Source organism: Kitasatospora sp. NPDC089797, from assembly GCF_040684795.1.
GTDB lineage: Bacteria > Actinomycetota > Actinomycetes > Streptomycetales > Streptomycetaceae > Kitasatospora.
The window spans coordinates 55,226-109,840 of record NZ_JBFBGS010000030.1 but is presented as its reverse complement, the minus strand read 5'-3'; the positions used below and the strand labels follow the sequence as shown (position 1 = coordinate 109,840).

The 54,615-nt window shown below is 74.1% G+C and carries 59 protein-coding genes, 1 tRNA gene and 1 riboswitch (2 of these 61 only partly in view); of the genes, 31 read left to right on the top strand and 29 right to left on the bottom strand.

Annotation, left to right across the window (positions count from 1 at the left end; translation table 11 throughout):
* The 6 genes from AB0O91_RS24630 to AB0O91_RS24605 all read left to right on the top strand — a co-directional run.
* Positions 1-558, top strand: the end of a protein-coding gene (locus AB0O91_RS24630; RefSeq protein WP_363436771.1) for a TROVE domain-containing protein. It extends 1,023 nt beyond the left edge of the window; the window shows 558 of its 1,581 coding nt (coding positions 1,024-1,581); its start codon lies beyond the left edge, outside the window; its stop codon occupies positions 556-558.
* Between the two features lie 474 nt (positions 559-1,032).
* Positions 1,033-2,271: an L-2-hydroxyglutarate oxidase gene (gene lhgO, locus AB0O91_RS24625; protein ID WP_363436768.1), complete on the top strand. Its 1,239-nt coding sequence runs from the start codon at positions 1,033-1,035 to the stop codon at positions 2,269-2,271.
* 149 nt (positions 2,272-2,420) lie between these two features.
* Entirely contained in the window at positions 2,421-3,251 is an 831-nt protein-coding gene (trmB, locus tag AB0O91_RS24620) for a tRNA (guanosine(46)-N7)-methyltransferase TrmB (RefSeq protein ID WP_363436765.1), read from the top strand.
* A gap of 116 nt (positions 3,252-3,367) precedes the next feature.
* Positions 3,368-4,690 carry a PrsW family intramembrane metalloprotease gene (locus AB0O91_RS24615; protein ID WP_363436762.1) on the top strand — a complete coding sequence of 441 codons (1,323 nt, stop codon included), beginning with the start codon at positions 3,368-3,370 and terminating at the stop codon, positions 4,688-4,690.
* Positions 4,691-4,756: 66 nt separating this feature from the next.
* Positions 4,757-4,830, top strand: a tRNA-Met gene (locus tag AB0O91_RS24610).
* Between the two features lie 480 nt (positions 4,831-5,310).
* Complete coding sequence (locus AB0O91_RS24605; RefSeq protein ID WP_363436759.1) at positions 5,311-6,456, top strand: hypothetical protein; 1,146 nt, start codon at positions 5,311-5,313, stop codon at positions 6,454-6,456.
* Positions 6,457-6,469: 13 nt separating this feature from the next.
* On the opposite strand, the gene AB0O91_RS24600 is transcribed toward AB0O91_RS24605, so the two are convergent.
* The 4 genes from AB0O91_RS24600 to AB0O91_RS24585 form a co-directional block, all read right to left on the bottom strand.
* Complete coding sequence (locus AB0O91_RS24600; protein WP_363436757.1) at positions 6,470-6,916, bottom strand: GNAT family N-acetyltransferase; 447 nt, start codon at positions 6,914-6,916, stop codon at positions 6,470-6,472.
* On the bottom strand, positions 6,913-7,713 hold the full coding sequence (locus AB0O91_RS24595; RefSeq protein WP_363436754.1) for a hypothetical protein: 801 nt from the start codon (positions 7,711-7,713) through the stop codon (positions 6,913-6,915). The genes AB0O91_RS24600 and AB0O91_RS24595 overlap by 4 nt, the downstream gene beginning before the upstream one ends.
* Before the next feature lie 156 nt (positions 7,714-7,869).
* Positions 7,870-8,613 (bottom strand): sensor domain-containing protein, encoded by a 744-nt coding sequence (locus tag AB0O91_RS24590; protein WP_363436751.1) that lies wholly within the window; start codon positions 8,611-8,613, stop codon positions 7,870-7,872.
* 130 nt (positions 8,614-8,743) lie between these two features.
* The gene (locus tag AB0O91_RS24585; protein WP_363436748.1) at positions 8,744-9,334 is read right to left on the bottom strand and encodes a GNAT family protein; all 591 of its coding nucleotides are present in this window, start codon (positions 9,332-9,334) and stop codon (positions 8,744-8,746) included.
* Between the two features lie 42 nt (positions 9,335-9,376).
* Between AB0O91_RS24585 and AB0O91_RS24580 the strand changes: the two genes are divergently transcribed.
* Positions 9,377-10,252 (top strand): hypothetical protein, encoded by an 876-nt coding sequence (locus AB0O91_RS24580; protein ID WP_363436745.1) that lies wholly within the window; start codon positions 9,377-9,379, stop codon positions 10,250-10,252.
* A 67-nt stretch (positions 10,253-10,319) separates the two neighbouring features.
* Here the strand turns inward: AB0O91_RS24580 and AB0O91_RS24575 are convergent, their stop codons facing one another.
* Positions 10,320-11,153, bottom strand: a complete 834-nt coding sequence (locus AB0O91_RS24575; protein WP_363436742.1) for a M23 family metallopeptidase — start codon at positions 11,151-11,153, stop codon at positions 10,320-10,322.
* A 12-nt stretch (positions 11,154-11,165) separates the two neighbouring features.
* A riboswitch (cyclic di-AMP (ydaO/yuaA leader) is annotated at positions 11,166-11,324 on the bottom strand.
* Between the two features lie 197 nt (positions 11,325-11,521).
* On the opposite strand from AB0O91_RS24575, the gene AB0O91_RS24570 reads away from it, so the two are divergent.
* From AB0O91_RS24570 to AB0O91_RS24515, 12 genes are all read left to right on the top strand, one after another.
* The gene (locus AB0O91_RS24570) at positions 11,522-11,812 is read left to right on the top strand and encodes a YiaA/YiaB family inner membrane protein (protein WP_363436739.1); all 291 of its coding nucleotides are present in this window, start codon (positions 11,522-11,524) and stop codon (positions 11,810-11,812) included.
* Between the two features lie 144 nt (positions 11,813-11,956).
* Entirely contained in the window at positions 11,957-12,781 is an 825-nt protein-coding gene (locus AB0O91_RS24565; RefSeq protein ID WP_363436737.1) for an alpha/beta hydrolase, read from the top strand.
* 28 nt (positions 12,782-12,809) lie between these two features.
* Entirely contained in the window at positions 12,810-13,382 is a 573-nt protein-coding gene (locus AB0O91_RS24560; protein ID WP_363436734.1) for a WHG domain-containing protein, read from the top strand.
* Between the two features lie 136 nt (positions 13,383-13,518).
* The gene (locus AB0O91_RS24555; protein ID WP_363436731.1) at positions 13,519-14,643 is read left to right on the top strand and encodes a PP2C family protein-serine/threonine phosphatase; all 1,125 of its coding nucleotides are present in this window, start codon (positions 13,519-13,521) and stop codon (positions 14,641-14,643) included.
* Between the two features lie 7 nt (positions 14,644-14,650).
* A complete protein-coding gene (locus AB0O91_RS24550; protein WP_363436729.1) occupies positions 14,651-16,810 on the top strand; it encodes a SpoIIE family protein phosphatase in 2,160 nt (719 codons plus the stop codon).
* Between the two features lie 271 nt (positions 16,811-17,081).
* Complete coding sequence (locus AB0O91_RS24545; RefSeq protein ID WP_363436800.1) at positions 17,082-18,302, top strand: ATP-binding protein; 1,221 nt, start codon at positions 17,082-17,084, stop codon at positions 18,300-18,302.
* A 49-nt stretch (positions 18,303-18,351) separates the two neighbouring features.
* Positions 18,352-18,765, top strand: coding sequence for a roadblock/LC7 domain-containing protein (locus AB0O91_RS24540; protein WP_363436726.1), 414 nt, complete (start codon positions 18,352-18,354; stop codon positions 18,763-18,765).
* Positions 18,762-19,109: a DUF742 domain-containing protein gene (locus AB0O91_RS24535; RefSeq protein ID WP_363436723.1), complete on the top strand. Its 348-nt coding sequence runs from the start codon at positions 18,762-18,764 to the stop codon at positions 19,107-19,109. Before AB0O91_RS24540 ends, AB0O91_RS24535 begins: the two co-directional genes overlap by 4 nt.
* Positions 19,087-19,713 (top strand): ATP/GTP-binding protein, encoded by a 627-nt coding sequence (locus AB0O91_RS24530; RefSeq protein WP_363436720.1) that lies wholly within the window; start codon positions 19,087-19,089, stop codon positions 19,711-19,713. Before AB0O91_RS24535 ends, AB0O91_RS24530 begins: the two co-directional genes overlap by 23 nt.
* The gene (locus AB0O91_RS24525; RefSeq protein ID WP_363436717.1) at positions 19,710-21,248 is read left to right on the top strand and encodes a cytochrome P450; all 1,539 of its coding nucleotides are present in this window, start codon (positions 19,710-19,712) and stop codon (positions 21,246-21,248) included. Before AB0O91_RS24530 ends, AB0O91_RS24525 begins: the two co-directional genes overlap by 4 nt.
* Positions 21,212-22,333, top strand: coding sequence for a cytochrome P450 (locus AB0O91_RS24520; protein ID WP_363436714.1), 1,122 nt, complete (start codon positions 21,212-21,214; stop codon positions 22,331-22,333). Before AB0O91_RS24525 ends, AB0O91_RS24520 begins: the two co-directional genes overlap by 37 nt.
* Positions 22,334-22,415: 82 nt before the next feature.
* A complete protein-coding gene (locus AB0O91_RS24515) occupies positions 22,416-22,673 on the top strand; it encodes a hypothetical protein (RefSeq protein ID WP_363436712.1) in 258 nt (85 codons plus the stop codon).
* 92 nt (positions 22,674-22,765) lie between these two features.
* On the opposite strand, the gene AB0O91_RS24510 is transcribed toward AB0O91_RS24515, so the two are convergent.
* Together AB0O91_RS24510 and AB0O91_RS24505 are read right to left on the bottom strand one after the other, a co-directional pair.
* The gene (locus AB0O91_RS24510) at positions 22,766-23,578 is read right to left on the bottom strand and encodes an isocitrate lyase/phosphoenolpyruvate mutase family protein (protein WP_363436709.1); all 813 of its coding nucleotides are present in this window, start codon (positions 23,576-23,578) and stop codon (positions 22,766-22,768) included.
* Positions 23,579-23,586: 8 nt separating this feature from the next.
* Positions 23,587-24,075 carry a carboxymuconolactone decarboxylase family protein gene (locus AB0O91_RS24505; RefSeq protein ID WP_363436798.1) on the bottom strand — a complete coding sequence of 163 codons (489 nt, stop codon included), beginning with the start codon at positions 24,073-24,075 and terminating at the stop codon, positions 23,587-23,589.
* Positions 24,076-24,221: 146 nt separating this feature from the next.
* On the opposite strand from AB0O91_RS24505, the gene AB0O91_RS24500 reads away from it, so the two are divergent.
* The 4 genes from AB0O91_RS24500 (at position 24,222) to AB0O91_RS24485 (ending at position 27,983) form a co-directional block, all read left to right on the top strand.
* Positions 24,222-25,037 (top strand): NRDE family protein, encoded by an 816-nt coding sequence (locus AB0O91_RS24500; RefSeq protein WP_363436706.1) that lies wholly within the window; start codon positions 24,222-24,224, stop codon positions 25,035-25,037.
* 63 nt (positions 25,038-25,100) lie between these two features.
* Positions 25,101-25,301 (top strand): hypothetical protein, encoded by a 201-nt coding sequence (locus AB0O91_RS24495; protein ID WP_363436703.1) that lies wholly within the window; start codon positions 25,101-25,103, stop codon positions 25,299-25,301.
* Between the two features lie 192 nt (positions 25,302-25,493).
* Positions 25,494-26,414, top strand: coding sequence for an undecaprenyl-diphosphate phosphatase (locus tag AB0O91_RS24490; RefSeq protein WP_363436701.1), 921 nt, complete (start codon positions 25,494-25,496; stop codon positions 26,412-26,414).
* Positions 26,415-26,594: 180 nt separating this feature from the next.
* On the top strand, positions 26,595-27,983 hold the full coding sequence (locus tag AB0O91_RS24485; protein WP_363436795.1) for a PLP-dependent aminotransferase family protein: 1,389 nt from the start codon (positions 26,595-26,597) through the stop codon (positions 27,981-27,983).
* A 58-nt stretch (positions 27,984-28,041) separates the two neighbouring features.
* On the opposite strand, the gene AB0O91_RS24480 is transcribed toward AB0O91_RS24485, so the two are convergent.
* The 11 genes from AB0O91_RS24480 to AB0O91_RS24430 all read right to left on the bottom strand — a co-directional run bounded on the left by AB0O91_RS24480 (position 28,042) and on the right by AB0O91_RS24430 (position 41,468).
* Entirely contained in the window at positions 28,042-28,245 is a 204-nt protein-coding gene (locus AB0O91_RS24480) for a DUF6126 family protein (RefSeq protein ID WP_363436699.1), read from the bottom strand.
* Positions 28,246-28,276: 31 nt separating this feature from the next.
* Complete coding sequence (locus tag AB0O91_RS24475) at positions 28,277-28,912, bottom strand: XRE family transcriptional regulator (RefSeq protein ID WP_363436697.1); 636 nt, start codon at positions 28,910-28,912, stop codon at positions 28,277-28,279.
* Positions 28,913-29,003: 91 nt separating this feature from the next.
* A complete protein-coding gene (locus tag AB0O91_RS24470) occupies positions 29,004-30,743 on the bottom strand; it encodes a pyruvate dehydrogenase (RefSeq protein WP_363436694.1) in 1,740 nt (579 codons plus the stop codon).
* Positions 30,744-30,922: 179 nt separating this feature from the next.
* Positions 30,923-33,328, bottom strand: a complete 2,406-nt coding sequence (locus AB0O91_RS24465; protein WP_363436691.1) for a glycosyl hydrolase family 65 protein — start codon at positions 33,326-33,328, stop codon at positions 30,923-30,925.
* Positions 33,325-34,074 carry a beta-phosphoglucomutase family hydrolase gene (locus AB0O91_RS24460; RefSeq protein ID WP_363436688.1) on the bottom strand — a complete coding sequence of 250 codons (750 nt, stop codon included), beginning with the start codon at positions 34,072-34,074 and terminating at the stop codon, positions 33,325-33,327. The genes AB0O91_RS24465 and AB0O91_RS24460 overlap by 4 nt, the downstream gene beginning before the upstream one ends.
* 103 nt (positions 34,075-34,177) lie before the next feature.
* A complete protein-coding gene (locus AB0O91_RS24455) occupies positions 34,178-34,978 on the bottom strand; it encodes a VOC family protein (protein ID WP_363436686.1) in 801 nt (266 codons plus the stop codon).
* A 252-nt stretch (positions 34,979-35,230) separates the two neighbouring features.
* A complete protein-coding gene (locus tag AB0O91_RS24450) occupies positions 35,231-35,680 on the bottom strand; it encodes an SRPBCC domain-containing protein (RefSeq protein WP_363436683.1) in 450 nt (149 codons plus the stop codon).
* A gap of 113 nt (positions 35,681-35,793) precedes the next feature.
* Complete coding sequence (locus AB0O91_RS24445; RefSeq protein ID WP_363436680.1) at positions 35,794-37,563, bottom strand: LCP family protein; 1,770 nt, start codon at positions 37,561-37,563, stop codon at positions 35,794-35,796.
* Between the two features lie 293 nt (positions 37,564-37,856).
* Positions 37,857-39,563 carry an LCP family protein gene (locus AB0O91_RS24440; protein ID WP_363436677.1) on the bottom strand — a complete coding sequence of 569 codons (1,707 nt, stop codon included), beginning with the start codon at positions 39,561-39,563 and terminating at the stop codon, positions 37,857-37,859.
* A 161-nt stretch (positions 39,564-39,724) separates the two neighbouring features.
* The gene (locus AB0O91_RS24435; RefSeq protein WP_363436674.1) at positions 39,725-40,279 is read right to left on the bottom strand and encodes a YciI family protein; all 555 of its coding nucleotides are present in this window, start codon (positions 40,277-40,279) and stop codon (positions 39,725-39,727) included.
* A 121-nt stretch (positions 40,280-40,400) separates the two neighbouring features.
* Positions 40,401-41,468, bottom strand: a complete 1,068-nt coding sequence (locus AB0O91_RS24430) for an alcohol dehydrogenase catalytic domain-containing protein (RefSeq protein WP_363436671.1) — start codon at positions 41,466-41,468, stop codon at positions 40,401-40,403.
* 99 nt (positions 41,469-41,567) lie between these two features.
* Here AB0O91_RS24430 and AB0O91_RS24425 point away from each other — a divergent pair, with 99 nt between their 5' ends.
* Positions 41,568-42,164, top strand: coding sequence for a CGNR zinc finger domain-containing protein (locus AB0O91_RS24425; RefSeq protein ID WP_363436669.1), 597 nt, complete (start codon positions 41,568-41,570; stop codon positions 42,162-42,164).
* Between the two features lie 16 nt (positions 42,165-42,180).
* Here AB0O91_RS24425 and cyaB read toward each other — a convergent pair whose 3' ends face one another.
* Positions 42,181-42,744, bottom strand: a complete 564-nt coding sequence (gene cyaB, locus AB0O91_RS24420; protein WP_363436667.1) for a class IV adenylate cyclase — start codon at positions 42,742-42,744, stop codon at positions 42,181-42,183.
* Positions 42,745-42,990: 246 nt separating this feature from the next.
* Here cyaB and AB0O91_RS24415 point away from each other — a divergent pair, with 246 nt between their 5' ends.
* Both AB0O91_RS24415 and AB0O91_RS24410 read left to right on the top strand, forming a co-directional pair.
* The gene (locus tag AB0O91_RS24415) at positions 42,991-43,179 is read left to right on the top strand and encodes a hypothetical protein (protein WP_363436664.1); all 189 of its coding nucleotides are present in this window, start codon (positions 42,991-42,993) and stop codon (positions 43,177-43,179) included.
* Positions 43,180-43,195: 16 nt separating this feature from the next.
* Entirely contained in the window at positions 43,196-43,396 is a 201-nt protein-coding gene (locus AB0O91_RS24410) for a hypothetical protein (RefSeq protein ID WP_363436662.1), read from the top strand.
* A gap of 61 nt (positions 43,397-43,457) precedes the next feature.
* Here the strand turns inward: AB0O91_RS24410 and AB0O91_RS24405 are convergent, their stop codons facing one another.
* Positions 43,458-43,643, bottom strand: a complete 186-nt coding sequence (locus AB0O91_RS24405) for a DUF397 domain-containing protein (protein WP_363436660.1) — start codon at positions 43,641-43,643, stop codon at positions 43,458-43,460.
* On the bottom strand, positions 43,636-44,502 hold the full coding sequence (locus tag AB0O91_RS24400; RefSeq protein WP_363436657.1) for a helix-turn-helix transcriptional regulator: 867 nt from the start codon (positions 44,500-44,502) through the stop codon (positions 43,636-43,638). The genes AB0O91_RS24405 and AB0O91_RS24400 overlap by 8 nt, the downstream gene beginning before the upstream one ends.
* Positions 44,503-44,704: 202 nt before the next feature.
* Here AB0O91_RS24400 and AB0O91_RS24395 point away from each other — a divergent pair, with 202 nt between their 5' ends.
* The 4 genes from AB0O91_RS24395 to AB0O91_RS24380 all read left to right on the top strand — a co-directional run bounded on the left by AB0O91_RS24395 (position 44,705) and on the right by AB0O91_RS24380 (position 46,402).
* Complete coding sequence (locus AB0O91_RS24395; RefSeq protein ID WP_363436655.1) at positions 44,705-45,076, top strand: ATP-binding protein; 372 nt, start codon at positions 44,705-44,707, stop codon at positions 45,074-45,076.
* Positions 45,073-45,324, top strand: coding sequence for a hypothetical protein (locus AB0O91_RS24390; protein ID WP_363436652.1), 252 nt, complete (start codon positions 45,073-45,075; stop codon positions 45,322-45,324). The genes AB0O91_RS24395 and AB0O91_RS24390 overlap by 4 nt, the downstream gene beginning before the upstream one ends.
* Positions 45,321-45,443: a hypothetical protein gene (locus AB0O91_RS24385; RefSeq protein WP_363436650.1), complete on the top strand. Its 123-nt coding sequence runs from the start codon at positions 45,321-45,323 to the stop codon at positions 45,441-45,443. Before AB0O91_RS24390 ends, AB0O91_RS24385 begins: the two co-directional genes overlap by 4 nt.
* 236 nt (positions 45,444-45,679) lie before the next feature.
* On the top strand, positions 45,680-46,402 hold the full coding sequence (locus AB0O91_RS24380) for a G1 family glutamic endopeptidase (RefSeq protein WP_363436647.1): 723 nt from the start codon (positions 45,680-45,682) through the stop codon (positions 46,400-46,402).
* Positions 46,403-46,537: 135 nt separating this feature from the next.
* Here AB0O91_RS24380 and AB0O91_RS24375 read toward each other — a convergent pair whose 3' ends face one another.
* Positions 46,538-47,326, bottom strand: a complete 789-nt coding sequence (locus AB0O91_RS24375) for a hypothetical protein (RefSeq protein ID WP_363436644.1) — start codon at positions 47,324-47,326, stop codon at positions 46,538-46,540.
* A gap of 52 nt (positions 47,327-47,378) precedes the next feature.
* Complete coding sequence (locus tag AB0O91_RS24370) at positions 47,379-47,957, bottom strand: TetR/AcrR family transcriptional regulator (protein ID WP_363436642.1); 579 nt, start codon at positions 47,955-47,957, stop codon at positions 47,379-47,381.
* Between the two features lie 88 nt (positions 47,958-48,045).
* Between AB0O91_RS24370 and AB0O91_RS24365 the strand changes: the two genes are divergently transcribed.
* A complete protein-coding gene (locus tag AB0O91_RS24365; RefSeq protein ID WP_363436639.1) occupies positions 48,046-48,492 on the top strand; it encodes a DUF1772 domain-containing protein in 447 nt (148 codons plus the stop codon).
* A gap of 84 nt (positions 48,493-48,576) precedes the next feature.
* On the opposite strand, the gene aspS is transcribed toward AB0O91_RS24365, so the two are convergent.
* The 6 genes from aspS to AB0O91_RS24335 form a co-directional block, all read right to left on the bottom strand.
* Positions 48,577-49,911, bottom strand: coding sequence for an aspartate--tRNA(Asn) ligase (gene aspS / locus AB0O91_RS24360; RefSeq protein ID WP_363436636.1), 1,335 nt, complete (start codon positions 49,909-49,911; stop codon positions 48,577-48,579).
* Between the two features lie 384 nt (positions 49,912-50,295).
* Complete coding sequence (locus AB0O91_RS24355) at positions 50,296-50,691, bottom strand: peptidase inhibitor family I36 protein (protein ID WP_363436633.1); 396 nt, start codon at positions 50,689-50,691, stop codon at positions 50,296-50,298.
* Between the two features lie 200 nt (positions 50,692-50,891).
* Positions 50,892-51,497, bottom strand: a complete 606-nt coding sequence (locus AB0O91_RS24350) for a hypothetical protein (RefSeq protein ID WP_363436630.1) — start codon at positions 51,495-51,497, stop codon at positions 50,892-50,894.
* Positions 51,498-51,743: 246 nt separating this feature from the next.
* On the bottom strand, positions 51,744-52,799 hold the full coding sequence (locus AB0O91_RS24345) for an LLM class flavin-dependent oxidoreductase (RefSeq protein ID WP_363436627.1): 1,056 nt from the start codon (positions 52,797-52,799) through the stop codon (positions 51,744-51,746).
* A gap of 50 nt (positions 52,800-52,849) precedes the next feature.
* Positions 52,850-54,073 carry a cupin domain-containing protein gene (locus AB0O91_RS24340; RefSeq protein ID WP_363436624.1) on the bottom strand — a complete coding sequence of 408 codons (1,224 nt, stop codon included), beginning with the start codon at positions 54,071-54,073 and terminating at the stop codon, positions 52,850-52,852.
* Positions 54,070-54,615, bottom strand: the 3' portion of a protein-coding gene (locus AB0O91_RS24335; protein ID WP_363436621.1) for a thiopeptide-type bacteriocin biosynthesis protein. 393 nt of this gene lie beyond the right edge of the window; 546 of the gene's 939 nt are visible here — the last part of the coding sequence; the start codon falls outside the window, past its right edge — the gene reads right to left on this strand; it ends in the stop codon at positions 54,070-54,072. The genes AB0O91_RS24340 and AB0O91_RS24335 overlap by 4 nt, the downstream gene beginning before the upstream one ends.

Genomic DNA, 54,615 nt, shown 5'->3' with positions numbered 1-54,615 from the left:
CTGGAGACCGCGCTCGGCCACTCGCTCGCCAACGTGCCCGAGCTGCCCGGTCGGACGCTGATCCTGGTCGACCGCTCCGGCTCGATGTTCGACCGGCCCGGTGCGCAGACCGAGCTCAACCGGGCGGACTCGGCGGCGATCTTCGGCACCGCGCTGAAGGTCCGCGCGGCCTCGGCGGACCTGGTGGAGTTCGGCTCCAGCAGCCGAGTGATCGAGGTCGGCCCCGGGGAGGCGGTGCTGCGAGTGCTGGAACGTTTCTCCAACCTCGGTGGCACCAACACCGCCCAGGCGGTCCGCTCGCACTACCGGGGCCACGACCGGGTGGTGATCGTCACCGACGAGCAGCCCGGTTCCGGCTACCGGAACGAGGGCGACGCGCTCGCCGCCGTCCCGGCCCACGTGCCCGTCTACACCTGGAACCTGGCCGGCTACGCCACCGGCCACGGCCCCAGCGGCGTCGCCAACCGGCACACCTTCGGTGGCCTCGGCGACGCGGCCTTCCGGCTGATCCCGCTCCTGGAGGCCGGGTCCGACGCCGGCTGGCCCTGGGAGGTCTGAAGCCCCGTGTGCCGACCGGGGGGACGGCACACCACCGAGCGGCCGGTCCGGGGGGGACGGCGGCCGCGCACCGGGTCGGGGGCCCGGCGCGCGGCCGTCAGCGGCCGCACCGAGGAGGAGCCACCGGGGGAACGGCTCCGCCCCGCAACCGGGGTGGGCGGCAGGACACTGCCGCCCACCCCGGCGCGTCCACGTCCGCACCCGTCCACATCCACACGCACGCTCACGCTCACGTCCACCGTCACGTCCCCGTGCCCGCCCGGCCGGCGACCGGCGGCGGAGCACCCGCCCGCGCAGCGGAGCCTTGACGGGCCGACCGCGCACGGGCCGACCGCCGCACGGGCAGGGCACCGCCCGGACCGCGGTGGCCGGCAATCGCCGGCCACCGGCAGAACGTGTGCGAAACCGGCGCCGAGCGCCAACTCCCGTGGCACCATCGGCCGCAGGGGGCGGGCGACGGATGAGGAGCGCAGGGTGACGGGCGACGCATTCGATGTGGTCGTGGTCGGTGGCGGGATCGTCGGACTGGCCACGGCCCATGCCCTGACCGGGGCGCGGGCCGGGCTGCGGGTGGCCGTGCTGGAGAAGGAGAACGGCTTCGCCGCCCACCAGACCGGGCGCAACAGCGGGGTGATCCACAGCGGCGTGTACTACCGCCCCGGCTCCTACAAGGCCCGGTTCGCCGTCGAGGGCGCCGCCGAGCTGGTGGCGTTCTGCCGCGAGCACGGCATCCCGCACGAGGTCACCGGCAAGCTGATCGTCGCCACGGCCGACGCCGAACTGCCCCGGCTGGCGGCACTGGCCGAGCGCGGCCGGGCGAACGGCATCCCGGTCGCCGAGCTGGACCGGGCCGGGATCGCGCGCTACGAGCCGGAGGTCGTCGGTCGGGCCGGGCTGCACGTCGGCACCACCGGCATCTGCGACTTCCCGGCGGTCGCCACCACGTACGCCCGGCTGGCCCGGGAGGCCGGCGCCGAACTGCGGCCGGGCACCGAGGTGCGGACGGTCGCCCGGCGCCGGGACGGGGTGACGGTCGGCACCGCCGCCGGCGAGCTGCGCTGCCGGGTGCTGGTGAACTGCGCCGGGCTGCACAGCGACCGGATCGCCCGGCTGGCCGGGGACGACCCGGGGGTGCAGATCGTGCCGTTCCGCGGCGAGTACTACGAACTGGCCGAGCAGCGGCGGGACTTGGTGCGCGGCCTGGTCTACCCGGTGCCCGACCCGGCCTTCCCCTTCCTCGGCGTGCACCTCACCCGGGGCATCCACGGGGACGTCCACGTCGGCCCGAACGCGGTGCCCGCGCTGGCCCGCGAGGGGTACGACTGGCGCACCGTCCGCCCGCGCGACCTGGCCGGCACCCTGGCCTTCCCCGGCACCTGGCGGATCCTGCGCCGGCACTGGCGGTACGAGGTCGGCGAGTTGCACCGCTCACTGTCCAAGCGGGCGTTCACCACCGCCGTCCAGCGGCTGCTGCCCGCCGTGACCGCCGCCGACCTGGTGCCGGCCACCGCCGGGGTGCGGGCCCAGGCGGTCGCCCGGGACGGCTCGCTGCTGGACGACTTCGCCTTCGCGGGCTTCGACCCCGGGGACCCGCGCTCCCCCCGCCGCACCGTGCACGTGCTGAACGCCCCCTCCCCCGCCGCGACGGCCTCGCTGCCGATCGGCCGCGAGGTGGCCCGCCGGGCCCTGGCCGCGCTGGAGGCCGGCGGGTGAGCCCCCGGCGGCCGAACCGGGCGGGGATCGGGCGGGGATCGCGGCAGGGCCCGGCGGTCCCCCCGCCGTCCGACCCGGCCACCGGGCCGGATGAGCCCCGTCACACACCCCTGCGGGTGCCCGGCGCGGCCCCGTAGAATCGGGTGATTGTGACTGCCACCGCCCCGATCCCCCAGCAATCGCCGTCCGCCCGGCTGTCCGCGGCGCCGGCCGCCTACCCCGCGCCGATGTACCCGCACAAGGCCACCGAGGAACAGCACCGGGAGCAGCGCATCCGCAGCTTCCAGCCGCGCCGCGGCCGGATGACCAACGCCCAGGCGGGCGCCCTGGACCGGAGCTGGGAGACCTACGGCGTCCCGATCGACGGCACCCCGCTCGACCTGCGGGAGCTGTTCGGCGGCCGGCCGGTCACCCTGGAGATCGGCTTCGGCATGGGCGAGACCACCGCCGCGATGGCCGCCGCCGACCCCTCGACGGGCATCCTGGCCGCCGACGTGCACACCCCCGGCCACGGCAACCTGCTCGGCATGCTGGAGCGCGACGGCTCGCAGAACGTCCGGCTGGCCGCCGGCGACGCCGTCATCCTGCTGCGCGACATGCTGCCGGACGCCTCGCTGGCCGGTCTGCGGGTCTACTTCGCCGACCCGTGGCCGAAGCCCAAGCACCACAAGCGCCGGCTGATCCAGCCCGCCTTCCTCGACCTGGTGCTGCCCCGGCTCGCCCCGGGCGCCCTGGTGCACTGCGCGACCGACTGGGAGCACTACGCCGAGCAGATGCTGGCCGTGCTGTCCGCCTCGCCCGAGCTGGAGAACCTGCACCCGGAGGGTGACGGGACCGGCTGGCTGGAGCCCGCGGACCACCCGGACGGCAGCATCCCCGGCTACGCGCCCCGGCCGGACTGGCGGCCGGTCACCAAGTTCGAGCGGGCCGGCATCGCCAAGGGCCACGTGGTCCACGACCTGCTGTTCCGCCGCCGCTGACCCCCGGCGGCCCGTTCGAACGGGCCGCCGCGCTCCGGCCGCGCGGCCGGACCGGGTACTGACGGTTCGTCCCGAGTCCTCCCGGCGGGCCGCCGCCGTGGCCTACCCTGAGCCGCATGGGCAGCCCGTCCGGCGGCGGCCGGGGAGCCTGGCTGGGACGGGCCACCCTCCGCGGTGCCGCCGACGCACCGGGAACGGTCCCGCGCACCGGAGACACCCGGACCATCCCGGGGCCCCGGAGGCGCCGGGCCGACCGGCTGCTGCTCCGGCCGCGCGGCGCACCACCGCCCGTGCCCGCCGCCCGCGCCGCGCCGGGCGCCACGGACCGGCGGCCCGGCCGCGGCCGCCCGACGGCGCTCTCCTCGGTCACCGCGACCGCCGTGCTCACCCTGGTCTGCTGCGGGGTGCTGATCCTGCACCTGGTCCAGCGGCAGACCGGCACCGTCGGGCTGCTGGTCGGGCTGGGCCTCGCGATGGTGCCGCTGCCCTTCGTGCTGGGCGGCCTGGCCTGGCTCAACCTGACCGCCCGGGTGCCGTTGCGGCACACCGTGTTCTGTCTCGGCTGGGGCGCCTGCGCGGCCACCACCGTCGCGATCCTCGCCAACAACTGGACCGCCGACTACCTGACCACCCACCGGGGCGCGCTCGGCGGACTGCTCGGCACCGGGGTCGCCACCCCGGTGATCGAGGAGAGCGCCAAGGCCACCGCCCTGCTGGTGCTGCTCCTCCCGCTCGGCCGGCGGCTGCGCTGCCACAGCCGCCGCTCCGGCCGCCCCTGCGCGCCGCTGCTGCACGGGCCGCCCGCCCCCCGGCACCCCCGGCCGTACCCGCGCCGCCCGGCCGGACCGCACGCCCGCGGCCGGCTGCGGCTGCGGCCCTACCTGCGGCCGCTGCCGTACCTGTGCCCGGCCCCGCCCGCCCCGGGCGCGCCGCACCGCCGTTCCCGGCCGCGCACCCTGGCCGCCGGGATGGTCCTCGGCGGGATGACGGCCTGCGGCTTCGCCTTCACCGAGAACGCCCTCTACCTGGGCCGGGCCTTCACCACCGACCAGCGCAACCGGCTGGACAGCATCGGCCTGGGCGACCCGCCCAGCCTGCGCGACTTCGACGGCACCGTGCAGACCTTCGTGCTGCGCGCCCTGCTCTCCCCCTTCGCCCACCCGCTGTTCACCGCGCTCACCGGGATCGGCCTGGCCGTCGCCCTGACCACCGGGCGGCGCTGGCTGGCCCGGCTGGCCGCGCCGACCGGGCTGCTGCTGGCGATGGTGCTGCACGGCACCTGGAACGCGGCCGCCGACCTGGGCACGGACGGCTTCCTGGTGGTGTACGGGGTGCTGATGGTGCCCTGCTTCGTGGCGCTGGTCGGCTTCGCGCTCTGGGCCGGGTCCCGTGCCGCGCGGCACCCCGGACGGCACGGGCGGGACACCGCGCCGGGGTAGCGCCGGGGCCGCCCGGAGAACGGATTTCCCATCGCGGCGACTTCCACGTATTGTTGTGTTCACCGACGCGGGGTGGAGCAGCTCGGTAGCTCGCTGGGCTCATAACCCAGAGGTCGCAGGTTCAAATCCTGTCCCCGCTACTCAGTAGCCGAAAGGCCCGGAGGATCCGTCCTCCGGGCCTTTCGCGTTCCCGGGTACGGGCGGGGGCAGGAGGCTCCCGTCGGCCCGCGGATTTAATCCGTTGCCCTCCCGCCAGGAGGCTGCCTACAGTGGCGGCACACTGAAGGGAGGTGATCCTGAATTGAGTTCCATCAGGATGCGTGAGGTGGCTGCTCGCTAGAGCCGCCCCTGCCTGCGCAGGGTGAGGCCCCTGGCCTCCGGCAGGCGAAATCCATAGCAGTCACCCGGCCCGCAGGCTCACCGGCACATCCCCGGTGCCTCGGCGCCAGGCCAGTGCACGGGCCGGCGTCGAGGAGCAGCCTGCGGGTCGTCTGCGTTTCCGGCACCGGATCGGGCGGAGCCGTTCCGGTGGCCGCGCCCCGTCGTAGCGTCGGCGTTCCCCGGTCGTTCCCGGGGTGGGGCCCCGGCGCTAGAGTCGGCGCCGACACAGGGGGTGGGCGATGGCGAGGACGCGGCGACGGGCCGGCGCACCGGCACTGCGCAGGGCGCAGTGGACAGCGGCCGGGGTCCTGGCCGGCACCGGACTGCTCGGGCTGCTGCTGTTCGCGCTCGGCCGTGAGCAGGCCTGGCAGGCGCTCGGCGGCGGCCTGGTGGTCTCCGGGGCCGCCACGGTGCTCGGCGGCGCGCTGGGCTTCCTGTTCGGAGTGCCCCGGGTGCGCAACGGCTCCGGTGAGCCGCAGGGCTCGTACGCGCCGAACACCAACCTGGAGCAGGTCTCCGACTGGCTGACCAAGGTGCTGCTGGGCGTCGGACTGACCCAGCTCGGCTCGCTCGGCGAGCGGCTGCACCAGCTCGGGACGGCGCTGGCGCCCGCGCTGGGCGGCGCCGGGGCCGCGGTGCCGTTCGCGGCCGCGCTGGTGCTCTACTTCCTGGTGCTCGGCTTCCTGGCCGGCTGGTTGGTGACCAGGCTGGCACTGCCGCGGGTGCTGACCGAGACCGACGAGGCGCTGGACCTCTTCCTGGCCGGGCAGGACCACGACCGGCGGGGCGACAAGGTGGGCGCGGACGACCTGCGGATGCGCGCCATGCAGCAGCTCGGGCTGTTCGGCGACGGCACCGACCGGCCCGCCGCCCCGGCCGTGCAGCTGCCGCCCGGGCCGGGCGCCCCGGCCGGGCCGGACGGCGTGGTGGCCGAGGTCCGCTCGACCGCGAAGCGCTCGGCGCTGACCGCCGACCAGGTCCGCGAGCTCTTCGCGGACGGCTCCGAGACCTGCCGGATCCAGGCGCTCGCCCTGATGCAGGGCGACCCCTCGCTGGCGGACCTGCCGAGCGTGCTGGACGCGATCGAGCACCCGCGTTCGGGCTTCGAGCAGTACCACGCCCTGCTGGCCGCCCGCGGCCTGCTCTCCCAGCTGCCCGCCGCCGGGGCGCTGCGGCTGCGGACCGCCGTGGCGGCCCAACTGGTCGACCCGCAGGGGATTCCGTACGGGTCGGACCGCAGCTGGCTGGCGGAGAAGATCCTCTCCCGGCTGCCGGCGCCCGTCCCGGGCCTCGTCCCGACCCAGTCGACGCAGCCGGCACAGCCGACGACCGCGACTGCGGCTCCGGCGGGCGGACCGGGCGGCTCCCCGCCGTCGAACTCCTAGGGCCGGACCGGGCCTAGACCGCGAAGCGCAGTTCCGGCTGTTCCCAGGGCGTCTTGGTCCGCGGCGGGCGGGTGCCGGTGCGCTCGGCGCCCATCTGGAGGTAGAAGCCCTCGGCGGGCGGGTGCGAGACGACCTTGACCGCCGCGATCCCGGCCGCCCTGGCGCGGTCGAGCATGTCCGCGATCAACGCCCGTCCGATGCCCAGCCCCTGGGCCGCGTCGGCGACGAACATCAGGTCCAGTTCGGCCGGTTCGTGGATCAGCGCGTAGAAGCCGAGCAGTCGGCCGTCGGCCTCGTCGACCGCCATCCGCACCTCGTGGCGCTCGACGTAGTCGGGCGCCACGGCGTAGCCGTCGATCATCGCGAAGTACGCGCCGCGGTAGGCGGTGGAAGCCTGGATCAGTGCGGTGAGGCGGGCGGCGTCGGCGGGCTCGGCGGGCCGGATCGTGGTCTCGCTCATACGAACGAGTATAGGAGCCCACCCGGCGAGTGACTATTACATTTTGCCGAACCCCGGGGCACCGGCCGGGGCCGGCGGAGGCGGCGGTCGGCGGCCCGCAGCACCAGGACCCGCCGGGTGCGGCCGTCCCCGCCCGGCACCCGGAGCACCTCGCTGGCGATCCGGCGCTCGCCGAGCGCGTACCGCAGCCGGTCGAGGTGGCCGCAGCGCCGCCCCAGGCCGTCGTTCAGCGGCTGGACCCGCACCTCGCCGTCCCCGGCCGTCACCCGGACCAGCTCGACCAGGGCCGCCAACTGGCGCTCCGGCCCGAACAGTTCGGGGTAGGCGAAGATCAGGTGGCTGCTCAGGGTGAGCGCGAACGCGCCGTCCGCGAAGGGCAGCCGGGGCAGCGCGGCGGCCAGGTAGTCCTGGGGGTGGGCGGCGGAGTCGGCGGTGAACAGCCGGCGGGCGCGGTCCCAGCTGCGCAGGTAGCGCTCCGGCCGGAACGGACGGCACGGGTGGGACGAGGGGTACAGCTGGGGGCGGGCGGCCATCGCGGCGGCCATCGCCGCCCGGGCGGCCAGGGCCCGGGCGGCCACCTCGGGCGGCGGCAGCGCGTAGGCCGGGTCGACGGCGATCACCCGGCAGCCCAGCTCGCGCGCCTCGGCGACCAGGCCCGCCGCACCGCCCGGGCAGTCCAGCAGCGGGCCGGGCAGGGCGGCGAGGCCGGCCCGGGTGAGGCCGAAGAGGGAGCAGTACTCGTCCAGCGGACGGGAGGTGACCAGGATGTCCGGGTCCGGGCCGGGGGCGGTGATCACCCGGTCATCCGAACACGGGCCCGCCCCGCCCGCATCCGGAGCGCGTCCGGGTCCGGAACGCGTCCTCGGCGCGGCCGTGGCGGGAGGGGCCAGGGGGCCCCGGGAGGGCCGGACAGGACCGGGAGCGGCCGGGCGGCGGGCGGCGCCCGGGGCGGCTCAGCCGCCGAGCAGGCCCCGGGCGGCGGCCCGGTTGACGCCGGTCAGGCCGCGGACCAGCTGCGCGGTGAGGAAGACCAGCAGCAGCCCGACCGCCGAGAAGGCGGCGATCTGCCAGGTGCCCTCGATGTAGTAGGCGTGCCGGACGTGGTGGCTGTCGGTGAAGTCGAACAGCTGGTAGCCGCGCCAGGAGGTGTAGCGCGGGAACACCCAGTGGTAGACCGGGTAGAGCGCCATCGCCCAGCCCAGCACCAGGAACACCAGCGTCATGGTGAAGCTGAACACCGCCCAGGGGAACATCACCACCTGGTACAGCGCGGCCTTCCAGCCGGCCCCGTCGGCCAGCCGGGCGGTGATCGCGCCCCAGGCGCCCGGCCGGACCTGGCGCACCGGCGCCGGGGCCGGCACGTCCAGGGCGAGCAGCCCGCGCACCCGGACCAGCTCGGCCAGCCCCAGGCCCCGGCCGGCGCTGGTCAGACCGGCCAGCACCGGCAGGCCGAGGACGGTGACGACGGTGCCGAGGCCGAAGCAGAACAGCGCGATCGAGACGGCGAAGCCGACGATCGCCATCGGCAGCCCGGTGAGCACGTAGCCGACCTCCCGGTAGTAGTGCCCCGAGAAGGGCGCCCGCCAGAAGCCCGGCGGCTGCTCGGTGCGCCGGGCCCGGGCCGGGCGGGTTCCGTCGTCGCCGTAGCCGCCCGGGGCGTCCCAGTCCTGACCCAGCGTGCTTCCGCTGCTGCTCATCTCCGGCCCCCGGCCCCTCGTGCTCGCGTCCGTCACCACTCGCTGACGTGATCCAGTCTGCCCGGGGCGCGGCCCGGCGGACATCCGGCGGCCCGGCGGCCCGGGGGTGGGGTTAACCCCCGGCCGGCGGCTACCGGGCGGGCGGGAGGTCGGGCGGGAGGCCGGGCCAGTCGGCCGCGAGCAGCCCGTACCGGTACGCGTCGCGCCGGGCGCCGCCCGCGGGCCCGTCCTGCCGCACCCGCCCCTCCGCCCGGAAGCCGAGCCGGGTGAGCACCCTGGCCGAGGCGGTGTTGTCCGCGTCGACCGAGGCGGCCAGCCGGTGCAGGCCGAGCGCGCCGAAGGCGAGCCCGCAGAGCAGCCCGGCGGCCTCACCCGCGTAGCCGAGGCCCCGGACCCTGCTGCCCAGCACGTAGCCGAGGTCGGCGGAGCCGTCCGTGCCGAGGGTGAGCGCGGCCTGCCCGACCGGCACCGCGTCCGCCGGGTCCTCGGCGTCCGCCCGGCGGACCATGGCGAGCCGGTAGGTGGACCGCGGCTCGGCCATCGCCTCCTCCAGGTACAGCTCCAGCTGGTCGGCGCAGGTCTCCCGGTCGCACGGCCCGAAGGGGAGGTGGCGGGTCACCTCCGGGTCGCCGAACAGCGCGTGCAGCGCGTCCACCTCCGCCGGCGTGTGGTGGTACTCGCGGACGGCCAGTCTGGGGCCGAGGAGTCGGATCGGGACCATGGCTGCCGACCCTACCCGCGCCCGGCGACTACCGTTTCGAACATGAACGACGAAGACCTGCGACTCGCCCCGCGCACCAGGGCCGCCGACCTGCTGGCCTGGGCGGCCGGCCAGGACCGCGCGCCGGTGGCCGAGGCGCCGCTGCGCACGGTGCTGGCGCTGCTGGAGCTGGGCGAGGGCAGGATGCACGACGGCTGGCCCGAACTGACCTCCGACGCGGTGGAGCACCTGCTGTACGAGCGGCTCCACCTGTACGTCCAACCCGCGCCCGAAGAGGACCCGCTCGCCTACGGCGAGGCGGTGCGGCTGCTGGTCGACCACCAGCGGGCCGCGAAGCGGCTCAACGCCAAACGGCAGGAGCGGCTGCACGCCGAGGCCGAGTGGCAGGGCGAGGTCGCGGCCGGGCTGCTGCGCCGCGCCGACCTGGTGACCTGGCCCCGGCTGTACGCGGTGCTGCTGCACGCCCACGACGTGGACGTGGCGGACCCGGCGGCCGTCCGGGACTGGCTGGCCGGCTTCGCCGGACTGACCGAGGAGGAGCGGCTGGCCGGGTACGAGGCGCTGGGCCCGACCGGCTGGCTGGACGAGCCGGACGAGCAGGGCTGGTGGGGTGCGGGCCGGGTGCTGTCGGTCGGTATGGCCACCGACGGCGCGCGGCGGCTGCTGGAGCAGGGCCTGATGCGGCGCAGCTACCGCAACCTGGCCGAGCTGAACGCGCTGGGGCGGCCGATGCCGGACGAACTGGCCGGGGGCTTCGAGGAGTTCGAGACGGCGGCGGCCGAGGCCGCGCTCGACCTGCTGGGCGGGTGGACGGTGCCCGGGCTGCCGCGGCTGCTGGTGGAGGAGTTCCCCGAGCTGGCGCCGGAGCCGGGGGCGGCGGAGATCGAGGCGTACCTGGCGCAGCTGCCGCCGGAGTGACGCACCCGCCGGAACGGGTACCGCGAAGGCCCCGGACACCGGGTGTCCGGGGCCTTCGCGGCGGTGGCTACGGGGTGAGGCCGCGCTGCTGGAGCCAGGTCTCCGGGTCGACCGGGGCGCCGCCGCCGGGGCGGACCTCCAGGTGCAGGTGCGGGCCGGTCACGTTGCCGGTCGCGCCGACCTTGCCGATCTGCTGGCCGGCGGTCACCTTGCCGGAGCCCTTGATGATCGAGGAGAGGTGGCAGTACCAGATCTCGGTGCCGTCGGGCAGGGTCTCGACGATCCGGTAGCCGTACGCGCCGGACCAGCCGGCCGAGGTGATGGTGCCCTGGCCGAGCGCGAAGACGGCGGTGCCGGTGTCGGCGGCGAAGTCCAGGCCGGTGTGCAGGTGGGCCCAGTAGCGGGCGCTCTGGCCGTAGTGGGCGGAGAGGTTGTAGTCCTTCACCGGCAGGGTGAGGGCGGCGGCCTTGGCCCGCTCGGCCTCCGCCGCGGCCCGCTCGGCCTCCGCCTCCTTGGCGGCGGCCTTGGCCGCGGCCTCCTGGGCCGCCTGCACCCGGGCGTCCTCCTCGGCGGCGGTGCGCTGGCTGTCGGCCTGCTGCTGGATGCGGGCGGCGAGCGCGAGGCCGGGGTCGGCGGCCAGGGCGACCGGGGACTCGTCCTGGGCCTCGATCGCGGGCGCGGCGGCCGGGGTCGCGGAGGCGAAGCCGGTGGCGCCCAGGGTGGCGGCGACGGCGGTGACGCCGAGCAGCGGGGAGGCTCCGCGGGTCTGACGCGGCATCCGGTGGCGGTTGGCCTCGGCCTCCGGGGCGAGCGCCCCGGGGTCGTCCGGGACGGGGTGGTCGAGGAGCTGGGTACCGGCTGCGGGGCCGGCCGGGTGTGCCGGGGTGTGCGTCGACGCCACGGGGGCGCGCTCCTTTCCTTCCTTCGCGCCTACCGGGTTAGCTGACGGGTTCGGAGCAGGAAGGTCTCCTACGGCCGGGCCGGGGCCCCGCCGATTCACCCCAAGGAACGTGGTTCCCCGGCTCCCTGACCTGCCCGGAGGCCGGCCGGCGGGATTAGGCGACGGCGCACGGTGCCGTCTGGGTACGGCGTTGACGACCGCGCTGCGTTATCAAACGTTAATCCTAGGAGGCTCTGATTCCAAGCCATCCGTCCGGGACGGCTGTGGAGCAGGTGATCGGACGTCAACGAACGATCCTTCAAGCACCTGGCCCCATCTGAGTACTCCTACTCATGTGCGACCGGGCCGGCCGCCCGCATCCTGGCGCCATGAGCGCACCGATGCAGTCACGGACCACGGCCGCGTACTACGTCCAGGCCGTCCTCTCCTTCACCCTCTCCGCCGCGGCCCTCGCCGTCGGGATCGCCTACCTGCCCGTCGGCGGCTGGACCCGGGCCTTCCTCGGGATCGGCCTCCTCTACACCGTCACCTCCTCGTTCACGCTGGCCAAGGTGGTCCGGGACCGGCAGGAGTCCACGGACACCGTCGCCCGGGTCGACCAGGCCCGGCTGGAGAAGCTGCTCAGCGAGCACGACCCGTTCCGGGTCGAGGGGCCCTGAGCCGCGCCGACCCGGCGGGCCGCGAGCCGGGGACCGGCCCGGCGGCCCCCGGGCGGGGCCGGCCCGGCGGGGCTTGACGGCTAAGGCTATTAGCCTTAGCTTTATGGCTATCGGCAGCACAGAGCGAGCCAGCGGAGGCCCACCATGAACGGCACCACCACCCCGAACACCCGGTACCTCGACGTGCCCGGCGGCCGGCTCGCGTACGACGACACCCGGCAGGGCGACGGCACCCCCGTCGTCCTGCTCCCCGGCATGCTCGACTCCCGCCACGCCTACCGGCACCTGCACCCGCTGCTCACCGCGGCCGGGCACCGGGTCGTCACCATGGACCTGCGCGGCTTCGGCGAGTCCTCGATCGTCTGGGACGACTACGGCCCCGCCGCGATCGCCACCGACGTGCTCGCCCTGCTCGACCACCTCGGCATCGGGCGGGCCGTCCTGGTCGGCCAGTCCTACACCGGCGCCACCGTCGTCAGGATCGCCGGGGACGCACCGCAGCGGGTCGCCGGGATCGCCCTGATCGACGCCTTCGTCGAGCACCGCTCCAACGCCCTGATGCGGGGCGTGATGGTCGTGATGGGCGCCGCGATGGTCCGCTGGCCCGGCGTCTGGGGCTACTACCTGCGCAGGATGGCCTTCCCCGGCCCCCGCCCCGCCGACCTCGACCGCTACGTGGACGGACTGGTCGCCGCCCTGCGCACCCCCGGCCGCCGGACCGCCACCCGCGGCTACGTCACCGGCGACTCCGCCCCGACCGGCTGGTGCGCGGCCGTCCGCTGCCCCGCCCTCGTGCTGATGGGCAGCAAGGACCCCGACTTCCCGGAGCCCGAGGCCGTCGCCGACCTCCAGGCCGGGAAGCTCGGCGCGCGGAAGGTCATGATCGAGGGGTCCGGGCACTACCCGATGGCCGACAACCCGCAGGCCGTCGCCGACGCCCTGCTGCCCTTCCTCGCCGAACTCGCCTGACCCTCGTCCGTACGGAGGACCCGCACCCATGCCCCGCGTAGGACTGACCCCCGACCAGGTCGTCGACCACGCCCTCGCCCTCCTCGACGAGCAGGGCACCGAGGCCCTCACCCTGGCCTCCGTCGCCGCCCGTGCCGGGGTCGCCACCCCCTCGCTGTACAAGCACGTCAGCGGCGGCCTCGCCGAACTGCGGCGGCTCATCGCCGTCCGGGTCACCGACGAGCTCGCCGACCGGCTCGCCGAGGCCGCCGTCGGCCGCAGCGGGGACGACGCGGTCACCGCCGTCCTGCGCGCCTACCAGGCCTACGCCACCGGCCACCCGCACCGCTACACCGCCCTCCCCCAGGCCCCGCAGCCGGACGAGGACCTCACCCGCGCCGCCACCCGTCTGGTCGGCGTCATCATCGCCGTCCTGCGCGGCTACGGCCTCGACGGCTCCGAGGCGATCCACGCCGCCCGCACCGTCCGCTCCCTCGCCCACGGCTTCGCCTCGCTGTCCATCACCGGCGCCTTCCAGCTCACCGAGGACCTCACCACCACCCACGACCGCCTCGTCACCACCCTGACCACGGGCCTGCGCTCCTGGCCCCGCCCGGCGTAGCACGCCGACCGCGCCGCGCCGGGCCGGCGTCCCGCGCGGCGGTCGGGTGGGGGCCGGTGCCGCCGGACGGGTTAGTGTGACCGGGCTGACTGGTGGTCATGACAGGGGACCGCCCACGCCTTGGCGGAGGTCCCGGGTGCCCGCACTGATCGCGAGGGTGCGGCGCTGGTACGGGCGGCTGCTGGACGGGGACGCCCGGGCGGGCCGGGTGGCGCTGGGGCTGCTGCTCGGGGTGACGGTGCTGCTGGGGCTGCTGCCGCTGCTGCTGCCGTACGGCTGGCCGCCGTCCGCGCTGGTGCTGCCGTTGGTGGTGGGCGGGCTGGTGCTGCGGCGGGGCCAGCTGCTGGTGCTGGTGTGCGCCGCGCTGGCGGGCAGCGGGCTGGGCGCGGTGGTGCAGGACCCGCGCGGGGTGCGCTGGGGGGTGACGGTGGTGCTGGCCGCGACGGGGGCGACGGTGCTGTCGGCGAACCGGTTCCGGCACCGGCTGGGGCTGCGCGGGACGCAGGGCGACTCGATGCTGCTGGAGCTGGCCGCGCACAACCGGGCCCTGGCCCGGCTCCCGGAACGGCTGCTGGACTGGCACTTCGACAGCGCGCTGGCCCCGGCCGGGGGCGCGTCGTTCTCCGGGGACTTCCTGCTGTGCGCCCACCGCCCGGAGGAGGACCTGCTGGAGCTGGTGCTGGTCGACGTGTCGGGCAAGGGCAGTCGGGCGGCGGCCCGGTCGACGCACCTGTCCGGCGCGTTCGCGATGCTGCTGGGCCGGGTGCCGCCGGAGGCCTTCCTGCCGGCCGCCAACGACCACCTGGTGCGGATGGGCTGGGAGGACCACTTCGCGACCGCCGTCCACCTGGCGCTGCACCCGGCGACCGGCTGCTACCGGCTGTTCAACGCGGGCCACCCCCCGCCGGTGCGGTTCTGCCGGCGCACCGGCTGGCAGCCCTCGGAGCACGGCGGGCCGGCGCTGGGGCTGGTGCCGGGGGCGTCCTACCCGGCGCTGGCGGGACGGCTGGGGCACGGCGATTCGCTGCTGCTGTTCAGCGACGGCCTGGTCGAGGTTCCGGGCCGGGACCTGGACGAGGGGCTGCACCGGCTGCTGGCCGCCGCCGAGCCGGAGGTGCGCACCCACCTGCCGCAGCAGCAGGCCGTCCGGGGCGCGGCGCACCGGCTGGTGGACGCGGTCGCGCAGGACGTCGCGGACGACCGGACGCTGGTGCTGGTGCGCCGGTTGAGGACGGCCGCGGACCGTCGACATGGGGTATGAAGATTGGGTGTCCTCTCCCGTTCGCAGTCCGATGCGCTGTGTGCGCCTGCTGCTCGGCTGCACCAGCGCCGCCGAGCTGCTCGGCACCGTGCTCGCCGAGGGACCGGGCTGGATCACCGGCGAGGGCTCCGCGCTCTACCTGCTGGACTCCGCCGGGATGCTCCGGCTGACCGCCTCGCACGGACTGCCGGACTGGGCGCACGAGCGCTACGGCTTGGTCGACCCGGCCGGCGGGCTGCCGGCCGCGATGGCGCTCAAGCTGCGCCGCCCGTACCTGCTCAGCCCCGAGCACACCAGCATCGACTACCCGAACCGGAACGCCGGCCTGGGCACCGGGATGGTCGCCGTGGTCACCCTGCCCCTGGTGGTGGACGAGCAACCGATCGGCGTGCTGGCCCTCGCGCTGGCGCACCGGGGCACCGTGCCCGGCCGCGACCTGGACGTGCTGGAGACCATCGCCGGGGCCTGCGCCCACCGGCTGCACCACCTGCTGGACCACGGGCCGGCCCGCCCGGACGCCCGGCCCCCGCAACCGACGGCCGCGGACGCCGGACCGGCCCACCCGCTGCTGTCGCTCGCGGTGCGGGCCGCCGGGCACGGCGCCTTCGAACGCGACCTGGTCACCGGGGAGAGCCACTGGGACGCCGCCGCGTTCGCCCTGGCCGGGCGGCCGGTCGCCCCGGACCGGGCCGCCCCGGAGCTGGAGCGGATCGTCCACCCCGAGGACCTGCCGGACGTCCAGGCCGCCCTGGCGGACGCGCTGGCGGGCGGCGGCCGCTACCGGATCGGCTACCGGATGCTGCGCCCGGGCGGGAGGGCGGCGCGGGTCGAGGAGTCCGGCGAGGTGATGCTGGACGTGCACGGGCGCCCGGTGCGGATGGCCGGGCTGATCGCCGACGTGGACCACCGCCCGGCCGGGGACGCCGGGCCGCGGCAGGACCCGGCCGGGGCCCGGACCGCGCTGCTGCTGTCGCTCACCCGGGCGCTGTCCCGCGCGGTGACCGTACGGGACGTCACCACCGCGGTGACCGACGTCGCCCGGCCGGCCTTCGGCGCCGACAGCATCGTGCTGGACCTGGTGGACGAGGGCCGACTGCTGCCGGTCTCGCACACCGTGTACGGCGGCTCGCGGCGCGCCGAGCTGACCCGGCTGGCGGACCTCTCCGAGCCGGTGATGCAGCACTCGCTGGCCCGCTCCGCCCCGCTGTTCAGCGAGCCCGGCGGCACGCCCCGGCGCCCGGAGGCCCCGGCCGCCTGGGCGGTGCTGCCGCTGGTCGCCTCCGGCCGGCAGGTGGGCTCCTGCCTGATCACCTTCGCCGCCGAGCGCGCCTTCAGCCGGGAGGACCGCACCCTGTACTCGGCGTTCGCCGGGATCCTCGCGCAGTCCCTGGAACGGGCCCGGCTGTACGACACCCACCACCACCGGGCCGGGGAGCTGCAGCGGGCGATGCTGCCGCGCTCGCTGCCCCGGCTGCCCGGGATCGCCAGCGCCGCCCGTTACCTGCCGAGCACCGAGGGCATGCAGATCGGCGGCGACTGGTACGACCTGCTGAAGCTGCCGGACGGCCGGATCGGGCTGGTGATCGGTGACGTGCAGGGCCACAACGCCGAGGCGACCGCCGTGATGGGCCAGCTGCGCAGCGGTCTGCGGGCGTACGCCACGGACGGGCACGACCCGGCCGCCACGCTGGCCCGGACCAGCCGGCTGCTGGCCGAGCTGGACACCGACCTGTTCGCGACCTGCCTCTACCTGACCCTGGACCCGGCGGACGGCCGGCTGACCGCGGCCCGGGCCGGGCACCCGGCGCCGGTCCGGATCGCCGCCGACGCCACCGCCGTGGAGCTGGAGCTGCCGGGCGGCCCGCCGCTGGGGGTGGACCCGGGGCAGCCGTACCCGCTGGCCACCGGCCGGCTGGCGGGCGGCGAGACGCTGCTGGTGTACACCGACGGGCTGGTCGAGGACCGCGAGGAGGACTACGACGAGTCGGTGCAGCGGATGCTGGGCGGGCTGGAGCTGTGGGCCCGGCAGACCGGTCCGGGGCGGATCGGTCCGGCACCGGCGCTGGAGCGGCTGGCCGACCTGCTCACCCTGAACGTGACCGAACGCCGCTCCCGCCCGGACGACGTGGCGCTGTTGCTCCTGCACCGGGTGGTGTCCCCGCGGTGACACCGTTCACCCGCACCGAATGTCGCACGTTCAACAACATCCTGCACACGAGCCCCACACATCCCAGGGTGTCGATCGGCCACCACGAGTCACCCCGAAGCGGGTCGAAAGACCCTGGACGAACGGCCGGACGGCTCGTCAGAGCCCCGGGATCGGGTCCGAACCACGGCGGAATGACGGTGTATTGACTCGATATTGACGAGATCCAGTCACTTGGCGAGATCCGTTCACACCTTCGTAGGATCATCGCCCTAGAATTCGCGGCGTGACGATGACTCAGTGGTGCGCAACGGCTACCGGCGTGCTCGCCGTCCTCGCCCTCGTGGCCGCCGCGCGGTACCGCGCCGTGTCCGTCACCCAGCGCGGCCGGGCCGACCGGCTGGCGGACGAACTCGCCCGGCTCCAGGAGCAGCTGGCCGGCGAGCTCTCCCGCCGGGGCGCCGAGCTGGCCGCCGTCCAGCAGGAGCACGAGCACACCGCCTCCACCCAGCGGGCCTTCCTCAGCGTCGCCCGCCGGATCCTCGTGATGGCCCACGACCAGCAGGCCCTGCTCGACGAGATGGAGCGCACCCACGACGACCCGGCGCTGCTGGAGGGCCTGCTCAAGGCCGACCACGCCGCCGCCCAACAGGCCCGGCTGGCCCAGACCCTGGCCGTGCTGTGCGGCGCCCGGGCCGGCCGGCACTGGCCGGAGCCGGTCTCGCTCGAGGACGTGGTGCGCGGCGCCCAGTCCCGCATCCTGCCCTTCCAACGGGTGGTCGTGCGCAGCCGGATCGAGACCGCGGTGGTCGGCGCGGCCGCCGAGGCCCTGATCCACGCCATCGCCGAACTGCTGGACAACGCCACCCGCTACTCCCCGCCCAGCACCCAGGTGTTCGTCACCCTGATGCCGGTGCACAACGGCGCGGTCATCGAGATCGACGACGGCGGCGTCGGCATGCCGGAGCAGGCCGTGGCCAAGGCCGCCGCCGCGCTCGCCGGGGGCAGCAGCCTGGAGGTCTCCCGGCTCGGCGAGGTGCCGCAGCTGGGACTGGCCGCGGTCGGCCGGCTCGCCGAGAGCTACGGCTTCCGGGTCACCCTCAGCTCGGCGCCCTCACCGTACGGCGGGGTGCGCGTCGTGGTGCTGCTGCCGAACGCGCTGCTCACCGAACCGCTGCCGCCCACCGTCCCCGGACTCGCCCCGGACGACCGGGCGTTCACCGACGACCGGGCGTTCCACCCCGACCCGCGCCCCGCCCCGGCCGGGCACCCGATGCTGGAGACCCCGCCCACCGGCCGGCCCGCCGACGACGCCCCGCCGCCGCTGCCCCGCCGCAGCCACCGGCGCGACCGCGCGAACCGCCCCGCCCAGCACGCCGCTCCGCCGCCGCCCGAACCGCCGTACCGCTCGGCCCGGGACGCGCAGGCGTTCATGGCGATGTTCCAGGCCGGGACGGCCAGCGGCCGCACCGCCGCCCGCAGCCGGGCCCAGACCCCACCCGGCCCGCACTGACCGTTCCCGCCCCGCTTCCCCCGACTTCCCCAGCGCCCCGGAGAGTTCCATGACCACCACCCCCGATCTCGGCTGGCTGCTCGCCGACATCATCGCCGTCCCCCAGGTCCAGCACGCCGTCGTCGTCTCCAACGACGGCCTGGAGATCGGCCGCAGCACCGACATCGCCCGCGAGGACGCCGAACGGCTCGCCGCCGCCTGCTCCGGGCTGCAGTCGCTGGCCCGCGGCGTCGCGACCGGCTTCGGCGGCCCGGGCAGCGCCACCCGCCAGATCATCATCGAGTACGGCGGCGGCTACCTGTTCATCGTCGCCGCCGGGGCCGGCGCCCACCTGGCCGTGGTGACCAGCGAGGCGGTCGACGCCGGACTGGTCGCCTACCAGATGCAGGTCCTGGTCGAGCGGATCGGCACCCACCTGACCAGCCCGCCGCGCGTCGACCACGCGGCGGGGGGACACCGGTGAACGGGCCGGTCCGGCCCTACGTCATCACCGGCGGGCGCAGCCGCCCGACCCGCACCGACCTGGCCGTCGAGAGCCTGGTCAGCGCGTTATCCGACCCCCCGGCCCTGCCCGAGCACGTCCTGCTCAACCGGGAGCACCGACGCATCCTCGGGCTCTGCCACAGCCTGCTGTCCGTCGCCGAGGTGGCGGCCCACCTGGGGCTGCCGCTCGGCGTCGTCAAGGTGCTGGTCGGCGACCTCTGGGACCTCGGCGCCGTGCAGGTGCTCCCACCCGTACCGCAGGCCGAACGCCTGCCCACAACCCTCCTGGAAGAGGTGCTCGTTGGCCTCCGCCAACTCCGCTGAAGCCCCCGCCTCCCGGCCGGCCGGACCGCAGTACCTGCCGTCCTCGGTGCAGGGCGCGGTGAAGATCCTGGTCACCGGCCCGTTCGGGGTCGGCAAGACCACCCTGGTCGGCTCGCTCAGCGAGATCACCCCGCTGCGCACCGAGGAGACCATGACCGCCGCCAGCAGCGGCGTGGACGACCTCACCGGGCACAGCGGCAAGACCACCACCACGGTCGCGCTGGACTTCGGCCGGATCACGCTCAACTCCCGGCTCGCGCTGTACCTGTTCGGCACGCCCGGGCAGCAGCGGTTCTGGCCGCTCTGGGACGACCTGTCGCGCGGCGCGCTCGGCGCCATCGCGATGGTCGACCTGCGCCGGCCGGACGAGAGCTTCGACGTGCTCGGCCGGCTGGAGGAGCAGCGCATCCCGTTCGCGGTGGCCGTCAACACCTTCCCGGACACGCCGAGTTACCCGGAGGAGGAGCTGCGCTCGGCGCTGGACCTGCTGCCGGAGGTGCCGATCCTGCACTGCGACGCCCGGGACCGGCGGCAGTCCTACGACCTGCTGATCGACTTCGTCGACCACCTGCACCGCAGCTCGCTGCTGGAGCTCCAGCCGTGACCGCCCCCGAGCCCCCGCAGGCGTCCGGCTGCCCGGTCGCGCACGGTGCGCCGTACGGCGCCGGGCCGGGCCCGTACGGCGGCGCGCCTGGCCCGTACGGCGGCGGGCTGCCGTCCGGTGTCCCGCTCACCCCGCTGTACGGGCAGGCGGTCGCCGACGACCCGCACGGCCTGTACGCCCGGCTGCGCGAGCGCTACGGGCCGGTCGCGCCGATCGAGCTGGAGCCCGGGGTGGAGGCCTGGCTCGTCATCGGCTACCCCGAACTGCTCGAACTCACCCGCAACGAGGCGCTGTTCTCCAAGGACTCGCGGCACTGGCGGGTCCCCGCCGAGGGCCGGCTGGCCGCCGACTCGCGGCTGAAGCCGATGACCGCCTGGCGCCCCACCCTGCTCAACCTGGACGGCGCCGAGCACCAGCGGCTGCGGGCCGCCGTCTCGGACACCCTGGCCCAGATCGACCACCGGCAGCTGCGCGGGACCACCGAGGCCGCCGCCAACAGCCTGATCGACAGCTGGGGCCCGGACGGCACCGCCGACCTGATCGGCCAGTACGCCCGGGCGCTGCCGCTGCTGGTCTCCACCCAGCTGATCGGCCTGCCGATCGGCAGCGGGCCCCGGATCATCGAGCTGATCAGCCACTTCGTCGACAGCAGTCCCGAGTCGGTGCGCGCCGCCGGGGAGTTCCAGACCACGCTGGCCGAGCTCGTCCGGCAGCGCCGCACCGGCCCCAGTGCCGACCTCACCTCCTGGCTGCTCGCCCACCCGGCCGGGCTGACCGACGAGGAGGCGGCGCACCACCTGGTGGTGATGATGATCGCGGGCAACGAGACCTGCATCAACTGGATCGGCAACACCCTGCGGCTGCTGCTCACCGACCGGCGCTTCCGGGCCACCCTGACCGGTGGCCGGCTGACCGTCTCCGACGCGCTGGAGGAGGTGCTCTGGCGCGACCCGCCGACGCAGAACTTCCCCGGCCGCTGGGCCACCGGCGACACCGTGCTCGGCGGCCAGTACATCAACGCCGGCGACATGCTGGTGCTCGGCCTGGCCGCCGCCAACGCCGACCCGGCCGCCCAGGGCGCCGCCGCGGCCGCGCACGGCTCGCTCGGCGGCAACCGGGCCCACCTCGCCTGGGGCGCGGGCCGGCACGTCTGCCCGGCCCAGCACCCGGCCCGGATCATCGTCGAGACCGCGATCGAGACCCTGCTGCACCGCCTGCCGGACCTCCAACTGGCCGTACCGGCAGGAGAGCTGGCCTGGCGTCCGTCGCCGTGGTCACGGGCCCTGCTCGCCCTGCCGGTGCTGTACAGCGCCTTCACCCCGCCCCGCCCGCCCGCCCCCGAGAGGCCCGCATGGACACCGCCGACGCCGACCTCGGCTCCCGCCCCGAGCCCGTACCCGCCGGGCCCGCACGCCCCGAGCCCGTCCGGCTCGACCCCTTCGGACGCGACCAGCACGACGAGAACGCCCGGCTCCGGGCAGCCGGCCCCGCGGTCCTGGTGGAACTCCCTGGCGGGGTGGTGGTCTGGGCGGTAACGCACCACGACACCCTCCAGGCGCTGCTGGCCGACCCCCGGGTCGGCAAGAACCCCCAGCTGTGGACCACGTTCCGGGAGGGCCGGCTGCCGTACGGCTGGCCGCTGCTCAACTTCGTCGCGGTGCCCGGCATGATCACCGCCGACGGCGAGGACCACAAGCGGCTGCGCGGACTCGTCAGCCAGGCCTTCACCCCGCGCCGGACGGCCGCGCTGGCGCCCGCGATCGAGGCCCGCACCCTCGCCCTGCTGGACCGGATGGCCGACCTGGAGGGCCCGTTCGACCTGCGCGAGCACTTCGCCTACCCGCTGCCGATCGAGGTGATCGGCGAACTGCTCGGCCTCGCCGCGGAGCAGCACGACGAACTGCACGCGCTCTCCGAGACCCTGGTCTCCAGCTCGGCCACCCCGGAGGCGGCGATGGCCGCCCAACGGGACCTCAACGCGCTGCTGGCCTCGGTGGTGGCGGCCAAGCGGGCCGAACCCGGCGACGACCTGACCACGGCCCTGATCGCCGCCCACGAGGCCGACCACGGCCCCGACCGGCAGCGGCTCAGCGAGGCCGAGGTCGTCGGCACCCTGCTGCTGATGCTGGTCGCCGGGCACGAGACCACGCTCAACCTGATCACCAACGCCGTCCGGGCCCTGTTCGCCCACCCCGACCAGCTGCGGCTGGTGCTGGACGGCGCGCAGCCGTGGTCCGCGGTGGTGGAGGAGACGCTGCGCTACGACTCGCCGGTCGGCCAGTTCCCGCTGCGCTACGCCGTCGAGGACATCGAGGTCGGCGACGTGGTGATCCGGCGCGGCGAGGCGCTGCTCGCCTCGTACGCGGCGGCCGGCCGCGACGCCGGGCACTACCCGGACGCCGACCACTTCGACCTCACCCGGCAGCCCGCCCGGCACCTGTCGCTCGGCCACGGCCCGCACTTCTGCCTCGGCTCGGGGCTGGCCCGGCTGGAGGCGGAGACGGCGCTGCGGCACCTGTTCGGGCGGTTCCCGGGGCTCGCTCCGGCGGAGGGCGAACGGCCGGAGCCGATCCGTTCGTTCGTGAGCAACAGCGTGCGGACGCTGCGGGTGACGGTCTGACGGAGGACGGAAGGAGGGCGGGGAGGGGTGACGGTCGGCGTCACCCGGTTACCTGAGGGCGGCCCGGGTCGTTCGGCAGGGCATGAAGAAACTCGCCACCCTCGCCGCCCTCACCATGGCGGGCCTCGCGCTCGCCGCCCCCGCGGCCTCCGCCGCCAGCCAGATCGCCGACTCGCCGGACGCCACCGGCGGCCTCACCGACGGTCTCACCGTCTCCCCCGCCGACCTCGCCCTGCGCACCGCGAGCAAGCTCCCGGTGGTCGGTCACACCGCCGACGAGGTGGAGGCCATCGGCACCAACCAGATGTCCCACCCGGGGCTCAGCGGGCAGATCGGCTGACCCGGCCCACGGCCCGACCGGGCGGCTGACCGACCCCCGTCCGGTCGGCCGCCCGTTTTCCCACCGGGTTCTCCACGGGTCGGGCGGTCCGCTCAACCCGTGAAGAGGCCGTTGAGCTCCGGGTAGGTCAGCCCGCCGTCCAGCGAGCCGTACGTGCCGCTCCCGTACACCTCCTCGGCCGCGCGGCGGACCGCCGCGTAGGCCACCTTCGCCAGCCCCGGGCCCAGGCTGATCCGGGCCACGCCCAGCGCCGCCAGCTCGGCGACCGACGGGGAGCCGGGGCCGGCCAGCACGTTCAGCGGGGCCGGGACGGCCTCGACCAGGGCGGCGATGGTCTCCGGGTCGGCGACGCCGGGCACGAACACCCCGTCCGCTCCCGCCTCGACGTAGGCCCGCAGCCGGCGGACCGCCTCGTCCAGCCGTCCGTCGGGCTCGCCCAGGGCGTGCAGGAAGACGTCGGTGCGGGCGTTGACGAAGAGCGGGACACCCGCCGCGTCGGCCGCCGCCCGGGCCGCCGCGATCCGCTCGGCGGCCTGCTGCGCGGTGTACTCCGCGTCCTCCAGGTTCACCCCGACGGCACCGGTGGCGAGCAGCGCGGTGACCGTCCCGCCGACCCCGGCCGGGGTGTCCGCGTAGCCGCTCTCCAGGTCCGCGGTGACCGGCAGGTCGACCGAGCGGACCACCTCGGCGGTGCGGGCCAGCACCTGCGCGGGGTCGGCGCCGCCGCCGTCCGGGCTCCCCAGCGACCAGGAGACGCTCGCGCTGGCCGTCGCCACCGCCCGCGCCCCGGCGCCGGCCACCAGCCGGGCGCTCGCCGCGTCCCAGACGTTGGCCAGCACCAGCGGCTCGCCCGGGCGGTGCAGCTCCCGCAGCAGCCGGGCCTGCTCCCGCTGGGCGGTCGTCACGGCCCCGCTCACTTCGCGGCCGGGCTCATGCGGGTGGACACGCCGATCCGGTTCCAGGCGTTGATGGTGGTGATCAGCGCGATCAGCCGGGCCAGTTCGACCTGGTCGAAGTGGGCGGCCGCCTCGGCGTACACGGCGTCCGGCACGTGCCCCTGGGTCAGCAGAGTGATCGACTCGGTGAGGGCGAGGGCGGCGCGCTCCCGGGCGGTGAACCAGGGGGTCTCGCGCCAGGCCGGGAGGGAGAGCAGCCGGTGGTCCTGCTCGCCGTTCTTGCGGGCGTCGGTGGCGTGCATGTCGATGCAGAACGCACAGCCGTTGATCATCGAGGCGTGGACCTTGACCAGCTCGGCGAGCACCGGGTCCAGGCCCTGGCGGGCGGCCCGGTCCACGGCGACCATCGCCTCGTAGAAGTCGGGGGCGAGCTTCGGCAGCGCGAGGCGCTGGGCGGGGGCGGGCACGTTCTCGTTCACAGTCTCGTTCGTGGTCACGGTCGCCAGCCTAGGAGCCCACTGGCCCGTGGCCCTGGTGCATTCGACGCCCGGTTCCTTGGGCCACTTCCGATGGGCGAACGGGCGTGCGAGGATCGCTGGTGGATCTTCGGTACGACGGATCCTCGGTACGACGGACCAGGGGGAACGGGACCGTGTGCACGGCGTTCATCAGCATCGAGCCGGATGCGGCCGCCCCCGTGCTGCTGCTCTCCGTCCGGGACGAGTACCTCGGCCGCGCCTGGCTGCCACCGGACCACCACTGGCCGCAGCGGCCCGAACTGCTCGGCGGCCTGGACCTCGTGGCCGGCGGCACCTGGCTGGCCGTCGACCCCGCCCGGCGCACCGCCGCCTGCCTGCTGAACGGCTTCGGCCCGCTCGCCCCCGCCGACACCCGGCTCAGCCGCGGCGAACTGCCGCTCACCGCCGTCCGCGAGGGCGGCCTCGGGCACCTCGACCCCACCCGCTACGACCCCTTCCACCTCGTCCTGGTCGACCCGGACGGCGCCCGGGTCACCAGTTGGGGCGGCGGCCGGCTGACCGAGCGCGAACTGCCCACCGGGCTCAGCGTGGTGCTCAACGACGGACTGGAGGGGACGGCCGAGAACCGGACCGCCTCCGAGCGGATCCGCGCCCTGATGGCCGCCCGCGCCGACCACTTCCGGGCCCGCTTCCGGGCCGCGCCCCGACCGGAGCCGACCGCCGACGGACCCACCGGACGGGCCTGGGGCGACTGGCTGCCGATCGTCACCGGCGACGGGCTGGCGCCGGACGGGGACGCCGCGCTGATCCAGCGCCGGGACTTCGGCGACGGCCGGATCTGGGGGTCCTCCTCGATCTCCCTGCTGGCCCTCGGCCCGGAGCTGCTGCGCTACGACTTCGCGACCGCCCCGGTGCCCGCGGACGGCTCCGGGTGGCGGCGGGTAGCGGCCGGCGGCGCCCTGAACCGGGGGCTCCCGAACAGGACTTGAACCTGACGCTGCGGGAGGCGGCACCGTGGGCATCCGTCGTCCCCTCGCCGATGGAGGCCCACGATGGACCGCCGACCCCGGCTCAGCGCCGCGCTCACCGTCGCCCTGCTGCTCGGCGGCGCCCCGCTCGCGGCGACCACCGGGGTGCTGCTCGGCGGCGCCGTGCACCGGGCGGTGCCGGACGGCCTGCCGGGCGGTCTGCCGGGCGCCGTCACCGGCCTGCTGGTCCGGCGGCTCGGGGCCGGTGGCGGGCGGGACCGGTGATGCCCGGGGGCGGTGACACCCCGGGAGCGGTGGCACCTGGGGGCGGTGACACCCGGACATACGCTCGATGAATTTCTGGCAGCGGGACTGCCGGGCGTCTACATGCCCGTAGTAGCTTCGCGGGGGCCACCGGAATCGGCCGGCCGCAGAGCACGGCCCCACCCCCCCCCCCCCCCAGAGCGAAGGTGCGCGATGTCCACCCTGACCTACCCCGAAGCGATAGGCGTCGGCCTGCTGCAGGGTGTCACGGAACTCTTCCCGGTCTCCAGCCTCGGCCACAGCATCCTGCTCCCGGCCGTGATCGGCGGGAAGATCCAGCAGGACCTCGACATGACCGCCGACGGCTCCTCCTACCTCGCCGCCCTGGTCGCCCTCCACCTGGCCACCGCGCTCGCCCTGGTGGTGTTCTTCTGGCGGGACTGGGTCCGGGTGGTCAGCGGCCTGGTCAGCTCGATCCGGCACCGCCGGGTGGAGACCCGGGACGAGCGGCTCACCTGGCTGCTCATCATCTCCACCATCCCGGTCGGCGTGGCCGGCCTCGTGCTGGAGAAGGCGCTGCGGCACGCGCTCGGCAAGCCCGTCCCCGCCGCGGTCTTCCTGGCCCTCAACGGGCTGGTGCTGCTCGGCGCCGAACGCCTCAAGCGCGGCGGCACCGGTCGCCGCCGGGCCGGACACGCCGCCCCGCCCGTCGACGAGCCCGGCCTGGACCCGGCGATCGCCTCCGACGCCCGGCTGACCAAGCTCAGCTTCGTCCAGGGCGCCTGGATCGGCTCCGCCCAGATCCTCGCCCTGTTCCCCGGCATCAGCCGCTCCGGCGTCACCATGAGCGCCGGCATCCTGCGCGGGCTGCACCACGAGGACGCCGCCCGGTTCTCCTTCCTGCTCGCCACCCCGGTCATCCTGGCCGCCTCGGTCCTCAAGGTGCCCGAGCTGTTCAAGCCGGAGAACTCCGGCGTCCTCGGCCCGGTCGCGGCCGGCAGCGTCGCCGCCTTCGTGGCCGGCTACATCTCGGTGCGCTTCCTCACCAAGTACTTCGAGACCCGCAGCCTCACCCCGTTCGCGGTCTACTGCTTCCTGGCCGGCGTCGGCAGCGCGATCTACCTGTCGCTCTGAGCCCTCCCCGCCCGCGGGCCGTCCGGCACACCTGCCGGGCGGCCCGCGGGCGTTCGGGGGCGGGGTCTTCTTCCACCGCGTCGACACCGCCGGCGAGGAGCCGGCCGGCGCCACCCGGTGACTCCCGGCCACGCCAGAATGGGGCCCGTGAACGGCTCCTGGACCGCCTTCGGCGGCGACCTGCACCTGGATCTCACCGAGCGGCGGGCGGCCGGCGCCGGGCTGCGGGCCGCGCTGGAGGACGCGCTGCGGGAGGCCGTCCTGGACGGGCGGCTGGCCCCCGGCACCCGGCTGCCGTCCTCCCGGGCGCTGGGCGAGGACCTCGGCATCGCCCGCAACACCGTGGTGGAGGCGTACGGGCAGCTCAGCGCCGAGGGCTGGCTCAGCTCCCGGCAGGGCTCGGGCACGACGGTCGCCCGGCGGTCCGTGCCCGTGCGGGGCGAGCGGGCCGCCCCGGCGCAGGTGCGGCCCGCCGTCCGGCACGACCTGATGGCCGGCCGGCCGGACCTCTCGCTGTTCCCCCGCACCGCCTGGCTCGCCGCCGCCCGCCGCGCCCTGGCCACCGCCCCGCACGAGGCGCTCGGCTACGGCGGCCCGCTCGGCCGGATCGAGCTGCGCGAGGCGCTCACCCACTACCTGGCCCGGGTCCGCGGCGTCCGCACCGACCCGGACCACCTGCTCGTCTGCAACGGGTTCCAGCAGGGCTTCGGCCTGCTCTGCGCGGCCCTGCGGGAGCGCGGGGCGCGGGCCCTGGCGGTCGAGGGGTACGGGCTGCCGCCGCAGCACGCGGTGGCCCGGGCCGCCGGGCTCGCCCCCGTCCCGCTGCCGCTGGACGGCGACGGCGCGCTGGTCGACCGGCTGGACGCCCGCTGCGGCGCCGTGCTGCTCACCCCCGCCCACCAGTACCCCACCGGGGCACCGCTGTCCGCCGAGCGGCGGGCGGCCGCGGTGCGGTGGGCCCGGGAACAGGACCGGTACGTGGTCGAGGACGACTACGACGGGGAGTTCCGCTACGACCGGCAGCCGCTCGGCGCGATGCAGGCGCTCGACCCGGAGCGGGTGGTGTACGCCGGGACGGCCGCCAAGAGCCTCGCCCCCGGTCTGCGGCTGGCCTGGCTGGCCCTGCCGGACGCGCTGGTCGAACCGGTCGCCCGGCTGAAGGCGCTGGCCGACGTCATGTCCCCGGTGCTCGACCAGCTGACGCTCGCCGAACTGATCACCTCCGGGACGTACGACCGGCACGTGCGGCGCTGCCGGCTGCACTACCGGCGCCGCCGCGACCGGCTGGTCGCCACCCTCGCCGAGCACGCCCCGCACGTCGAGGTCACCGGCATCGCGGCCGGTCTGCACGCCGTGCTCCAACTCCCGCCCGGCGCAACGCCGGAGGCCGAGCTGCTGGCCCGCGCCGAGGCCGCCGGACTCGCCCTCAGCGGCCTCGCCTCGCACCGCGTCGACCCGGCGACCGCGGAGGACGCCGCGCCCGCCCTGGTGATCGGGTACGGGACTCCGCCGGAGCACGCCTTCCCGGCCGCCCTGGAGGCCCTCTGCGGCGTGCTGCGCACGGCGTGAGGGAGAGCGCCCGCCCCGACGGGGGAAGCGGGGGCGGGCGCTCGGCAGGAGGGGCGGCCTACTTGTTGCGGGTGCCCAGTTCGAACAGCAGGATGATGAACCCGGCGAAGAGGTGGCAGCCCACGGTGTAGATCACCAGACGGTGGTAGACCCGCTTGTTGGCCCACTTGCCGGCGTCGACGGTCTTCGGGCCGGCCGCGGTGTCGGGAGCCGCGGGCGCGGGGTCGGCGGTGGTGGGACCGGCGGTGGTGGGATCGGCCATGGTGATCTCCTCCGGGTGTGCTGACGGCGGGTCAGTGGACGGCGGCGGGGCCGCCGCCGAGGCAGAGTTCGCCGCCGGGGCTCTGCAGCAGGGTGTGGACGAAGAGCAGCTCGACGCCGGAGTCGGACTCGGCGGCGATGCAGTGCGGGGTGAGCGAGTCGTAGTGCGCGGAGTCGCCGGGGCCGAGGACGTGGACGCGGTCGCCGAGGGTGACCCGCAGCTCGCCGCGCAGCACGTACAGCCATTCCTCGCCGGGGTGCACCCGGACCACCGAGTCCTGGACGCCCGGCGGCACGTGCACCCGCAGGGCCTGCATGGCGCGACCGGGGGCGCCCGCCCGACGGTAGCCCCACCCGCCGGCCCGGCCGGGCTCGATGGCGCCGCCGCGGACCACCGGGTCCGGTTCGACCATGGCCTCGCCGAGCAGCCCGGAGACGGACGTGCCGTAGGCGCGGGCGAGGCCGAGCAGCACGGGCAGCGAGGGCTGGCGGCGGCCGGTCTCCAGTCGGGACAGATAGGCTGGGGAGAGACCGATCCGGCCCGCCGCGACCTCCAGGGTGAGCCGGCTGCTGAGCCGGTGCTCGCGGAGGCGGGCGGCGAGGCCCGCGACCTCCTGGTCGTCGCTGTGGTCGCCGTCGGCGGGGGTGCCGGTGGAGCTGGTGGTCATGTGACCAGTGGACACCCGGCCTGCCCCGTGGGCAAGAAATTTGCCTCAGAGGCAAGGGGCGTTCGGCGCGGCCGGTCCGTTGCGCGGGCCGTTACGGCCTGGGCACGTTGCGCAGGTTGCTGCGCGCCAGGTCGACCATCCGCCCGACCCCGCCCGAGAGCACGGTCTTCCCGGCCGCCAGCGCGAAGCCCTTCAGCTGGGCGGCGGTGATCCGCGGCGGGATGGACAGCGCGTTGGGGTCGGTGACCACGTCCACCAGCGCCGGGCCGGGCCGCTCCAGCGCCTCCGCCAGCACCTCGCGGACCCGGGCCGGCTCGGTGACCCGCTTCGCCGGGATGCCCATCGCCCGGGCGATGCCCGCGTAGTCCACGTCGCCGTTGTCGATCTCGAACTCCGGGTAGCCGGAGACCAGCATCTCCAGCTTGATCATCCCGAGCGCGCCGTTGTTGAAGACCACCGTCTTCACCGGCAGCCGGTGCTTGGCCACCGTGAGCAGCTCGCCGAGCAGCATGCCGATCCCGCCGTCCCCCGCCATCGCGATCACCTGCCGCCCCGGGCAGGCCAGTTGGGCGCCGATCGCGTGCGGGAGGGCGTTCGCCATCGAACCGTGCAGGAAGGAGCCGATCACCCGGCGGCGGCCGTTCGGCTGGAGGTAGCGGGCGGCCCACACGTTGTTCATGCCGGTGTCCACGGTGAACACCGCATCCTCCGCCGCCACGTCGTCCAGCACCGAGGCCACGTACTCCGGGTGGATCGGCAGGTGCTTGTCGATGTCCCGGGTGTAGGCGCCGATCACGTCCTCCAGCGACTTGCAGTGCTTGCGCAGCATGCCGTCCAGGAAGGAGCGGTCCGGCTTGGCGTCCAGCAGCGGCAGGACCGCCCGCAGGGTCGCCGCGACGTCCCCGTGCACGGCCAGCTCCAACGCGCTGCGCCGGCCCAGCCGGGTCGCGTCGTGGTCCACCTGCACGGTGTGCGCCTGCGGGAGGAAGGAGTCGTACGGGAAGTCGGTGCCGAGCAGCAGCACCAGGTCGGCCGAGTGCAGCGCCTCGTGGCAGGCCCCGTAGCCGAGCAGCCCGCTCATCCCGACGTCGTACGGGTTGTCGTACTGGATCCACTCCTTGCCGCGCAGCGAGTGCCCGACCGGCGCGTTCAGCGCCTGCGCGACCGCCATCACCTCGGCGTGCGCCGCGCGCACCCCGGCGCCGCAGAACAGGGCCACCCGGCGGGCCGCGTTCAGCAGCCGGGCCAGCTCCTGCACCTGCGACCAGGGCGGCGCGGCGACGGCCTGCTCGGTGAGGAAGTGGCTGGTGCCGGTCGGCCCGGCGGCCGGGAGGGCGGCGACGTCCCCGGGGAAGGCCAGCACCGAGACGCCGTGCGAGCCGAGCGCGTGCTGGATCGCGATCCGCAGCAGCCGGGGCAGTTGGGCGGGGGCGGAGAGCATCTCGCACCAGTTGCTGCAGTCGGTGAACACCCGCTCGGGGTGGGTCTCCTGGAAGAAGCCGGTGCCGATCTGGCCGGACGGGATGTGCGAGGCGAGCGCGAGGACGGGCAGGCCGCTGCGCTGGGCGTCGTACAGGCCCTGGATCAGGTGGGTGTTGCCGGGGCCGCAGGAACCGGCGCAGACCGCCAGCCGGCCGCTGAGTTCGGCCTCGGCGGCGGCCGCGAAGGCGCCGGCCTCCTCGTTGCGCACGTGCACCCAGCTGATGCCGTCCGCCCGCCGGATGGCGTCGACGACGGGGTTGAGGCTGTCGCCGACCACGCCGTACACCCGCTCCACCCCGGCCTGCCGGAGCACCTCCACCATCTGTTCGGCCACGGTCGCCACGGGCACGTCCCTTCGCTCGCCACAGGTCACCTGCAGCCTCCGGCCGGGCCGGGGCGCGCGCACACGGGGCGGGTCGAACGGGTGAGCGGATGGACGGGCGGATGGGCGGACGGGCGGACGGGCGGGCGGACGGGCGGACGGGCGGACGGGCCGCGCGGGGCCGGGCGGCCCCGCGCGGGGTGCGGCTACTCGGCCGCGAGGTGGTCCTGCTGGCCGAGCTTGCCCGCGACCAGGCCGGCCTGGGGCTGACGGCGGGCGGGCTCCCGGCCCGGGGGCTGGGCGCAGCGTTCCTGCGCGGGCGGGACGGCCGTCGGCAGGGTCACCGGGGAGCCGGCCTTCACCTGGACCGTCTCGCCGTCGTGCCGCAGGTGGATCACCTCGCCGCGGCGCAGCGTGTAGGTGGTGCCCTCGTGGCCGATCCGGACGCCGAGGAGCTGCCCGCGGACCAGCAGCGAGAAGCTCAGCCGCATCAGGCCCGGCGGGAGCCGGGGCCGGAAGTCGAGCGTCTCGCTGTGGTCGCGCAGTCCGCCGAAGCCGGCCACCAGGGCGATGCAGGCCCCGGCGAGCGAGGCCATGTGCAGGCCGTCGCGGGTGTTGCCGCCGAGGTCGTGGAGGTCCATCAGGGCGGCCTCGGCCGTGTAGTCGTAGGCGAGGTCGAGTTGGCCGACCTCGGCGGCGATCACGGCCTGGGTGCAGGCGGAGAGCGAGGAGTCGCGGACGGTCAGCCGCTCGTAGTAGGCGAAGTTGCGGGCCTTCTGCTCGTCGGTGAAGGCGTCGCCGCGGACCTGCATGGCGAGCACCAGGTCGGCCTGCTTCACGACCTGCTTGCGGTACAGGTCGAAGTACGGGTAGTGCAGCAGCAGCGGGTAGTTCTCCGGCGGGGTGGACTCGAAGTCCCAGACCTGGTGGTGGGTGAAGCCGTCGGCCTGCGGGTGGACGCCGAGGTCCTCGTCGTACGGGATGTACATCGCGGCGGCGGCGTCCCGCCAGGCGGCGGTCTCCTCGGTGTCGACGCCGAGTTCGTCGGCCTCGCGCGGGTGGCGGACGGCGGCCTCGGCGGCGGCGCGCAGGTTCGTCTGGGCCATCAGGTTGGTGTAGACGTTGTTGTCGGCGACGGCGCTGTACTCGTCGGGCCCGGTGACGCCCTCGATCCGGAACTTCCCGGCGGCGTCGTGGTGGCCGAGCGAGCGCCACATCCGGGCGGTCTCCACCAGCAGTTCGAGGCCGTACGCGCGCTCGAACTCCTCGTCGCCGGTGGCCCGGACGTAGCGGGCGACGGCGGTGGCGATGTCGGCGCCGATGTGGAAGGCCGCGGTGCCGGCCGGCCAGTACCCGGAGCACTCCTCGCCGCGGATCGTGCGCCAGGGGAACACCGCTCCGGCCAGGCCGAGTTGGGCCGCGCGTTCGCGGGCCAGCGGGAGGGTGGTGTGCCGCCAGCGCAGGGCCTGGTTGACGGCGCTGGGCAGGCAGTAGGTGAGGACGGGCAGGACGAAGGTCTCGGTGTCCCAGAAGCTGTGGCCGTCGTAGCCGGGGCCGGTCAACCCCTTGGCGGGGATGGCGCGTTCCTCGCTGCGGGCGCCGGCCTGGAGGACGTGGAAGACGGCGAACCGGACGGCCTGCTGGAGTTCGACGTCGCCCTCGATCTCGATGTCGCTGGTCTCCCAGAACTCCTTGAGGAAGTCGGCCTGTTCGGCGACCAGGCCGTCCCAGCCGGTGTACCGGGCGGCGTTCAGCGCGGCCTCGACCTGGTCCCGGACGGCGGGCAGCGAGCGGGTGCCGGACCAGCCGTAGGACATGAACTTGACCAGCCGCAGCCGCTGTCCGGGTTCGAGCACGGTGGTGACGCTGATCCGGCAGTGGTCGGGCTCGGCCTCGGCGACGGTGTCCAGCCGCGCGGGCCCCTCGATGACGTGGTCCATCCCGGCGGCGACCCGGATGCCGCTGAACCGGGTGCGGTGCACCAGGACGGCCTTGGTGCCGGTGGCGTGGTGCCCCTCGGGCTGCAGCGGTGCCTCCAGGACGGCGGCGGCGCGCGGGTCGCCCTCGGGGCCGCCGGGCAGCTGCTCGTTGGCCACCAGTTCGGACTGGAGCACGATCCGCACCGGCCCGTCCACCGCCTCGACGCTGTACTCGACGGCGGCGATGGCCCGCTGGGTGAGCGAGACCAGCCGCGAGGAGCGCACCCGGATGGTCCGGCCGGCCGGCGAGGTCCATTCGCAGTCGCGGTGCAGCACGCCCTCGCGGAAGTCCAACCACCGCGTGTGGCCGACGAGTTCGCCGTAGCGAAGATCGAAGGGCTCGTCGTCCACCAGCAGTCGGATGATCTTGCCGTTGGTGACGTTGATGACGCTCTGGCTGGACTCCGGGTAGCCGTAGCCGCCCTCGCCGTAGGGCAGCGGGCGCAGTTCGAAGACACCGTTGAGGTAGGTGCCGGGCAGGCCGTGCGGCTCGCCCTCGTCCAGGTTGGCGCGCAGGCCGATGTGGCCGTTGGAGAGCGCCAGGACGGACTCGGCGCGGGCCAGCGAGGCCGGGTCGACGCCGTGCTCGGTGATCTGCCAGGGGTCGATGGTGAAGTTGTCGGCGGGACTCATGCGGTGTCATCCCCCAGCAGCTCGGCGAGGTCGTCGACGACCACGGTGGCGCCGTCGCGGCGCAGTTCGGCGGCCTGCCCGGTGCGGTTGACCCCGACCACGGCGCCGAAGCCGCCGGCCCGGCCGGAGGCGACCCCGGCGAGCGCGTCCTCGAAGACGGCGGCGTGCGCGGGTTCGACGCCGAGCGCGCGGGCGGCGTACAGGTAGGTGTCCGGGGCGGGCTTGCCGGGCAGTTCCCGCTCCTTGGCGACCACGCCGTCCACGATCACGTCGAAGAGGTCCAGGATGCCCGCCGAGCGCAGCACGTCACGGCAGTTGGCGCTGGAGGAGACCACCGCGCGGGGCAGTCCGAGCGCCCGCAGCCGGTGCACGTAGGCGACCGAGCCCTGGTACGGCGCGACGCCCTGCTCGCGGATCAGCCGCAGCACGGTGTCGTTCTTGGCCCGGCTGATGCCCTGCACGGTGCGCGAGTTCGGCGGGTCGTCCTCGGTGCCCTCGGGGAGGTCGATGCCCCGGCTGTGCAGGAACGCGCGGGTGCCGTCCAGGCGCGGACGGCCGTCCACGTACGTGTCGTAGTCGGCGACGGCGTCGAACGGGGTGAACTGCCCACCGGTGCGGGCCGCTTCGGCGCGCAGGAAGGCGTCGAAGGTGTCCTTCCAGGCCGCGGCGTGCACGGTTGCGGTCTGGGTGAGCACCCCGTCGAGGTCGAAGAGGAAAGCGCGGATGTCGTCCGGTAGCCCCAGCATGGGTGCAGTCTGCCCCGGGAACGCCGGGGATGCCGCCCATTCCCGGCGGCGCGTCGCGGGAAGGGCGGCTTCCGGTCCCCGCCGCGCGGGACGGCGGGCGGGCTCAGGGAGAGTCGGGCAACTGCGCCTCGGGCGACTGGACCACCGCGAAGACCGCGCCCTGCGGGTCGTTGACCACGGCCATCCGGCCGGCCTGCATGTCGAACGGCGGCTGGATCACCGAGCCGCCCGCCTTGACCAGGGCGTCCACCACCGAGTCGGCGTCGTCCACCAGGAAGTACGCCATCCAGTGCGAGGGGGTGCCGGGCGCCAGGTAGCCGGGGATCCCCTGCATGCCGCCCACCGTGCGGTCGCCGACGTTCAGCGAGAAGTAGCCGTCCATGCCCTGGATGGTGGCCGGGCGCAGCCCGAGGGCCGGCTGGTAGAAGCGCCCGGCGGCCCCGGTGTCGGCGGTGTTGAGCTCGTTCCAGACCAGCGCGCCGGGCTCGTTGACCACACCCGCACCGATGAAGTCCATCGCCTGCCAGACGCCGAAGACCGCGCCGGTCGGATCGGTGGCGACCAGCATCCGGCCGATCGTGCCCACGTCCATCGGCGGGAAGAAGACGGTGCCGCCGGCCTCGGCGATGGCCGCCCCGGCGGCGTCGGCGTCGTCCGAGGCCAGGTAGGTGGTCCAGGCGACGGGCGGCAGCGGTTGGCCCTCGGGCGCCGACTGCGCCATGATCCCGGCGACCGGACGGCCGTTGAGGGTGCACACGGCGTAACCGCCGAACTCGGCCGGGCCGACCTCGCCCTGCCAGCCGAACAGGTCGCGGTAGAAGTCGAGCGCGGCCTGCTGGTCGCTCGCCATCAGGTCGATCCAGCACGGGGTGCCGGGCTGGTACGGATCGGTCACTAGGGGCATTGCTGGCCTCCCGGAGGCGCTGCTGGCCGGCTGTGGTCGTCGGGCGGGCGGGGCCCGGCCCGACCGGTACGGCCGTCCGCGCGGACGGCGGTACGACGGAGGTACACCGCCCACCTTCGGCCCACCACCGCGTTCCCGCCACCGGACGGCGCCCTGGCGGGCGAGGGCGCGCACGGGGGCACGCACGGGCGGCGCCGGGCCTCTCCGGGGCGGCGTGCCGGGAGGGCCGGTCGCATCCCGGGAGGGCGGCGGTCACTGCTCGTCGTGGCGCAGGGTGGTGACGAAGTACGGTTGCGCCGTGCCGCTCTGCGCGTAGTCCTTGAGCCGGACCAGCAGTTCGGCCCAGGTCCCGGCGACCATCGGGACGCCCGCCTCGCTGCCGGGCTGCCAGCCGCCGTGCCGGAACAGCAGCCGGGTGCGGTCGGACGCGCCGGGCTGGTCCTCGAGGTCCCAGCTGATCCAGGTGCCGGCCCAGTGCGGCGGGAAGGCCCCCGCGTTGGCCCAGAGCACCCGGTCCCGGTCGGCCCGCTCGCGGCGCAGCCGGAACGGCTCGGGGACGCCGGGGAAGTCGAAGAGCAGCACGTCGCCCTCGCGGTCCACGGCCGTGGTCCACCACGCGGTCAGCCCGTCGTGGGTGTCGAGCGCGGCGAGGACGGCGTCGCGGGGCGCGGCGATGTCGAACTGCAGGGCGATCTCGGGCATGGGGTCCGCCTCTCGGTGACCGGTCCCTCCCCGGCCCACGATGGCACGACCCCGGGGCGGGCGCGCCCCGGGGTCGTGCGGTCGACGGCGGGTGCGGTCGACGGCGGATGCGGTCAGCCGCCGCTGCCGTAGGTGGTGTTGGCGCAGATGTCGTCGTCCGCGGAGCGGGCCTCGTTGGTGACGGTGGTGGGCAGCGGCTGCGGCGGCGCCGAGGGGCCGGCGGTGCTCGGCGCACCGGCGCCCATGCCGTTGGCCGCGGCGAAGTCCTGGCCGACGATCACGTTGATGCCCTTGCCGGTGCCGGTTTCGAGGCTGGCGCCCGGGAACAGCGCGGCGAGCTTCTCGGCGTTCGCCTTCTGCCCGGTGCCGTACTCGATCGTGGTGGTCTTGTACTTGGTGCCGGCCGCCTGGCCGGCCGTGCTCGCCGTGTACTTGGCGCCCTTCAGCTGCTCGGTGGCCTTGCCGGCCAGGCCGTTGACCAGCGTGCCGTTGTACACCGAGACCTTGACCGCCGCGTTGGCGGCGTCCCCGGCCGGGGCGGCGGGCGTGCTGGGCCCGGCCGCCGTCGGGGCGGGGGTCGCGCCGGTGCTCGCGGCGGCGTCCGGCTGCTGGCCGGTGGCGTTCTGGCCGTCGATGGTCTGGTCGGCCTTGAGGGTCTCCCAGAGCTTGTTGGCGTCCGGCTGGACCAGGTCGATGTTGGCGTCCTGGGTGCGGTAGCGCCAGGGCGCCGTCACGAACTTGAGGTCGTGCATGTCGATGTTCTTGAGCGACAGGCCGAAGGAGACCAGCTTCTGGGCCGAGTCCAGCCCCGGGTCGACGGTCAGCGACTTGGTCGCCGCGTCGGCCATCGGCAGCAGGTTGGTGGGGCTCAGCCCGTCCTTCTTCATCTTGGTGGCGAGCGAGCTCATGAAGGCCTGCTGGCGCTTCATCCGGCCGATGTCGGAGCCGTCGCCGATGCCGTGCCGCAGCCGCACGTAGTCGAGCGCCTGCTGGCCCTGGACGGTCTGCTTGCCCTGCGGGAGGACGAGGTTGCCCTTCTTGTGCAGATTGGGGTTGATGTCGCCCTCGTAGATCGGCTTCGGCAGGCAGATGTCCACGCCGTCCACGGCCTTGGTCATCGCGGAGAAGCCGTTGAAGTCGACCACCATGGTGTGGTCGACCCGGATGCCGGTGAGCTTCTCGATCGTGTTCTGGGTGCAGGCCGGGTTGCCGCCGTCGCTGCCGCCGACCGAGAAGGCGGCGTTGAACAGGTCGTTGCCGCCCTTGGTCCACTTGCCGTTCGGCAGCTTGCAGGACGGTATCTGGACGATCGCGTTGCGCGGGATCGAGATGCCGACGGCGTGCTTGTGGTCGGCGTAGACGTGCAGCAGGATCGTGGTGTCCGAGCGGGCGCCGCCGTCCTCGCCGCCGCCGAGGTCGGAGTTGTTGCCGCCCCGGCTGTCGGAGCCGATCAGCAGGACGTTCACCGGCTTGTTGCCGTCCGCGTCGGCCTTGGCCTCGGGCGGGCGGTCGGTGGCTATCGCGTCGGCGTCGAAGGACTTGATGTTGGCGTTCAGCTTGTAGTAGATCGCCCCGCCGGTGCCCGCGATCAGCACCAGCACCCCGGCCGCCGACCAGGCGACGATCTTCTTCACGTTCTTCTTGGGCTTGGCACTGCGCCGCGCCGCCGCCCGTCCGCCGCCGGCGCCGTCCGGCCGGGATCCGCCGCCCCCGTCCCTGCCGCCCCCGTCCCTGCCACCGCCGCCCTTGCCCTGGGCGGCGCGGCGGGCCTCGGCCCGGCCGCCGGAGCGCGGGGCGGGCACGCCGCCCGCCGCGTCCTGCGTCGGGAGCGCCTCGGGCGCGCCCTCGTCCCGAGCCGGGCTCTCGCCCCTGCGACCTGCCATGCGCGTACCTTTCACCGACGGAAGCGACGCCCCGGACGATCTGGCGCACCGCACACGGGGAGACGGGCCGAACCGTCCCCGGGTTGTACGTACGAAGGTCGGTACAGACCGACGATCGCGGTTTCCGATCATATTGAGATCAGATAAGAACACTGACCTTCGGTACACCAATGACCCGGGGGCGACGGGATGATCCCGCTACAGACCGTCCGATAACGCCCGATCCGGGCGGTCCGTCCCGGGACGGACCGCCCCCGTCCCCGGCCGGACCGGGCCGGCCGGCGCCGGGCGGGTCAGAACACGCAGGGGATGCCGCCGTCGGACTGGGCCTCGACCTTGGGGCCCTGCATCGGCAGGTTGGCGGTCGGGTCGCTCGGCGCCGCGCTCGGGGCGGCGGGCCGGTCGGAGGCGACGCCGTCGAAGGAGGTGCCGAGGGTGACCACGACGTGGCCGGCCCCGGCCGAGGCGGACTCGGCGGCGGTGACGCCGTAGCGGGCCGCGATCTGGTCGGCGGCCTCCTTGGCGCCCTTGCCGTAGCCGACCGTGGTGGTCTTCGGCCGGGTGTGCGCCGGGCCGGTCACCCCCTGCTTGAAGCCCAGCCCGACCAGGACCTTGGCCTCGTTGGCGGAGGACACCCCGGCGGCGGAGGAGGCGTTGTACACGTCCACGGTGGCCGGGGCGGCGGCCTGGGCGGGGGCCGGGGACGTCGTCGTGGCGGCCGGGGTCGCCGGGGTCGCCCCGCCCGCCGGCGGGTCGCTCGGGGCGGGTGCGGGGGCGGCCGCGTCGGCGTAGCCGAAGACCTGCTTGACCACCTTCTGAATCTTGGACGGGGTGACGATGTTCACGGCCTGCCCGTTCCTCTTGTCCTCCCGGTCGAAGGTCAGGGTGTTGAACTCCACGTTCCCGCCGGTGAGCGCCGGGGCCTGCTCGGCGAAGTCCAGGACGTTCCACTGGTTGTCGATCACCAGGTCCTGCTGGACCACCCCGAACAGCTTCTGCATCGCCCCGAGGTCGCCGACCACGCCCTGGCTCTTGAGGTTGTGCATCACCGAGGAGATGAAGGCCTGCTGACGGTGCGTACGGGCGAAGTCGTCCGAGTTCCCGTGGCCGTCGTCGAGGTTGTGGCGCTGGCGGACGAAGGAGAGCGCCGTGGCGGCGTCCAGCTTGCTGCGGCCGGCCGGGAGCTTGAGGCCGGTGCCGCCGCCCTCGTGGCCGGGGGTCCTGGCGATGATCGGGTCGTTCACCGGGTGGGTGAGGCAGACCTCGATCGGCTGGAGCACCTTGGCGATGTCGTAGAAGCCCATCAGGTTGACCTCGGCGATGTGGTCCACCGGCTGGTCGACGAACTTCTGCACGGTCCGGATGGTCGCCGCCCGGCCCGCGTCCCGGCCGGCCTTCTCCAGGTCGGCCCCCTTGAGCCCCTTGGCCTTGGCGCTGCCGTTGAACGCTTCCTTGGCGTTGCCGTAGGCCTCCTTGATCTTGGCCATGCCCGCCTCCCTGCCGTCCGCGCCGTACGTCATGACGTAGTCGTCGCGGGGGATCGAGACGCCCTGCACCTTGCCGCCGTTGGCCGGTATGTGCAGCAGGATCAGCGAGTTGGTGTTGTAGCCGCCGATGCTGGAGTCGGCGCCGGCGTGCAGGTCGTTCTGGACGATCGCCGGGTCGACGTCCGAACCGTCCATGTTCTTCCGGCTGTCCAGGCCGATCAGCAGCAGGTTGACCGAGTTGTCCAGGTGCTTGGGGGCGTCCTTGCTGGTCTGCTCGATGGCGCTGGAGGTGGTCATCCCGTCGGTCAGCGAGGTGTACTCGTACCAGACCACCCCGCTGGCCGCGAACACCGCGAAGCCGACCGTGCAGGCCGCCACCCGGCCCGCGATCAGCAGCGGGGAGCCCTTGGGTCCCCCGGCGCCCCCGGCACCCCCGGTGGCCTTGCGGGCGGCGGCCCGACCGCCCGACGGCGGCTCCCCGGCGTCCGGCTGCTGCTCGACGTGCTCGGCCATGGTGCGTCCCCCGGCTCCGGGACCGTTCGGTCCGTGTTCGACAGGCATGGAGCGGCCAGCGAAACACAGAAACGGATCGAGCCAAAGCGCTTCGCCGTCAAATTACCCGTGCTGCACCCGATTTACCGCCGATTGCACCTGGCCGGGACGGCCCCGGGGGCTCAGGACGGTCGGCCCCCGAACTGCCAGGGGTGCACCTCGACGACGGCGTACCGGTCCCGGGTCAGCACGGCCCGCGCCGCCTCCGGGCCGGCCGCCCGGACCAGCGCCGCCGTGCCCAGCCAGGCGGTGCCGTCGTCGGACAGCAGCGGCCCGTAGGCGATCAGGTCCTCCGCCCGGTCCGGCGGCACCGCGAGGTCGGCGGCCGGCCCCGCGCCGAGGCCGAGCACCAGGTAGCGGTTGCCGCCGGTCCGGCCGCCGGGGAACTCCCACATCGTGCGGCCCAGCAGGTTGCGCCAGCGCCTGACCAGCACGTCGCGGTAGGCGCCGGCCTGGTAGCCGGGCTCGTCGAAGGCGAACGCCCGGGCGGTGGCCGGGTCCGGCAGGTCGACGATGTGCACGCTGCCGGTGAGCGTGCTGCCGTCCTCGGAGAGGGTCGGGCCACGGGCGGTCATCTCCGCCGCGTACCGGTCCATGTAGGACCAGTGCTCCTCGCGCAGCTCCCAGCGGAGCGTTCCGGAGTCGGGCCGGTCACGGTGGTGGAAGAAGAACTCCATGCCCGCAGGATCCCGTCCGGCGGGGAACCGCGTCGAGCGGGTTTCGGTCGGCTCAGCAATCGAACGGGTTCCGGTCGGCTCAGGAGCGGTCGGATCAGCCGTCGAACGGGTTTCGGTCGGCTCAGGAGCGGAAGTCGTCGATCACCACCACGCCGGTCGGGCCGTACGCGGCCAGCTCCGCCAGGACGGTGCCCGCCCCGCCCAGGCCGACGGTGCGGGAGACGATCCGGCCGGGGTGGAGGCGACCGGACTCGATCATGGCGAGCATGGTGCCGAAGCGCTGGGCCTGCATGCCGAAGGCGCTCCGGAACTCCAGCTCCTTGACCAGCATGACGTCGACGGGGAGAGGGACGTCGCCCTGCTCCGCGCCGGTGGTGTGGCCGAGTTGGAGGTGGCGGCCGCGGGTGCGCAGGGAGCGCACGGAGTTCCGGCAGGCCTCGGCGATGCCCACGGCGTCGACGGAGACGTGGGCGCCGCCGTGGGTGAGGGTCTGCACGGCCTCGACGGGGTCGCTCTCCGTCGCGTTGACGGTGTGGACGGCGCCCAGGGCGCGGGCGGCCGCCAGCTTCTCCTCGGTGAGGTCGATCGCGATCACGTTGGCGCCGGTGGCCGCGGCGATCTCCACGGTGGCGAGGCCCATGCCACCGCCCGCGCCGTGCACGGCGACCCACTCGCCGCCGCGCACCCGGGCCTGGTCGACGACGCCGTGGAAGGCGGTCATGTAGCGGCAGGAGAGGGCGGCGACCTCGGTGAAGCCGAGCGGGTCCGGGACGCGGACGAGGTTCACGTCGGCGTGGCGGACCATGACGTACTCGGCGAAGGCGCCCCAGTAGGAGACGCCGGGGACGAGGGTGTCGACGTTGTCGCAGACCTGCTGGTGGCCGTCGCGGCACATCGCGCAGCTGCCGCAGCCGGGGTTCATCGGGAAGAGCACCCGGTCGCCTTCGCGCCAGTCGCGGACGTCCCGGCCGACGTCGACCAGGGTGCCGGCGAACTCGTGGCCGAGGACGAACGGGGGTGTGAGGGAGGGGCCGCCGGTCCAGAACTGGCCGGCCCAGAGCGCCCAGTCGGTGCGGCAGATGCCGTTGGCGCCGACCCGGAGGATCGCGCCGTCGGGCGGGCAGACGGGGTCGGGGACGTCACGGACGGTGAGGGGCTTGCCGAGCTCTTCGATCACTGCTGCGCGCATCGCGCGGCCTCCTCGGGCGCTGATGTCCACTGGTTCAAGGGGTGGACTCGGACGCTAGTCAGTGGCCCGGATCGATGTCAACCGCATAGAGTGGTGGACATGGGCGAGGAGGACGGGCAGGAGAGGGAAGGACGCCAGCGCGCGAAGGCCGACTTCCGGTTCGACGACGCCAGGCTGTGCTTCGCCTTCGCGGGGACCCTGGCGGACCGGGGGACGGCGGAGCCGTTCGAACGGCTGGCACGGCCGGAGGACCTGGGCCGGTGGTGCGTCGAGAGCGGATGCGCGGCGGCGGCGCCCGCCTGCACCGGGGCGGATCTGGTTCGGGCCGTCCGACTCCGCGAGGCGATCCAGCGCATCGGCCGGGCCCTGGCGGAGTCACGGGCCCCGGCCCCCGAGGACATCGCCATTGTCAACGCCACTGCGACGGAGCCCACTTCGGTACCCGAACTGTCCACCGACGCGGCGACGGTGCGCTGGACCGGCGGGAGCGTGGCGGCCGTGCTGTCGATGGTCGCCCGCGACCTGATCGCCCTGTGCGCATCGGAGCACCGCACCCGCGTCCACACCTGCGGCAACCCCACCTGCGGCGCCCTGTTCGTGGACACCTCGCGCGCGGGCGCCCGCCGCTGGTGCTCGATGAAGACCTGCGGCGCCCTGGTGAAGAAGCGCGCCTACCGCGCCAAGGCCCAGGCGTAGGCGTAGGCGGCTGAACTCACGGCCGCGCGGCCGCCACGGCATCGGTGTACAACTCGGTCGTGAGATCGTCCTCGCCGATCCCCAGGCTCGTCAGGACGGCCCGGACCACCACGAGCGCCGGCCCGAGATCGTCCTGCCCGTGCGCCTCGGTCTCGACCTCGATGAACGTGGCGTCCAGTTCGGGCACCCGGACGAGAGTGGCGAGGAGCCGCCGCCCGTCGCGGCCGAAGTCGTAGTTGCGGCAACGCTTCTCGAACTGGATGCGCGGGGCGAATCCGAGGCCGCGCACGATCTCGTGCGCGGCCTCCGCGTCGTCGACGCGGGTCTCCGCCTCCGGCTTCGATCCGGACGCCGTGTCCACCCGGGCACCCTTGTAGGTGAGCACGGTGCGGGTGTCGTCGGGGCCGTGGACGGTACGGATCCGGAGTTCGCGGTCACCGCCCATCAGACTGCCGTCCGGCGCGTCGTAGTAGGTGTCGCGGTAGACCTCCGCGCGGCCCGCGCCGTACCAGTGCTCCAACAGTTGGAGGACGCCCTCCGGGTCCCGCACGACCGCCTTCAGCTCCGCCTCGATCGCCATCCCGGGCCCCTCCGTCAGATCACGCGCTCCGCGCCGTCCAGTAGCACCTCGAACTGCCGTCGCCAGCCAGGCAATCCATCAGACCTGGACGACATCCTGCCGTTCGGGTGACGTCAGACGTGCCCGGGCAGGGCGTGCACGGGGTGTGCGGGGCACGCACACCCCGTGCGAGAGCCCCTCGCGACGCCCGGATCGGAACTCGCCCAGCCGGGGCACCTCTGCCACTCCGCCCCGACGGGAGACGTCATGAGCAGCAGCCTGCTCGACGAGCCCGTCACCGAGATCGAACCCACCACCGCTCCGACGCCCAGTACCCTGCTGTCGCGGAGCGACGAGCCGAGCGCCCGCGCCTGCCCGGTCTGCGGATCGGGCGCCACCTACCAGACCCTGGAAGGCCGATGGGGCTGCACGACGTGCGGCGCCACCTGGGCCTGAGCCCGAGGAGGGCCCGATGGCGGACTGCGTGCAGTGCTCCGCTCCTGCGGTGATCGAGGACCTCGACACCCAGCCACCACAGCCCTGGTGCCTCGGCTGCGCGACGGCCCTCGTCCGGGCCGGTGATCCGGTGCTCAACTACCGCTCGCTTGACGGCGAGAACGCATACGCGCGCGTCCTGGCCGGTGGCAGCACCCAAGTGCTGCCCTTCGGCTGACAGCCACGGTCGATCACCGGCGGCCTCCTGCGGGGAGCAGGAGGCCACCGGAACGATTCGCTCAGGCGTCGAACTCGCCGTTCTTCGCGCCCCGGAGGAAGGCAGCGAACGCGGGGCGACTGGTGGAGAGGATGACGTCCTCCTCGTCGGACTCACGGACCTCGATCACCCCATCGATGGAACGGACCTCGACACAGTCGTCATTTGCGGCAGAGTAACTTGACTTTTGCCATGTGAAGTTAGACATGCTTGTCTTCCATTTCCTCATTGACACATCGAATAAACTCACGGCTCTCATCCGGCGGGAGGGCCGACGAGTCCATCTGCGCGAAGATGGCTTGGAACCTCGCGACTTGGGCCGGCGCATCGATGAGCTGACTGCCGAATCCAGTATCCGTCTGCACGGTGTTCAGGTCAGGAATCGGACCCTCGGCATAGGTGAAGTTCCCGATGGGACTCGGCAGGGAGTCAACGTTGAACGGGAGGACGCGGACCGAGATGTTCGGAGTCTCCGATTCTTCGATGAGGGCTGATAGCTGCTCCGCACGTACCGCCGGGCCACTGAACTGCATGCGAAGCGCAGCCTCGTGGATGAACGCGGTGTATGGCGTCTCCCGATCCCTGATGGCACTCCGCCTCCGCAGGCGGAAGGCCGTCCTGAGATCGACTTCATGCTGAGGCAGCGGCGCATACGACTGAGAGAAAATGGCCGCGGCATAGCTGCGGGTCTGAAGCAGCCCGGGGATGAACGTAATCGAGTATGTCGAGAGGCTTCGAGCATGGCCTTCGAGCTCCGCGACCTCGCGGAAGTCCTCGGACAGGGCGCCGCGGTACTCCTCCCACCAGCCGCCCTTCTCACGTTCCGTGATGATGTCCACCAACGACTCGATCAGAGGCCGGTTGACACACATGCACAACGCCGCGATCGTCCGCAGACGTTCGACACTGATGCCCGTCTTCCCGCTCTCCATCTGCGTCACATGCGCCGGATTGATGCCCAGCTCTCTGGCGAGCTGACTGCCGCCGAGACCGGCTTGCTCCCGCATCCTGCGCAGTTCGGCACCCAGCCTCCGCTGGCGGAGAGTTGGGTTCGATCGAAGCGCCATGCCGTCCCTCTCTACAGGTCGTAGGACCAGTCTGCCTCACCGGCGCTGCCACGTTAGGGGGAACTTCTTGCGGCCCGCCACAAATCTGTGGCGGGCCGCGCTATCGTCGTTCTCGGCTCGATCCGACGGATCGTCAGCACCACTCTGCGCTGCCGTCGTTGCAGCACACCTCTCCCCACACCACAGCCTCACGGAGGTTCCCGTGTGCACCCGTAACACCCCTTCCCTCGCCCTCTCCCGGCAGGCCCTCCGCGCGGCCATGGCCCGCACCGGCCACTGGTCCCCCGACGCCGTCTTCAACGCCGAACTCGCCCTGCTGGAGCTCATCTCCAACGCCTGGAGCCACGGCGCCACCCCCTCCCCCGTCATCGTCCTCACCCTCCACCCCCGCACCCTCCACGTCTCCGTCTCCGACGAGTGCGACGCGCTCCCCCAGCCCCGGACCACCACCCACCCCTCCCTCGCGGAGAACGGCCGGGGCCTCCAGCTGGTCGAGGGCCTCACCGACCGCTGGGGCGTCGACCCGCAGCTGCGCGGCAAGTCCGTCTGGTACGAGCTGGACTCCGACGCGTGACCCGCACCCCCGTCGCGCCCGACGACCCCCGGATGCGCGACTACACCAAGTCCCAGATCACCACCCTCCTCGGCGAGTTGCACCGCCGCGGCCTCCCCCACGGCCTCCTCTGGGGCTCCGCCGGCACCCCGGAGCGCACCCTCGACGGCCGCCTGCTGGTCGACTTCGGCAACGCCCCCGTCAGCACCCTGCTCAACCTCCTCAACCTCCTCCGCGACCTGGAGCGTGACGAGGCCTGGCGCCGGTGAAGTTCCCCGTCGCCGCGATCCTGCTCGCCCTCCTCGCCCTCGCGATCACCACCGTCGCCCTCGGCGTCCTCGCCACCCTCAAGATCCGGCCCCCGGAGGACGACTCCGACCTGCACTGAATCCGCACGAAGGCCCGCTCCGTCTCACGGTGCGGGCCTTCGGCGTCCGATCTTCGGACGGATCGTCAAGTCGCCGCCCTGGCCGGGCAATGGCTTCGCCAACCTTCGCCTTGGGCCCCTTGCCCAGGTCATGACAGCCCCGTCATCCTGTACTGCCACCCGCCGGCGGCCACCCCCACCCACGGCCGCGGTCGGCGTGTGGATCTCCTGTTCGTCCCCTCACGAAGGAGTTCAGCATGCGCAAGTCCCTGATACGTCTCGTCACCGTCGCCGCCACGGCCACGGCGTTCGCCGCCCCCGCCCTCCCGGCCAGTGCGACGGCCGCCCACGCGGCGCTCTCGTTCCGCCCCCTCTCGTACAACACCAACGGCTACAACTGGGGCGGGTACGCCGCCCAGGGCAGCGGCTACAGCTCCGTCTCCGCCTCCTGGGTCGAGCCCGACGCGACCTGCAACTCCTCCAACGACCTGTACGCGCCGTGGGTCGGCATCGACGGCTACGGCTCCTCCAGCGTGGAGCAGACCGGTGTCGCCACCGACTGCTCCAGCGGCAGCCCGGTCAACCAGGCCTGGTACGAGATGTACCCGGCCGCCCCGGTCTACCTGAGCCAGAGCTCGTACCCGGTCTCGGCCGGCGACAGCATCGCCGCCTCGGTGACGTACGCGGGCAGCAGCAAGTACACCCTCAAGCTCGTCGACTCCACGGCCGGCTGGACGTACACCACCACCAAGTCCACCTCCGCCCAGCGGACCAGCGCCGAGGTCATCATCGAGTCGCCGACCGGCTCGTACCCCAACTTCGGTTCGGTGACCTTCACTTCGGCCAAGGTGAACGGCAAGTCCCTCGGCTCGACCAACCCGGTCGCCCTCGACCCGAGCTCCAACTCCGGGTACGAGGCCAGCACCAGCGCGCTCTCCTCCGGCGGCACCAGCTTCAGCGACACGTACATCCAGGAGTAACCGCACCACCGAGCACTGGGGAGCCCTGCCCGCCCCAGCGCACAGCCCGACCCCTGCCGGGCCGCGACCGTCGCGGCCCGGCAGGGGCGTAGCGGCCCGTCCGACGTCCTGCGCGCGCCGGAACGGCCCGGCCCCTCAGCAGTCGGCCCGGACCTGATCGGCGACCGGGAAGTCGGCCTCGCAGTCGGGGCAGGTCGCGGCGCCGAAGACGTAGGTCAGCGCGTGCGCGACCCCGGGCTGCCCGTCCGCCACGGCCAGGTCGTGGAGGCGTCGGCCGATGCCGTCCATCGCTGCGGGGTCGGCCGGTCGCAGCGGCCTCCCGGCGACGTCCTCCGAGAGCGCGTAGTCGTGGCTGGTGGAGAAGTGGCCGGCCTCGCCGAAGACGAGGAACAGGCCCGCCTCGCAGTCCGGGCAGGAGACCTCGAACTCCTCGTTGCCGAGCCCCCAGGCCAGGTCCTCGCTCCAGCCCTCGACGCCCTCGAAGCCGAGCATCGCTTCGAGGAGGTGGACGTAGTCGGCGCGGTCCGCGGCGGTTCGGCGGTACCGGTGCACCGCCCGCAGCAGGGCCTCGATCTCCGCCGCGTACTCGGCCCGGACGTCACCGGCGCCGCGCAGCTCGCCGGCCCCGCGCAGCTGACCGGCCTCGCACAGCTCACCGTCCCCGTGCAACTGACCGGCGCCGGCCGTGATCGCGCCCGCCAGGACCAGGGCGTTGACCGCCTGTTCGCGGTCCCCGCCCTCCGCCGTGCGCGCCAGCCACGGCAGCGCCGCGAAGCTCGCCGGGTAGACGCTGCCCTGGTGGCACAGGGCCGACCACAGTTCGCTCCAGAGCTCGGCCTTCCGCTCCGCGGTGATCCGCTCCAGCAGGGCCGGTATGTCGTCGGCGGGACCGTAGGCATGGCTGAGCTGCGACCAGTTCGTCATGCGGCGATCCAACCAGCCCGCTCCGACAAGGCACGGCGCCGGAGCCCGCGCGTCAGAGCAAGGCCAGCCGGTCCACCAGCAGGTCCACCCGCTGGTCGAGGTACTCCGGCGGGAGCCGGCCCGCGCGGGTCAGCGTCGCCTGGCCGTGCAGGGAGGCCCAGAACACCTCGGTGAACACGCCCGGGTGGACGCCCTCCCCGGCGACCTCGCCGAGGGTCTCCAGCAGCGCGGCGAAGGCGTCCTTCAGCTGCTCCGGGGTGGACTCCTGGGCGAAGGCCAGGCCGCCGTCGAGCTGGAACATGGCGTCGTAGACCGCCGGGTTGGCGGCCGCGAAGTCGAGGTAGGCGCGGGCGAGGGCGGCGACCCGGGCGCGGGGGCCGTCCGCGACGGCGGTCGCGGCCCGCAGCGCCGCGGCCAGCTCGGTGGCGCCGTCCAGCGCGACGGCGCCGATGATCTCCCGCTTGCCGCGGAAGTGGCTGTAGAGGACGGGCTGGCTGTACTCGATGCGCTCGGCGAGCCGGCGGGTGGTGACCGCGTCCCAGCCCTGCTGCTCGGCGAGTCCACGGGCGGTCGCCACGATGAGGCGCTCCCGCTCCGCCCGTTCGCGCTGCTTGCGTTCCTGTACCGACATGACCCGATGCTAGCACCGCTAGACAACCGAGCGACAGCAGGTCTAGCGTTGAACCAACAGCTAGCAGCGCTAGATTCTGGGGGTCACCATGCTCACCGCACTCGAGGTCTTCACCACCGTCGCCGTCGGCCTGATGGTGGGGGTGGAGCTCTCCGTCGCCTTCGTCATGAACCGGATCTTCGCCGCCCTCCCCGAGGACGCCGGCCAGCTCGCCCGCGCCCACGGGGGCCGGATGCTCGGCGCCCTGATGCCGTTCTGGTACATCGGCTCGGTCGTCCTGGCCGGCGTCTGGGCGGTCGCCGGACGGCACCGGCACGGCACCGGGCTCGTCCTCACCGCCGCCGGCCTGCTGATCGTCAGCGTGCTGATGTCCGTCCTGCTGCTCGTCCCGATCAACAACCGCAGCAAGACCTGGACCCCGGAGGACCGGCCCGCCGACTGGAAGGAGCAGAGCCGCCGTTGGGACCGCTACCACTACGCCCGGGTCGCCGTCATCGTCGCCGCCTTCACCCTGCTGGTCACCGCCCTCGCCTGAGCACGGCAGCCCGGCGCGGCACAGCAGCCCGGCGCAGGAAGTCGGCCGATCCGACGTCCTGCGCCGACCCGTCCCCCTCCACGGTTACGGCGAGAGCCGGTTCGGCCCCCGGAACAGGAAGGTCGCCTCGCGGATCGAGCCGAGGCCGAGCAGCACCATCAGCACCCGCCCGAGCCCCATCCCGAAGCCGCCGTGCGGCGGGCACCCGTAGCGGAAGGCGTTCAGGTAGTCCCGCATCGGCTCCGGGTTCATGCCCTTCTCGGCCGCCTGCGCCAGCAGCACGTCGTGGCGGTGCTCGCGCTGGGCACCGGTGGTGACCTCCAGGCCGTTCCAGAGCAGGTCGAAGCTCAGCGTGACGCCGGGGTCGTCCGCCGCCCGCCGGTGGTAGAACGGCCGGATGCCGACCGGGTAGCGGGTGACGAAGACGAACTCGTGCCCGGTGGTCCGCCGGACGTGGGCCGCGAGCGCCCGTTCGCCCTCCGGGTCCAGGTCCTCCTTGACCCCCTCCCGGTCCCAGCCGCCCGCGCGCAGGACCTCCTGCGCCTCGGCCATGGTGATCCGGGGGAAGGGGGTGGTCGGCACGGTGACCTCGACGCCGAACTGCTCGGCGACGGCCGCGCCGTGGACCTCGGCGACCCTGCCGATCGCGTGGGCGAGCATCCGCTCCTCGAAGGCCATCACCTCCTCCACGTCGTCGATCCAGGCCAGTTCGACGTCGACGCCGGTGAACTCGGTGGCGTGCCGGGAGGTGAACGACGGTTCGGCGCGGAACACCGGGCCGATCTCGAAGACCTTCTCCACCCCCGCCGCGATCGCCATCTGCTTGGAGAACTGCGGCGACTGCGCCAGGTACGCGCTGCGACCGAAGTAGCCCAGCTCGAAGACCTCCGCGCCGGACTCCGAGGCGGTGCCCATCAGCTTGGGGGTGTGCATCTCGGTGGCGCCCTCGGCGTAGGCGTACGCACGCATGCCCTGTTCCAGGGTGGTCTGCACGGCGAACAGCAGCTGGGCGGCGGGCCGGCGGCGCACGTCCAGGTAGCGCCAGTCCAGGCGCTGTTCCGGCCCGGTCCGGTCGTCGATCGGCAGCGGGGTGGCGGCCGGGTTCAGCACCTCGACCGTCTCCGGGACGAGCTCCAGACCGCCGAGCTTCACCTGCGCCGCCTCGACCACCCGGCCGGCGATCCGGACGGCGGACTCGGGGGTGAGCGCCTGGAGTTCGGCCTCCAGCGGCCCGCCGTCCCGCCGGTGGGTGACCTGCACCAGGCCGGTGCCGTCCCGCACGATGACGAACTGCATCCTGCCCTGGAGGCGGAGGGCGTGCACCCACCCGCAGACGGAGACGGACCCGGACCCGGGCTCGGACCCGGTACGGCCGAGGTGTGCGCGCAGCTCGGCGACGCGTACGCGGTTGTGGATCATTGAGGTCCTCCGAAGGACATCGTCATGATCCCTTGGGAGTGCGGGCGAGAAGGGGACTCGCGGTACCACCGCACTTTCGCCGCCACCGGGGTGGCGGCCTCGTTCGGCCCGGTGACGGGGGCCGGCCGGCGGGGCATTGGAGCGCCTCGACGGCGGCCGTTCCTCCCCGCAGCTCAGGAGGGTCTTCACCTCGGGGCGCGGGACCGCCTTCCCAGCTGCCGGCGGCTCTCTCTGCTCGCGTGATCCCTGGCTACTCGTCTCCGTCGACGCGTTGCGCAGCAGGATACGAACCCCGCGGGGGCGGGGCAATCGATAAACGGGGGCGGGCACGTACGGCGGCCCCTCCCCCGGAACGGGTGGAGGGGCCGCCGCGGGACCGTGCGGTCAGTTCAGCATCATCGAGGACGTCTGGTCGTTGAAGGCCGCGGGCACGTCGGTGCAGTGGCCGGACGGGACGGTGAACGAGGTGCCCTCGTAGGCCGGCTGCGAGAAGAGGGTGACGGCGGTGCCGGTGTGGTTGCAGACCGAGCTGATGATCTTGTCGAAGCCGTAGTCGGACATCCAGTCGACGTTCTCGTCGGCCAGCATGACCCGGCCGTTCACCGGCCGGTTGAGCCCGTAGTTCTCGTAGAGACAGACGAACCCGTCGTTGCACAGGGCGGCGCCCTGCCCGCTGATGACGTGCACGCTCCGGGTGGTGGCGTCGGCCGACTGGACGGGGAGGGCGACCAGGCCGGCGAGCACGGCGGTGGCCATGACGAGGGGAAGGCGAAGCTTCAAGGAGGTCTCCTTGGTGGGCGGGGGCGGATCCCCCGGCTTCCCGCATCATGGACAAATAACATTAATCGGACGAAGAGACACAAAGTATCCACACGAACGTCACTGGGATGGGTCCCCCGCCGGCCCCGGAACGGCCGAGGGCGCCCTCCCCGACAGGGAGAGCGCCCTCGATCCGACCGGACCGGCCGCCGCCGGGCCGCTCAGGCGGCCGCGAGCGCGCGGTTGCGCGTGCCCGTCACGACCGCCGCCCCCCAGAGCACGGCCGCGCAGCCCAGGCCGGGCAGCGCCTGCCACAAGGAGTCCGGCAACCCGCCGAGTCCGACCAGCAGGGGGGTGGCCACGCCGATGGCGATCATCCCGACGCCGACCCCCTTCAGCATCGGGACGCCCAGGGTGTTCGCGAGCGGCAGGAAGTGCACCCCGACGACCAGCGCCGACCAGGTCAGCATCCACTCCGGACGGTGGAGCGTGTTCTGGAGGTAGGTGTTCCCCGCCCCGAGCGCGATCGACTCGGCGATCAGGATGGTGGTGAAGCCGTACCGCCCGGTCCGCTCGGACGCGGGGCCGCCGAGCGCCCCTTCGGGGACCCGGGCCGCCAACCACGCCATGTTCAGCATGGACAGCAGCGCGAGACCGAGCAGCAGGCACCCGCCCACCAGCGCGATCGTGAACGGCGCACCGGAGAGCGAACTGAGCCCGAGCAGGTACCAGAGACCACCGAACAGTGAACCGGTGAGTGCACCCGTCAGACCGCCGCGGATCTGCTTCCTCAGCAAACGGCGTTCGGGAGTACTGGACATCACCATCGGACGTGCTCTCCTCATTCCTCGGCGGGCCCCTCCCACTGAATCGCCGCCTTGCCTGTCAGCGGACGGTCCGGGCACCAACTTGTCTGGCGCCCAAGGGCATTATTGATCGATCAGTTCGTGATCAGCTTAACCCGGTACGGCCGGTCCCATCCGGACAACCGGTGCGGCCGAGCGGATCGGACGGCCGGGATCTGACGGCCGGGATCTGACGGCCGGTTCGAGCGACCGGTCCGGGCGACCGGATCAGCCGGCCAGTTTCGGCATGACCTCGTCGGCGAACAACTGGAGGCTCGGGGCGGCGACCTCGTACGGCATTCCGCCGAAGTCGACCTGCCACAGGATGCTGTCCACCTGCCCCACCTGTTCCACGAACCGGTGGATGCGGTCGATCACCATGTCGGGCGTACCGACGATGGCGCTCCCGGTCAGCCGCAGGTCGGTGCCGGACATCGTGCGCAGGAAACGGCTCATCCCGGAGTACGAGGCGTAGTCGGAGGACGAGACGTTGTTCCAGGAGTCCACCGCCGAGGTCCAGACGTCCAGGTAGTTCTGGAGGTAGCGGTCGGCCAGCCGGTTCGCCTCCGCCACGCTCTCGCCGACCAGCAGCGGCAGGCTCGCCACCACCCGCGGCTCCGGCATCGCGGCGGTCCGCGGCTGGAAGGCCTCCCGGTAGGCGCGGACCCGGTCGGCCGGCATGTCGAGCCCGCCCGGGGTGATCAGCAGCCCGTGCCCCAGCTCGCCGATCCGGCTGAAGCTGCTGGGGGTGCGGACGGCGGCCACGTAGGTCGGCGGGTGCGGGGCCTGCACCGGGCGCGGGAGGGTCGTGGCGTCACGGTAGGAGAAGTAGGGGGTCTCCCGGGTGGCGTTCTCCTGCGTCCACAGCTCGGTGACCGCGGCGATGGTGGCCTCGAAGCGCTCGCGGCTGCCGTCCATCGGGACGTCGAAGGTCTCGAACTCGTACGGCAGGTACGCCCGGGCGTAGCCGACGTCGAGCCGGCCGTTGCTGATCGCGTCCACCATGGCCGTGTAGGAGGCGATCTTGACCGGGTGGTGGAAGGACGGCAGGAGGCAGCCGGTCATCAGCCGGATCCGCTCGGTCTGCGCGGCCACCGCGGTCAGGAAGTTCAACGGGCTGGGGCAGTAGCCGCCGTAGGGGTGGAGGTAGTGCTCCGTCATCTTCACGTGGCTGTAGCCGAGCCGGTCGGCCAGCCGCGAGAGCGCGAGCACGCCCTGGTAGTACTCGCTCGCGGACATGGTCCCGGGGGCGACGTCGGGCAGGAAGGAAATGCCGAATTCCACTGGTGCTCCATGGTGGTGATCGATGTGCAGACGGGAAGGGATCGGTCCGGTCACTCCGGGACCATGGCCAACAGCCCTTCGCGGTGCAGACGTTGCAGTAGCGCGACGCGGCTCTCCGGATCGCCGAGCCAGCCGAGCTGGTCCCCGGTGATCTCGGAGCGGGCGAGGATCGACTCGATGCCCTCCCGGAGCTTCGCCGGCATGGTCAGGGTCCGCCGCGCCAGCCGGATCCGGAGCCGGTCCCCCTCGACCTCCACGCCGAAGACGTGGTGGCGCAGCACGCGGAACCGCCGGTCGAGGTAGTCCTGCGGGGTCGCCCCGACGTAGCCGCTCGCGGCCTCGGGCAGCGGGCCGGGGAAACGGCCGAGGGCGGCGGTCCGGACCAGCTCGGCCACCTCCGTGACGTCCGCGGCGTCGATCCAGCGCGCCGCCGCGGCCAGCACGTCGCGCACCGCGGCCCGGGCCTGCTCCCCGTCGGTGACGACGGCACCGCCGAGCACGCCGCGCAGGCCCGGCGAGGCGGCGATCCGGCCGGCCAGCTCCAGCCACGCCCAGGCGGCCGTGGCCGTGTCGACGGAGACCGTCAGGTGCAGCGACGGGTGTTCGGTCGCCTCGGCCGCGTGGATCCAGCCGCGCGGCAGCCAGAGGCAGTCCCCGGCCCGCAGCACCACCCGCCGGGGCTCCGGGCCGCCGGGCGGCACGAGGGTCTCCCACCCGTGGCGCTCGGCCATGACCTCCCAGGTCTCGTGGGGCAGCGGGTCCGTCACCCGGGGAGGGTGCAGCACCCACTCCTTCTCGCCCTCCACCTGGAGGATGAAGGCGCTGTGGGTGTCGTAGTGCAGCCCGAAACCCGCGTTCCCGCGCGGCGTCAGGTACGCGTTCACGTGGACCGGGTGGCCGAGTTCGCGGCCGAGCCCGGCCGCGAGGTCGCCGACCGGGTTCCAGAAGTCCTCCAGCCCCTGGAGCACCAGGGTCGCGCCCTCGGCCAGCCACCCGCCGATCCGCAGCGGGTCCGCCGTGTCCGCGTGGACGGTGCGCTGGTGCACGTACTCGTGGTCCTGGAGCTGGCGCCCCCGGTGGATGAGCCGGAGGGCCGGCCGGCGCAGCGGCCGCTCGGCGAGCATCCGGTCCACGGCGGCGTACGAGAGGAGGTCGCGCAGGTCGCCGCGGCCGCGGTAGAGCACCGGCTCGGCCGGGCCGGCGCCGTCGAAGTCCTCCGGACGACCGGTCAGCCGGGCCAGTACGTCCTTCGGCAGCGGGGGCCGTCCGGTCATCGTCGCTCCTGTCCGATCGGCGCGATCAGCCGCTGCAGGATCGCGTGGCACAGCAGTTCCACCCGCACCGCCGTACCGAGGCGGTTGTGGAACATGTGGAGGTGGGAGAAGAGCACGGACTCCGGCCGGGCCCGCGGATCGTCGGCCAGTCTGGCCATCGTCCCGGCCAGCCCGTCGGCCCAGCGCCGGACCGGGCCGACGGCCGGACCGCGCAGCAGGGCCCCGGCCGAGCCCCCGAGCTGCCCGGCGAGCCGCGCCGCCTCGGCGTGCAGTCCGTCGATCTGCTCCCGGGGCGCTCCGGACGCGCGGAGCCAGCGTTCCCAGGACTGCACCCCGCGGTCGCAGAACTCCACCCGCCGGGCGTCGTCCGGCAGGACGGCCAGCGCCACCGCGGTCGCCTGCAACGCCGCTCTGAGCCTCGCCCCCGCGGGGACCTGCGGCCCTCCGGCGAGCTCCAGCAGGGCGGCCACCGCCTCGCTGGAGCACTGGAACAGCCGCTCGGCCGCACCGATCTCGGCGGGCCCGCCGTAGCGCTCGACCTC

Bases quoted from the DNA above. Each gene is read 5' to 3' on its own strand.
- AB0O91_RS24615 (WP_363436762.1), top strand. From the start codon at position 3,368: ATGGGCAGCCCGTCCGGCGGCGGCCGGGGAGCCTGGCTGGGACGGGCC.
- AB0O91_RS24605 (WP_363436759.1), top strand. From the start codon at position 5,311: ATGGCGAGGACGCGGCGACGGGCCGGCGCACCGGCACTGCGCAGGGCG.
- AB0O91_RS24600 (WP_363436757.1), bottom strand. From the start codon at position 6,916: ATGAGCGAGACCACGATCCGGCCCGCCGAGCCCGCCGACGCCGCCCGC.
- AB0O91_RS24590 (WP_363436751.1), bottom strand. From the start codon at position 8,613: ATGAGCAGCAGCGGAAGCACGCTGGGTCAGGACTGGGACGCCCCGGGC.
- AB0O91_RS24585 (WP_363436748.1), bottom strand. From the start codon at position 9,334: ATGGTCCCGATCCGACTCCTCGGCCCCAGACTGGCCGTCCGCGAGTAC.
- AB0O91_RS24580 (WP_363436745.1), top strand. From the start codon at position 9,377: ATGAACGACGAAGACCTGCGACTCGCCCCGCGCACCAGGGCCGCCGAC.
- AB0O91_RS24570 (WP_363436739.1), top strand. From the start codon at position 11,522: ATGAGCGCACCGATGCAGTCACGGACCACGGCCGCGTACTACGTCCAG.
- AB0O91_RS24565 (WP_363436737.1), top strand. From the start codon at position 11,957: ATGAACGGCACCACCACCCCGAACACCCGGTACCTCGACGTGCCCGGC.
- AB0O91_RS24560 (WP_363436734.1), top strand. From the start codon at position 12,810: ATGCCCCGCGTAGGACTGACCCCCGACCAGGTCGTCGACCACGCCCTC.
- AB0O91_RS24545 (WP_363436800.1), top strand. From the start codon at position 17,082: ATGACTCAGTGGTGCGCAACGGCTACCGGCGTGCTCGCCGTCCTCGCC.
- AB0O91_RS24540 (WP_363436726.1), top strand. From the start codon at position 18,352: ATGACCACCACCCCCGATCTCGGCTGGCTGCTCGCCGACATCATCGCC.
- AB0O91_RS24515 (WP_363436712.1), top strand. From the start codon at position 22,416: ATGAAGAAACTCGCCACCCTCGCCGCCCTCACCATGGCGGGCCTCGCG.
- AB0O91_RS24495 (WP_363436703.1), top strand. From the start codon at position 25,101: ATGGACCGCCGACCCCGGCTCAGCGCCGCGCTCACCGTCGCCCTGCTG.
- AB0O91_RS24490 (WP_363436701.1), top strand. From the start codon at position 25,494: ATGTCCACCCTGACCTACCCCGAAGCGATAGGCGTCGGCCTGCTGCAG.
- AB0O91_RS24480 (WP_363436699.1), bottom strand. From the start codon at position 28,245: ATGGCCGATCCCACCACCGCCGGTCCCACCACCGCCGACCCCGCGCCC.
- AB0O91_RS24475 (WP_363436697.1), bottom strand. From the start codon at position 28,912: ATGACCACCAGCTCCACCGGCACCCCCGCCGACGGCGACCACAGCGAC.
- AB0O91_RS24465 (WP_363436691.1), bottom strand. From the start codon at position 33,328: ATGAGTCCCGCCGACAACTTCACCATCGACCCCTGGCAGATCACCGAG.
- AB0O91_RS24460 (WP_363436688.1), bottom strand. From the start codon at position 34,074: ATGCTGGGGCTACCGGACGACATCCGCGCTTTCCTCTTCGACCTCGAC.
- AB0O91_RS24455 (WP_363436686.1), bottom strand. From the start codon at position 34,978: ATGCCCCTAGTGACCGATCCGTACCAGCCCGGCACCCCGTGCTGGATC.
- AB0O91_RS24450 (WP_363436683.1), bottom strand. From the start codon at position 35,680: ATGCCCGAGATCGCCCTGCAGTTCGACATCGCCGCGCCCCGCGACGCC.
- AB0O91_RS24445 (WP_363436680.1), bottom strand. From the start codon at position 37,563: ATGGCAGGTCGCAGGGGCGAGAGCCCGGCTCGGGACGAGGGCGCGCCC.
- AB0O91_RS24440 (WP_363436677.1), bottom strand. From the start codon at position 39,563: ATGGCCGAGCACGTCGAGCAGCAGCCGGACGCCGGGGAGCCGCCGTCG.
- AB0O91_RS24435 (WP_363436674.1), bottom strand. From the start codon at position 40,279: ATGGAGTTCTTCTTCCACCACCGTGACCGGCCCGACTCCGGAACGCTC.
- AB0O91_RS24430 (WP_363436671.1), bottom strand. From the start codon at position 41,468: ATGCGCGCAGCAGTGATCGAAGAGCTCGGCAAGCCCCTCACCGTCCGT.
- AB0O91_RS24425 (WP_363436669.1), top strand. From the start codon at position 41,568: ATGGGCGAGGAGGACGGGCAGGAGAGGGAAGGACGCCAGCGCGCGAAG.
- cyaB (WP_363436667.1), bottom strand. From the start codon at position 42,744: ATGGCGATCGAGGCGGAGCTGAAGGCGGTCGTGCGGGACCCGGAGGGC.
- AB0O91_RS24415 (WP_363436664.1), top strand. From the start codon at position 42,991: ATGAGCAGCAGCCTGCTCGACGAGCCCGTCACCGAGATCGAACCCACC.
- AB0O91_RS24410 (WP_363436662.1), top strand. From the start codon at position 43,196: ATGGCGGACTGCGTGCAGTGCTCCGCTCCTGCGGTGATCGAGGACCTC.
- AB0O91_RS24405 (WP_363436660.1), bottom strand. From the start codon at position 43,643: ATGTCTAACTTCACATGGCAAAAGTCAAGTTACTCTGCCGCAAATGAC.
- AB0O91_RS24400 (WP_363436657.1), bottom strand. From the start codon at position 44,502: ATGGCGCTTCGATCGAACCCAACTCTCCGCCAGCGGAGGCTGGGTGCC.
- AB0O91_RS24380 (WP_363436647.1), top strand. From the start codon at position 45,680: ATGCGCAAGTCCCTGATACGTCTCGTCACCGTCGCCGCCACGGCCACG.
- AB0O91_RS24375 (WP_363436644.1), bottom strand. From the start codon at position 47,326: ATGACGAACTGGTCGCAGCTCAGCCATGCCTACGGTCCCGCCGACGAC.
- AB0O91_RS24370 (WP_363436642.1), bottom strand. From the start codon at position 47,957: ATGTCGGTACAGGAACGCAAGCAGCGCGAACGGGCGGAGCGGGAGCGC.
- AB0O91_RS24365 (WP_363436639.1), top strand. From the start codon at position 48,046: ATGCTCACCGCACTCGAGGTCTTCACCACCGTCGCCGTCGGCCTGATG.
- aspS (WP_363436636.1), bottom strand. From the start codon at position 49,911: ATGATCCACAACCGCGTACGCGTCGCCGAGCTGCGCGCACACCTCGGC.
- AB0O91_RS24350 (WP_363436630.1), bottom strand. From the start codon at position 51,497: ATGGTGATGTCCAGTACTCCCGAACGCCGTTTGCTGAGGAAGCAGATC.
- AB0O91_RS24340 (WP_363436624.1), bottom strand. From the start codon at position 54,073: ATGACCGGACGGCCCCCGCTGCCGAAGGACGTACTGGCCCGGCTGACC.